55 protein-coding genes and 2 riboswitches (1 of these 57 running past the window's edge) are annotated in these 54416 nt (G+C 67.1%); of the genes, 25 read left to right on the forward strand and 30 right to left on the reverse strand.

From position 1 onward, the window contains the following. Positions 1–126: 126 nt before the first annotated feature. Positions 127–702, reverse strand: a complete 576-nt coding sequence (locus ACUXVE_RS11080) for a DUF3106 domain-containing protein (protein WP_222388296.1) — start codon at positions 700–702, stop codon at positions 127–129. After that, positions 695–1696 carry a hypothetical protein gene (locus ACUXVE_RS11085; protein ID WP_222388295.1) on the reverse strand — a complete coding sequence of 334 codons (1002 nt, stop codon included), beginning with the start codon at positions 1694–1696 and terminating at the stop codon, positions 695–697. The genes ACUXVE_RS11080 and ACUXVE_RS11085 overlap by 8 nt, the downstream gene beginning before the upstream one ends. A 414-nt stretch (positions 1697–2110) precedes the next feature. Here ACUXVE_RS11085 and ACUXVE_RS11090 point away from each other — a divergent pair, with 414 nt between their 5' ends. Further along, entirely contained in the window at positions 2111–4300 is a 2190-nt protein-coding gene (locus ACUXVE_RS11090; protein ID WP_445514434.1) for a primosomal protein N', read from the forward strand. 68 nt (positions 4301–4368) lie between these two features. Here ACUXVE_RS11090 and ACUXVE_RS11095 read toward each other — a convergent pair whose 3' ends face one another. Then, positions 4369–4989, reverse strand: coding sequence for a glutathione S-transferase family protein (locus ACUXVE_RS11095; RefSeq protein ID WP_093818121.1), 621 nt, complete (start codon positions 4987–4989; stop codon positions 4369–4371). Positions 4990–5067: 78 nt separating this feature from the next. On the opposite strand from ACUXVE_RS11095, the gene ACUXVE_RS11100 reads away from it, so the two are divergent. Then, positions 5068–5259 (forward strand): hypothetical protein, encoded by a 192-nt coding sequence (locus ACUXVE_RS11100; RefSeq protein ID WP_445514404.1) that lies wholly within the window; start codon positions 5068–5070, stop codon positions 5257–5259. A 57-nt stretch (positions 5260–5316) separates the two neighbouring features. Here ACUXVE_RS11100 and ACUXVE_RS11105 read toward each other — a convergent pair whose 3' ends face one another. Further along, positions 5317–6111 carry an NYN domain-containing protein gene (locus ACUXVE_RS11105; RefSeq protein ID WP_025879390.1) on the reverse strand — a complete coding sequence of 265 codons (795 nt, stop codon included), beginning with the start codon at positions 6109–6111 and terminating at the stop codon, positions 5317–5319. A 121-nt stretch (positions 6112–6232) separates the two neighbouring features. Between ACUXVE_RS11105 and ACUXVE_RS11110 the strand changes: the two genes are divergently transcribed. After that, positions 6233–7513: an NAD(P)/FAD-dependent oxidoreductase gene (locus ACUXVE_RS11110; RefSeq protein WP_093818123.1), complete on the forward strand. Its 1281-nt coding sequence runs from the start codon at positions 6233–6235 to the stop codon at positions 7511–7513. A 67-nt stretch (positions 7514–7580) separates the two neighbouring features. Here the strand turns inward: ACUXVE_RS11110 and ACUXVE_RS11115 are convergent, their stop codons facing one another. Next, positions 7581–8006, reverse strand: coding sequence for a nuclear transport factor 2 family protein (locus ACUXVE_RS11115; RefSeq protein WP_222388293.1), 426 nt, complete (start codon positions 8004–8006; stop codon positions 7581–7583). A 72-nt stretch (positions 8007–8078) separates the two neighbouring features. Beyond that, entirely contained in the window at positions 8079–8336 is a 258-nt protein-coding gene (locus ACUXVE_RS11120) for a GIY-YIG nuclease family protein (RefSeq protein WP_222388292.1), read from the reverse strand. Positions 8337–8376: 40 nt separating this feature from the next. Continuing rightward, positions 8377–8466, forward strand: a riboswitch (glycine riboswitch). 13 nt (positions 8467–8479) lie between these two features. After that, positions 8480–8583, forward strand: a riboswitch (glycine riboswitch). A gap of 84 nt (positions 8584–8667) precedes the next feature. Between ACUXVE_RS11120 and ACUXVE_RS11125 the strand changes: the two genes are divergently transcribed. After that, on the forward strand, positions 8668–9285 hold the full coding sequence (locus ACUXVE_RS11125; protein ID WP_032952083.1) for a trimeric intracellular cation channel family protein: 618 nt from the start codon (positions 8668–8670) through the stop codon (positions 9283–9285). Between the two features lie 171 nt (positions 9286–9456). On the opposite strand, the gene ACUXVE_RS11130 is transcribed toward ACUXVE_RS11125, so the two are convergent. From ACUXVE_RS11130 to ACUXVE_RS11150, 5 genes are all read right to left on the reverse strand, one after another. Beyond that, on the reverse strand, positions 9457–10530 hold the full coding sequence (locus ACUXVE_RS11130; protein WP_093818127.1) for a 3-deoxy-7-phosphoheptulonate synthase: 1074 nt from the start codon (positions 10528–10530) through the stop codon (positions 9457–9459). Between the two features lie 252 nt (positions 10531–10782). Then, the gene (locus ACUXVE_RS11135; protein ID WP_089237217.1) at positions 10783–11043 is read right to left on the reverse strand and encodes a hypothetical protein; all 261 of its coding nucleotides are present in this window, start codon (positions 11041–11043) and stop codon (positions 10783–10785) included. Between the two features lie 84 nt (positions 11044–11127). Further along, positions 11128–11466, reverse strand: a complete 339-nt coding sequence (locus tag ACUXVE_RS11140) for a DUF6616 family protein (protein ID WP_093818128.1) — start codon at positions 11464–11466, stop codon at positions 11128–11130. Between the two features lie 76 nt (positions 11467–11542). After that, entirely contained in the window at positions 11543–12280 is a 738-nt protein-coding gene (locus tag ACUXVE_RS11145; protein ID WP_445514405.1) for a DNA alkylation repair protein, read from the reverse strand. Beyond that, the gene (locus ACUXVE_RS11150) at positions 12277–12777 is read right to left on the reverse strand and encodes a MarR family winged helix-turn-helix transcriptional regulator (RefSeq protein ID WP_445514406.1); all 501 of its coding nucleotides are present in this window, start codon (positions 12775–12777) and stop codon (positions 12277–12279) included. The genes ACUXVE_RS11145 and ACUXVE_RS11150 overlap by 4 nt, the downstream gene beginning before the upstream one ends. Positions 12778–12955: 178 nt before the next feature. Between ACUXVE_RS11150 and ACUXVE_RS11155 the strand changes: the two genes are divergently transcribed. Beyond that, positions 12956–14119 carry a serine hydrolase domain-containing protein gene (locus ACUXVE_RS11155; RefSeq protein ID WP_445514407.1) on the forward strand — a complete coding sequence of 388 codons (1164 nt, stop codon included), beginning with the start codon at positions 12956–12958 and terminating at the stop codon, positions 14117–14119. A 253-nt stretch (positions 14120–14372) separates the two neighbouring features. Here the strand turns inward: ACUXVE_RS11155 and groL are convergent, their stop codons facing one another. Together groL and ACUXVE_RS11165 are read right to left on the reverse strand one after the other, a co-directional pair. Further along, positions 14373–16022, reverse strand: a complete 1650-nt coding sequence (gene groL, locus ACUXVE_RS11160) for a chaperonin GroEL (protein WP_093818132.1) — start codon at positions 16020–16022, stop codon at positions 14373–14375. An 82-nt stretch (positions 16023–16104) separates the two neighbouring features. After that, on the reverse strand, positions 16105–16392 hold the full coding sequence (locus ACUXVE_RS11165; RefSeq protein WP_025878649.1) for a co-chaperone GroES: 288 nt from the start codon (positions 16390–16392) through the stop codon (positions 16105–16107). A 352-nt stretch (positions 16393–16744) separates the two neighbouring features. Here ACUXVE_RS11165 and ACUXVE_RS11170 point away from each other — a divergent pair, with 352 nt between their 5' ends. The 5 genes from ACUXVE_RS11170 (at position 16745) to ACUXVE_RS11190 (ending at position 25194) form a co-directional block, all read left to right on the forward strand. Next, positions 16745–18535, forward strand: a complete 1791-nt coding sequence (locus tag ACUXVE_RS11170; protein WP_093818133.1) for an endonuclease — start codon at positions 16745–16747, stop codon at positions 18533–18535. A gap of 68 nt (positions 18536–18603) precedes the next feature. Beyond that, complete coding sequence (gene cutA, locus ACUXVE_RS11175; protein ID WP_032976461.1) at positions 18604–18942, forward strand: divalent-cation tolerance protein CutA; 339 nt, start codon at positions 18604–18606, stop codon at positions 18940–18942. Next, entirely contained in the window at positions 18939–21329 is a 2391-nt protein-coding gene (locus ACUXVE_RS11180) for a protein-disulfide reductase DsbD domain-containing protein (protein WP_445514408.1), read from the forward strand. The genes cutA and ACUXVE_RS11180 overlap by 4 nt, the downstream gene beginning before the upstream one ends. Continuing rightward, on the forward strand, positions 21326–21883 hold the full coding sequence (locus ACUXVE_RS11185; RefSeq protein ID WP_445514409.1) for a TlpA family protein disulfide reductase: 558 nt from the start codon (positions 21326–21328) through the stop codon (positions 21881–21883). Before ACUXVE_RS11180 ends, ACUXVE_RS11185 begins: the two co-directional genes overlap by 4 nt. 785 nt (positions 21884–22668) lie before the next feature. Next, positions 22669–25194, forward strand: coding sequence for a PepSY domain-containing protein (locus ACUXVE_RS11190; RefSeq protein ID WP_445514410.1), 2526 nt, complete (start codon positions 22669–22671; stop codon positions 25192–25194). 86 nt (positions 25195–25280) lie between these two features. On the opposite strand, the gene ACUXVE_RS11195 is transcribed toward ACUXVE_RS11190, so the two are convergent. After that, entirely contained in the window at positions 25281–27818 is a 2538-nt protein-coding gene (locus tag ACUXVE_RS11195) for a methyl-accepting chemotaxis protein (RefSeq protein WP_445514411.1), read from the reverse strand. A 202-nt stretch (positions 27819–28020) separates the two neighbouring features. Between ACUXVE_RS11195 and ACUXVE_RS11200 the strand changes: the two genes are divergently transcribed. After that, positions 28021–28854 carry an arylamine N-acetyltransferase family protein gene (locus ACUXVE_RS11200; protein ID WP_445514412.1) on the forward strand — a complete coding sequence of 278 codons (834 nt, stop codon included), beginning with the start codon at positions 28021–28023 and terminating at the stop codon, positions 28852–28854. A 32-nt stretch (positions 28855–28886) separates the two neighbouring features. Here ACUXVE_RS11200 and ACUXVE_RS11205 read toward each other — a convergent pair whose 3' ends face one another. Beyond that, a complete protein-coding gene (locus ACUXVE_RS11205; protein ID WP_099785578.1) occupies positions 28887–29258 on the reverse strand; it encodes a VOC family protein in 372 nt (123 codons plus the stop codon). Positions 29259–29371: 113 nt separating this feature from the next. Between ACUXVE_RS11205 and ACUXVE_RS11210 the strand changes: the two genes are divergently transcribed. Continuing rightward, on the forward strand, positions 29372–30088 hold the full coding sequence (locus ACUXVE_RS11210) for a transporter substrate-binding domain-containing protein (protein ID WP_222388285.1): 717 nt from the start codon (positions 29372–29374) through the stop codon (positions 30086–30088). 36 nt (positions 30089–30124) lie between these two features. On the opposite strand, the gene ACUXVE_RS11215 is transcribed toward ACUXVE_RS11210, so the two are convergent. Further along, on the reverse strand, positions 30125–31027 hold the full coding sequence (locus ACUXVE_RS11215) for a LysR substrate-binding domain-containing protein (protein WP_445514413.1): 903 nt from the start codon (positions 31025–31027) through the stop codon (positions 30125–30127). A gap of 243 nt (positions 31028–31270) precedes the next feature. Then, positions 31271–31825, reverse strand: a complete 555-nt coding sequence (locus ACUXVE_RS11220; RefSeq protein ID WP_445514414.1) for a GIY-YIG nuclease family protein — start codon at positions 31823–31825, stop codon at positions 31271–31273. An 84-nt stretch (positions 31826–31909) separates the two neighbouring features. On the opposite strand from ACUXVE_RS11220, the gene ACUXVE_RS11225 reads away from it, so the two are divergent. Further along, on the forward strand, positions 31910–32707 hold the full coding sequence (locus ACUXVE_RS11225; RefSeq protein WP_445514415.1) for a D-alanyl-D-alanine carboxypeptidase family protein: 798 nt from the start codon (positions 31910–31912) through the stop codon (positions 32705–32707). Between the two features lie 69 nt (positions 32708–32776). Beyond that, positions 32777–33310 (forward strand): hypothetical protein, encoded by a 534-nt coding sequence (locus ACUXVE_RS11230; protein ID WP_445514416.1) that lies wholly within the window; start codon positions 32777–32779, stop codon positions 33308–33310. 19 nt (positions 33311–33329) lie between these two features. On the opposite strand, the gene ACUXVE_RS11235 is transcribed toward ACUXVE_RS11230, so the two are convergent. Then, positions 33330–33893: a TetR/AcrR family transcriptional regulator gene (locus ACUXVE_RS11235; RefSeq protein WP_445514435.1), complete on the reverse strand. Its 564-nt coding sequence runs from the start codon at positions 33891–33893 to the stop codon at positions 33330–33332. 48 nt (positions 33894–33941) lie between these two features. Then, positions 33942–34538, reverse strand: coding sequence for an NAD(P)H-dependent oxidoreductase (locus ACUXVE_RS11240; protein ID WP_445514417.1), 597 nt, complete (start codon positions 34536–34538; stop codon positions 33942–33944). A 190-nt stretch (positions 34539–34728) separates the two neighbouring features. On the opposite strand from ACUXVE_RS11240, the gene ACUXVE_RS11245 reads away from it, so the two are divergent. Beyond that, positions 34729–35130 (forward strand): response regulator, encoded by a 402-nt coding sequence (locus tag ACUXVE_RS11245; protein WP_445514418.1) that lies wholly within the window; start codon positions 34729–34731, stop codon positions 35128–35130. Between the two features lie 11 nt (positions 35131–35141). On the opposite strand, the gene ACUXVE_RS11250 is transcribed toward ACUXVE_RS11245, so the two are convergent. Next, positions 35142–35969 carry an isocitrate lyase/PEP mutase family protein gene (locus ACUXVE_RS11250; RefSeq protein ID WP_222388279.1) on the reverse strand — a complete coding sequence of 276 codons (828 nt, stop codon included), beginning with the start codon at positions 35967–35969 and terminating at the stop codon, positions 35142–35144. 387 nt (positions 35970–36356) lie between these two features. Here ACUXVE_RS11250 and aroQ point away from each other — a divergent pair, with 387 nt between their 5' ends. Genes aroQ through accC form a run of 4 tightly spaced genes read left to right on the forward strand, consistent with a single transcriptional unit; the run spans position 36357 to position 39154 of the window. Then, positions 36357–36809 (forward strand): type II 3-dehydroquinate dehydratase, encoded by a 453-nt coding sequence (gene aroQ, locus ACUXVE_RS11255; RefSeq protein WP_445514419.1) that lies wholly within the window; start codon positions 36357–36359, stop codon positions 36807–36809. Further along, a complete protein-coding gene (locus ACUXVE_RS11260; protein WP_222388278.1) occupies positions 36806–37228 on the forward strand; it encodes a lysozyme inhibitor LprI family protein in 423 nt (140 codons plus the stop codon). Before aroQ ends, ACUXVE_RS11260 begins: the two co-directional genes overlap by 4 nt. Before the next feature lie 54 nt (positions 37229–37282). Further along, complete coding sequence (gene accB / locus ACUXVE_RS11265; protein WP_025878628.1) at positions 37283–37774, forward strand: acetyl-CoA carboxylase biotin carboxyl carrier protein; 492 nt, start codon at positions 37283–37285, stop codon at positions 37772–37774. A 12-nt stretch (positions 37775–37786) separates the two neighbouring features. Further along, positions 37787–39154 (forward strand): acetyl-CoA carboxylase biotin carboxylase subunit, encoded by a 1368-nt coding sequence (gene accC, locus ACUXVE_RS11270; RefSeq protein ID WP_025878627.1) that lies wholly within the window; start codon positions 37787–37789, stop codon positions 39152–39154. 147 nt (positions 39155–39301) lie between these two features. Here accC and ACUXVE_RS11275 read toward each other — a convergent pair whose 3' ends face one another. Continuing rightward, positions 39302–39676, reverse strand: a complete 375-nt coding sequence (locus ACUXVE_RS11275) for a hypothetical protein (RefSeq protein WP_445514420.1) — start codon at positions 39674–39676, stop codon at positions 39302–39304. Then, positions 39673–40638, reverse strand: coding sequence for a hypothetical protein (locus ACUXVE_RS11280; protein ID WP_445514421.1), 966 nt, complete (start codon positions 40636–40638; stop codon positions 39673–39675). The genes ACUXVE_RS11275 and ACUXVE_RS11280 overlap by 4 nt, the downstream gene beginning before the upstream one ends. Before the next feature lie 150 nt (positions 40639–40788). Between ACUXVE_RS11280 and prmA the strand changes: the two genes are divergently transcribed. The 3 genes from prmA (at position 40789) to fis (ending at position 42892) form a co-directional block, all read left to right on the forward strand. Next, complete coding sequence (gene prmA, locus ACUXVE_RS11285; protein ID WP_445514436.1) at positions 40789–41709, forward strand: 50S ribosomal protein L11 methyltransferase; 921 nt, start codon at positions 40789–40791, stop codon at positions 41707–41709. 42 nt (positions 41710–41751) lie between these two features. Next, positions 41752–42501: a DUF3426 domain-containing protein gene (locus tag ACUXVE_RS11290; RefSeq protein WP_445514422.1), complete on the forward strand. Its 750-nt coding sequence runs from the start codon at positions 41752–41754 to the stop codon at positions 42499–42501. 115 nt (positions 42502–42616) lie between these two features. Further along, a complete protein-coding gene (gene fis, locus ACUXVE_RS11295; RefSeq protein ID WP_006397198.1) occupies positions 42617–42892 on the forward strand; it encodes a DNA-binding transcriptional regulator Fis in 276 nt (91 codons plus the stop codon). Positions 42893–43016: 124 nt separating this feature from the next. Here the strand turns inward: fis and ACUXVE_RS11300 are convergent, their stop codons facing one another. The 6 genes from ACUXVE_RS11300 to ACUXVE_RS11325 are packed head-to-tail and all read right to left on the reverse strand — an operon-like array spanning position 43017 to position 48827. Beyond that, positions 43017–44009: a phosphatidate cytidylyltransferase gene (locus tag ACUXVE_RS11300; RefSeq protein ID WP_033832372.1), complete on the reverse strand. Its 993-nt coding sequence runs from the start codon at positions 44007–44009 to the stop codon at positions 43017–43019. Beyond that, complete coding sequence (locus tag ACUXVE_RS11305; RefSeq protein WP_025878621.1) at positions 44006–44635, reverse strand: lysophospholipid acyltransferase family protein; 630 nt, start codon at positions 44633–44635, stop codon at positions 44006–44008. Before ACUXVE_RS11305 ends, ACUXVE_RS11300 begins: the two co-directional genes overlap by 4 nt. 12 nt (positions 44636–44647) lie before the next feature. Continuing rightward, positions 44648–45085, reverse strand: coding sequence for a hypothetical protein (locus ACUXVE_RS11310; protein ID WP_093818152.1), 438 nt, complete (start codon positions 45083–45085; stop codon positions 44648–44650). Continuing rightward, positions 45082–46416, reverse strand: a complete 1335-nt coding sequence (locus ACUXVE_RS11315) for a phosphatase PAP2/dual specificity phosphatase family protein (protein ID WP_445514423.1) — start codon at positions 46414–46416, stop codon at positions 45082–45084. Before ACUXVE_RS11315 ends, ACUXVE_RS11310 begins: the two co-directional genes overlap by 4 nt. After that, complete coding sequence (locus ACUXVE_RS11320; RefSeq protein ID WP_445514424.1) at positions 46416–48167, reverse strand: bifunctional alpha/beta hydrolase/class I SAM-dependent methyltransferase; 1752 nt, start codon at positions 48165–48167, stop codon at positions 46416–46418. The genes ACUXVE_RS11315 and ACUXVE_RS11320 overlap by 1 nt, the downstream gene beginning before the upstream one ends. 39 nt (positions 48168–48206) lie before the next feature. Further along, entirely contained in the window at positions 48207–48827 is a 621-nt protein-coding gene (locus tag ACUXVE_RS11325; RefSeq protein ID WP_222388272.1) for a CDP-alcohol phosphatidyltransferase family protein, read from the reverse strand. A gap of 213 nt (positions 48828–49040) precedes the next feature. Between ACUXVE_RS11325 and purH the strand changes: the two genes are divergently transcribed. The 3 genes from purH to purD are packed head-to-tail and all read left to right on the forward strand — an operon-like array spanning position 49041 to position 52862. Beyond that, positions 49041–50624: a bifunctional phosphoribosylaminoimidazolecarboxamide formyltransferase/IMP cyclohydrolase gene (purH, locus tag ACUXVE_RS11330; protein WP_445514425.1), complete on the forward strand. Its 1584-nt coding sequence runs from the start codon at positions 49041–49043 to the stop codon at positions 50622–50624. A 17-nt stretch (positions 50625–50641) separates the two neighbouring features. Continuing rightward, positions 50642–51520, forward strand: coding sequence for a hypothetical protein (locus ACUXVE_RS11335; RefSeq protein ID WP_222388270.1), 879 nt, complete (start codon positions 50642–50644; stop codon positions 51518–51520). 58 nt (positions 51521–51578) lie between these two features. Then, positions 51579–52862, forward strand: coding sequence for a phosphoribosylamine--glycine ligase (gene purD, locus ACUXVE_RS11340; protein WP_445514426.1), 1284 nt, complete (start codon positions 51579–51581; stop codon positions 52860–52862). 126 nt (positions 52863–52988) lie between these two features. On the opposite strand, the gene rpoH is transcribed toward purD, so the two are convergent. Together rpoH and ung are read right to left on the reverse strand one after the other, a co-directional pair. Then, complete coding sequence (gene rpoH, locus ACUXVE_RS11345) at positions 52989–53864, reverse strand: RNA polymerase sigma factor RpoH (protein ID WP_093818159.1); 876 nt, start codon at positions 53862–53864, stop codon at positions 52989–52991. A 253-nt stretch (positions 53865–54117) separates the two neighbouring features. Then, positions 54118–54416: the 3' portion of a uracil-DNA glycosylase gene (gene ung / locus ACUXVE_RS11350; protein ID WP_222388268.1), read on the reverse strand. The gene runs 427 nt beyond the window's last position; 299 of the gene's 726 nt are visible here — the last part of the coding sequence; the start codon falls outside the window, past its right edge — the gene reads right to left on this strand; the stop codon is at positions 54118–54120.

Consider the following 54416-nt stretch of genomic DNA (forward strand, 5'->3'; position numbering starts at 1 on the left):
GCCGGCCATCTTACGCGCGCCGGGCGGTCATTCCCATGACTGCCCCATAAAGGGGACGGAGGGAGTTAAGTCGTATCCGGCACAGTCGAGCCAGAAACGACTTAACTCCCTCCGTCCCCTTTTCGCTTATTGGCCGGCCTGGCGCTTGAGCCAGGTGTCGCGTTCGGCCGCGGGGACCGTCAGGAATGCGCTGCGTACGCTGTCGCGTTCCTGCGGCGGCGTGCGCTGGGCGACCAGGGCCAGCTGCGCCAACTGCGACGGACTCAGCTGGCGCAGCACGGCAAGCACGGCATCACGCTGTTGCGGCGGTACGAAGCCGAACAGGCCGTGCAGCTTGGGGAACTCGGCGCCCAGTTGCGGGCCCAGCCGCCAGCCTTCGCGGAAGGCCTGGTCCTGTGCCTGGAACTGCGCGCGCAGGCGTTGCTGCTGGTCGGCCGGCAAGGCGGCAAAGCGGGCGGCGGCCTGGCGGATGCGTTCGCGCTCACCCTCGGGCAGTGCCCGCCATGCGGCGTATTCGCTGCGGCGCTGGCGTTGCTGGGCGGGATCGAGTTGCGCGAATGACGCCGCGGCAGTGGACGCCGCAGTGGGCGCGGCCGATGGTGTTGCCGACGGTGCGGGCAGCGGCACGTTCACTGATTGCGGAGCGGCCGCCAGCGACAGCGGCAGGGCCAGCAGCAGGCCGGCGAGCAGGAGCTTATTCATCGGCAGCAGAGGTTTCCAGCGCTGCGCCGACCGGTTCCGGGTGGGTCGGCTTGGGTTGTGACTCGTCCACCGGCAACGGACCACCGGCGGCACTCCAGGCATGCATGTCGGCCTCGGCCAGCAGCGGGTAATCGCGGTCGGCCAGCATCGCAGCATCTTCGCTGGCCTGCGCATCGCCGCCCGCAGCAGGGCGGACATCGCTGGCGGGCAGCGCCTCGACGGTGACCGGCCCGGCCTCACCCACCACGCCTTCGGGCAGGGGGCCATCGGCAGTCAGCGCACGGCCCTGCCAATGGCGCCAGCCCAACGCAGCCAGCAGCAGCACCGCCACGGTGATCAACAGGATCACCGGGCCACGCCAGCGCGGCTTGGCATTGGCGCGGCGACGCTTGCCGCTTGCAGATGCGCGTTCGTCGCGCAGCGGTGCACGCCAGCTGGACGCAGGCGCCTGATTGTTGGCCGCTGGCGCGGACGGCTGCTGCAGCTGCTGTAGGCGCTTGGCCGGCAGGTCGCGGACACGCAGCTGCACCTGTTCGGCCAGAGCGCGCCATGCAGCGGCGTCGGGCTGGCCATCGGCATCGCGTGGGCAGGCCGTGGCCAACAGGCGCTGATAGCCTTCTTCGTCGACATCCAGAACGCGGGTGGCGATGCTCTCGTCCAGGCTGCCCCCCACCCGCAGCAGCAGGGCCAGCCGCGGCAAGGGTGCCATCTCACCCAGCGCGGCCAATGACGGTGGCCACTGACCGCTGGCCGGCTCGCGCAGCGCCTGGCGCTGGCCCAGCAGGGTCCAGAAGCGGCTGGGCCACTGCGCCATCGGCAGGTCGCTGGCGACCGCGGCGAAGGCGCGCATCACCGCCACCAGCGTCTGTTCGGCACGGGCGGGGTCACCGCACTGCAGTTCGGCCACGACCAGGGCACGGCGTTCGACGCCACGCAGAAATGCCGACAGCGCGCCGGCCGCGGTCGAGGAAACAGGGGCGGGCACAGCCGTCATCGGTCACTCCAAAGGTCTGGCGGCATGATAGCGGCAGCCCATCGCTGCCCGGCAGGACTTGCGATTGCAGACGCTTTCTGCTGCAGGTTGTGCACAGCACCAAGCGGCAACCGGGCGATTCCTGCGGGAATGGCTGAATTCATCCTGTTTCAGCAATGTTTCACACTTAAGTTGTTGATTTATATTGAATTTAAAGTGTGGCTATTTTTTGACCAACCGAAGCGTGAGGCCGTCGCCATCGGCCTCATACGGCGGCATGAGCCGCTAACGCACAGACTTATCCACAGAAGATGTGGATAAGACTGAATCTCCAATAGACACCGATATTTAGGTGACATTTATGATTCGCCGGAGGGCATGGCAGTCGCATCTGCCACTGCCATGCGCCCTCGCATGGGCCGTTACACTGGCCCGATGCTCGCCCCTGAATCCGGCCCTGTCCCGACCCTGCAGGTCGCCCTGCCCGTGCCCCTGCCGCGCCTGTTCGACTACCTGCCACCGCAGGGCGAAGGCCCGACGGTAGCGGTCGGCTGCCGGCTGAAGGTTCCGTTCGGCAACCGCGAACTGATCGGCGTGGTGGCAGGGCATGGGCAGGTAGAGGACAGCCAGGGCCTGCGCCAGGCACTGGCCTGGTGTGACACCACACCGCTGCTGCAGGGCGAGTTGTGGCAGAGCCTGCAGTGGCTGGCCCGCTATACCCACGCCCCCTTGGGCGACGTACTGAGCACCGCCCTGCCCGGCCCGCTGCGGCATGGCGAACCGCTGCCCGACACCCATCACTGGGGCTGGCAGCTGACAGCCGAAGGCCACGCACAGCGCGAGAAGCTGCGCGCCGGCAGCCGACCGCGGCAATTGGCCGAGCTGCTGGCCGAAGCGGTGGTGGACGAAGATGTCCTGTCCGCACGCATGCAGGACTGGCGGGTGGCCGCACGCAGCCTGGGCAAGCGCGACCTGGCCGAGCGCATCGCCCTGAGCGTGGCGCCGCAGCACGCCCAGCCCCTGCCCGGCCCCACCCTCAATGCGGAGCAGGCCGAAGCGGTGGCCGCAATCACCGCCGCCGAGAGCTTCCAGGCATTCCTGCTGGACGGGGTGACCGGCAGCGGCAAGACCGAGGTCTACCTGCAGGCCATCATCCATTGCCTGGCGCAGGGCAGGCAGGCCCTGGTGCTGGTGCCCGAGATCGGCCTGACCCCGCAGACCCTGGCCCGCTTCCGCGGCCGTCTCGGCATCGCCGTGCATGCGTTGCACTCAGGGCTGACCGACAACGAACGCGCGCGGGTCTGGGCTGCGGCCTCGCGCGGCGAAGCACGGGTGATCGTGGGCACGCGTTCGGCGGTGTTCATTCCGCTGCCGCAGCCCGGCCTGCTGATCGTGGACGAAGAGCACGACGGCAGCTACAAGCAGCAGGACGGCATCCGCTACCACGCACGTGATTTCGCGCTGGTGCGGGCCAAGGCGCAGGGCATTCCTGTGCTGCTGGGCAGCGCCACGCCGTCATTGGAAACCCTGCACAACGCCTATGCCGGCCGCTATGCGCACCTGCGCCTGAAGCAGCGCGCCGGTGATGCCCGGCCGCCGCGCGTGCGCATCCTCGACGTCCGCAAGCGTCCGCTGCGCGATGGCCTTTCCGCCGACGTACTGGCCGGCATCGGCGAACACCTGCAGCGTGGCCAGCAGGTGCTGGTGTTCAAGAACCGACGCGGCTATGCGCCGGTGCTGCTGTGCCACGACTGCGGCTGGACCGCACCCTGCAACCGCTGCGATGCACCGATGACCGTGCATGGCGGTGGCCGTCGCCTGCAATGCCATCACTGCGGTGCGCGGCAGCCGGCACCACTGGCCTGCCCCGCCTGTGGCAGCCTGGCCCTGCAGCCACAGGGCATCGGCACCGAGCGGCTGGAAGAACACCTGGTCAGTGCCTTCGCCGATTTCACGGTGGTGCGCATCGACCGTGGCACCACCGCCCGCCGCGATGCGCTGGAGCAGCAGCTGGCCAAGCTCGGCAACGCGCCCGGCATCCTGGTCGGCACGCAGATCCTGGCCAAGGGCCACGACCTGCCCAAGCTGACGCTGGTGGTGGTGGTGGGCATCGACGAAGGGCTGTTCTCGGCCGATTTCCGCGCCAGCGAAAAACTGGCGCAGCAGCTGATCCAGGTAGCCGGCCGCGCCGGTCGCGCGCGCGATCCGGGTGAAGTGTGGCTGCAGACCCATCATCCGGGCCATCCGCTGCTGGAGACGCTGGTCAACGGTGGCTACCACCCGTTCGCGCAGGCCGAACTCAACCAGCGCCAGGCAGCCGGGTTCCCGCCCTTCGCGCACCTGGCATTGATGCGTGCCGAAGCACAACAGGTCGAGCATGCCAACGCGTTCCTGCTCGCTGCGCGGAAACTGCTGGGTGAACAGGACATGGTGGAGGCCTACGGGCCGATGCCGGCGCCAATGCCACGCCGTGCCGGTTATCAGCGCACGCAGCTGCTGCTGTCGGCAGCACAGCGGCCGCCGCTGCACGGGGTACTGGCACAGCTGGTGCCGCAGTTGTACGCGCTGCCGGAGGCACGCAAGGTGCGCTGGTCGCTGGATGTGGATCCGACGGATCTGTACTGAGGGCAATGCGCTGGGGTCGGATCCCTTTCCGCAGAAAAGGGTTCGGACCCCGAACGTCGCCCCTGCGCTTACGTCATCGGTGACATCACGCCGCGCTGGTACGCCGGGCGTTCGCGCAGACGTGCATACCACTCGGCCAGGTGCGGCAGGTCCGGGCGCTGGATCGGCAGTTCGAACCAGGCGTAGATCAACGAGCCCAGCGCGATGTCACCCATGGCGAACGTCTCGCCCGACAGCCACGGCTGCCTGGCCAGAGTTGCGTTGGGCAGCGCCAGGAAATCACCGGCGCGCACGATCGCTGCATTGATGCGCGCCTCATCGCGGTCGGCCGGTGCGGTGCGCATGATGCCCCAGATCAGTTCGGAGTACAGCGGCGCCATCCGCGAGGTGCTCCAGTCCATCCACTTTTCGGCCTGGGCGCGCTCCATCGGATCTTCGGCATACAGCGTGCCCAGCGAATAGCGCGCACTGAGGTAGCGCACGATGGTGTTCGACTCCCACAGCGGCAGGCCGTGGTCTTCGATCACCGGCACCAGGCCGTTCGGGTTCATCGCCACGTACTCCGGCGACTGCGTGCCACCGTGGCTGCCACCCACTTCGATGGACTCGTACGGCAGGCCGATTTCCTCGGCGCACCACAGCACCTTGCGGACGTTGCTGGAATTGCGGCGGCCCCAGATCTTCAACATGCGGGTTTCCTTGTGTGCAGCAGTGCGCCGCGATGGCGCGGAGCCGCTACGATACGCCCATCCACAGGGAGAGACGACATGACCGCATGGGATGCAGTGAACTACACGCTTCTGGCAGCAGGACTGGTGATGCTGGTGCTCGGGTACCGGCGCTCGAACCGCAACATGCTGCTGTGCGCCGGCGTGCTGCTGCTGGCCTTCAATGGCGTTGAAGAATTCGCCAACGGATTTGCGGAAGGCTATGCCGGCTCCAGCGCACGTACGCTGTAGCCACACCATGTCTTCTGCAGTGCTGCGCGACCGGCACACGCTGGGCAACGCCCGGCGCTACCGGTTCTTCTTCGGCAGCGCGCGTACGTAGGAGGACTTACCGTCCTTCTTCAGTTCGAACAAACCGATCGCCGCCAGCAGATCGCTGAGTTTGCCGTAACCGTAGTTGCGCGGATCGAACGAGGCCTGGTTGCCGATCTGGCTGCCGACCGGACCCAGGTGTGACCAGCCATCCTCGCCTTCTGCCGAGGACACCGCACGGCGCAGCATCTTCACCAGACGCGTGTCGCTGCGCATTTCCGCCCCGCTCTTGCGTGGGCGCGCATCATCGCTGGTGGCCTGCTCGCTGGGCGCCTGTCCGTTCGATGATTGTTCGTTCGCTGCCTGCTCCACATCCTGCACGCTGGCGTGGGTCTGGCCCAACGCTTCGAGGTAGGTGAACTTCGAGCACGCGTTGACGAAGGGTTCGGGCGTTTTCTTTTCGCCGAAGCCATACACCTTCACGCCATCGGTCAGCAGGCGCATCACCATCGGAGTGAAGTCGGCATCGCTGGACACGATTGCGAAGCCATCCAGGTTGCGCGCATACAGCAGATCCATCGCGTCGATCACCATCGCCATGTCCGACGCGTTCTTGCCCTTGCTGTAGGCGAACTGCTGGATCGGGCGGATCGCATACTCGTGCAGCACCGCCTCCCAGCCCTTCAGTCGTGGGCTCTTCCAGTTGCCGTAGGCACGGCGGACGTTGGCCACACCGTAGCGCGCGACCTCGGCCAGGACTTCGTCGATCTTCGAGGCCGGTGCATTGTCGGCGTCGATCAACAGGGCGATGCGCTTTTCCGGTTCGCTCATGAACTCCTCACGGGCAGTTGCCTGAACCCGAGTATCGCCGATCCCGATGCACGCTGACGTGACAAGGAGCGGCCGTGCGAAGATGCCAGGCACTTCCCCCATGCCCCCCTGGAGTGAGTCGATGAGTCGTGATCGCGTCCCCCACCTGGTCGTAGTCGGCGGCGGTTTCGCCGGCCTGTGGGCCACCCGTGCGCTGGCCCGCGAACGCATACGCATCACCCTGGTCGACCGTCGCAACCACCACCTGTTCCAGCCGCTGCTTTACCAGGTGGCCACCGCCGGGCTGTCCGCTCCGGATATCGCCGCACCGCTGCGCCACATCCTCGGCCACCAGCGCAACGTGGAGGTGCGGCTGGGTGAAGTGGTGGCCATCGACAAGCAGGCCCGCCAGATACGCATGGCCGATGGCAGCACGCTGGACTACGACAGCCTGCTGCTGGCCACCGGTGCCACCCACGCCTACTTCGGTCACGACGAATGGGCCGACGATGCACCCGGCCTGAAGACGCTCGACGATGCCATCGCCCTGCGGCGCAAACTGCTGCTGGCGTTCGAACGCGCCGAAGCCGAACCGGACCCGGAAAAGAAGGCGGCATGGCTGAGCTTTGCCGTGGTGGGCGGTGGGCCGACCGGCGTCGAGCTGGCCGGCACCCTCGCGGAAATCGCCCGGCATACGCTGCGCAATGAATTCCGCCACATCGATCCGGCCAGCGCCAAGGTACGGCTGGTCGAGGCCGGTCCGCGCGTGTTGTCCACCTTCCCCGAAGTGCTTTCGCTGAAGGCACGCCGGCAGCTGGAAAAACTGGGCGTGGAAGTGATGACCGGCACGCCGGTGAGCCACATTGATGGACAGGGCTTCAAGCTGGGCGACCAGTTCGTGCCCGCGCGTACCGTGGTCTGGGCCGCCGGCGTGGCCGCCTCACCGTTGGCGCGCACCCTGGACGTGCCGCTGGACCGCGCCGGTCGCGTGCAGGTGCAGCCCGACCTGACCCTGCCTGGTCATCCGGAACTGTTCGTGGCCGGCGACCTTGCTGCGCTGAACCAGGCCAACGGCAAACCGGTACCGGGCGTTGCGCCTGCCGCCAAGCAGATGGGCAAGTACGTGGCGGACGTGATCCGCGCGCGCCTGCATGGCAAGGCAGCACCCGGGCCGTTCAAGTACGCCGACTTCGGCAACCTGGCCACCATCGGCCGCATGGCCGCGATCGTGCACCTGGGCAAGTTGCAGCTGTCCGGCGTGCTGGCCTGGTGGTTCTGGCTGGCCGCGCACGTGTTCTTCCTGATCGGGTTCCGCAACCGCGTCGTGGTGCTGTTGAACTGGGCGGTGGCGTACTGGAGCTACCAGCGCAGCGCGCGGATCATCTTCGGCGATGACCGCGAAGACCGGCGGCCGAAGCGGTAGGGTCCACACCATGCGTGGATGAATTTCTGTGCAGGTTGCATGGAGCGCAGCCACGCAGGGCGTGGCTCTACTTCGGCTTCGGGTACCACAGCGCGTTGACGATGACCCAGCGCTGCTCGAAGCGGCCCATGTGGAAGTAGTCGACGAACCACGGGGTTTCCAGCCGCACCGATGCGACGTTGCCGGTCACGTCCAACACCGTGCAGCGGCGATCCCATTGATCCTTCGGGGTCTTCAACGCGCCCTGCTTGGTCAACGCAACCAGCTCTTCCTTCGACATCCGGCGCAGGCCCAGGCGCTCGTCCGGTGTATCACCGAGCACCGCACGTTTGGCCAGGTCCGGATGCAGGGAACGGGCGACGCGCTGCGGGTCGGCCTCCAGCTGGCCATCCACGTAGTCGTGGCAGGTGGCTTCGATGGCTGCGATCGTGGCGGCGTCGGCGACAGGGCTTGTCGCCGCAGCGACAGCGAACAACAGGGCAAGCGTGGACATCCGGGTCTCCAGCGCTGAGGGCTGGGCGATCATGGCATGGCCGGATGCGCCCGATCTACGCATGCCGTGGATCTACTGCAACAGCCAGGCCAGCTTGCGTTCGCGCGGCTGCCGCTTGAGCTCCCATTCGGCACGTGAGGCCGCTGCCCGGTCTGGGTACTCACGCACCGCCAGGACCCGCAGTGGCGGCCGCGACCGGGTGTAGCGGGCCCCCTTGCCGGCCTGGTGGGCAGCAAAGCGGGCCGGCACGTCGGTGCTGATGCCGGCGTAATAGCTGCCGTCGCGGCATTCGAGCAGGTACAGGAACCACGGGCGGGAAGGCGAAACCATGGCCGGATTATGCCGTGCTGCACTGCAGCGGATATACTGCCGCCCGAATGCAGGAGAGAGGCGCCGCGCTGGCGCCCGCCGAAGGCGCAGGCTCCCATGATCGCTCAGGCCGGTGGGCTGGAATCCCACCAACCATGCATTCGACTCGCCGAGCTGGAGAGAGGTCACCGGGCACGCCCGGGACGATCCGCCGAAGGGGCACGCGGCTCACGCCGCTGAACTCTCAGGCAAAAGGACAGCGGGAGCGGCACCGGTCATCGTCATCCCGTCATTGCGCAGGCAGTGGCGGTATGTGCGCATGGCCGGCCCCACCGCGCCCGGAGCCTGTCCCATGCTGCTGTCCATCATCTACCTGATCGCCATTTCCGCCGAAGCCATGACCGGTGCCCTGTCTGCCGGCCGCCGCCGCATGGACCTGTTCGGCGTGGTCATGATCGCCTGTGTCACCGCCCTCGGCGGCGGCTCGCTGCGCGACATCCTGCTTGGCCACTATCCGCTGGGCTGGGTGAAACACCCCGAGTACCTCGGCTTCACCGTGTGCGCGGCGCTGATCGCCACCTGGGTGGCGCGCTGGATGCACCACTTCCGCCGTACCTTCCTGGTGCTCGATGGCCTGGGCCTGATCGCCTTCACCCTGATCGGCTGCTCGATCGCGCGCGAGGCCGGCCATGCACTGCCGATCGTGCTGATCGCCGGCATGCTCACCGGCGCGTTCGGCGGCGTGCTGCGCGACATCCTCTGCAACGAGGTGCCGTTGATCTTCCAGAAGGAGCTGTACGCGATCATCTCGCTGCTGACCGGTGCGGTGTATCTGCTGTTGCTGCACTGGGGCGTGGCCGATGCCACGGCGATCCTGTGCTGCCTGGGCGGTGGTTTCGCCGTGCGTCTGCTGGCCATCCACTACCGCTGGGAAATGCCGAAGTTCGTGTACCACGACGAAGTGCATTGAGCGCTGACGTTCGCCGGGTTTCACACCACCCCGGCGATGTACCTGGCGCTGGCAAGAGTGCGCAGCGCCAGGCGCATCGCCGGTGCAGACGGGCCGGTCTCCAACTCCGACCGGCCCTGATCGCGGCCGCACCCCCGCAGGCGCTGGCCGCCATCCACACACGTGCCGCACTCAAGCGGCTTCGGACACCTTCACCTCACGGCGGGCGCGCACGGCAGCGGCAAGCCGCTCCAGCACCTGCACGGTGGTGTCCCAATCAATGCAGCCATCGGTGATGCTCTGGCCGTAGACCAGCGGCTGGCCCTCCACCAGTTCCTGGCGACCGCCGACCAGGTGGCTTTCGACCATCACACCGACGATGCGCTGCTCGCCGTCTTCCAGCTGGGTGGCGATGTCTTCGATCACCTTCGGCTGGTTTTCGTGGTTCTTCAGGCTGTTGGCGTGGCTGGCATCGATCATCAGGCGCGTCGGCAGCTTGGCCTTGGCCAGCGCCTGGCAGGCATCGGCCACGCTGGCCGCATCGTAGTTCGGCTGCTTGCCACCACGCAGGATCACATGGCAGTCGGGGTTGCCGGTGGTGGAGACGATGGCGGTGCCGCCCTGCTTGGTGACCGACAGGAAGTGATGCGGATTGGAGGCCGCGCCCACGGCATCGGCGGCGATCTTGACGTTGCCGTCGGTGCCGTTCTTGAAGCCGACCGGGCACGACAGCCCCGACGCAAGTTCACGATGCACCTGGCTTTCGGTGGTGCGTGCGCCGATCGCGCCCCATGCCACCAGGTCGGCGATGTACTGCGGCGAGATCACGTCGAGGAACTCGACGCCAGCCGGCAGGCCCAGCTTGTTGATGTCGCGCAGCAGGCCACGGGCGATGCGCAGGCCCTTGTCGATCTTGAAGCTGCCGTCCAGGTCCGGATCGTTGATCAGGCCCTTCCAGCCCACCGTGGTGCGCGGCTTCTCGAAGTACACGCGCATGACGATTTCCAGCTCGCCGGCCAGCGCATCGCGCATCGGCTTCAGGCGCTGTGCGTACTCGATGGCGGCTTTCGGGTCGTGGATCGAGCACGGCCCGACCACCACCGCCAGGCGGTCGTCGCGGCCGTGCAGGATCTGGTGCAGGGCGGCGCGCGAAGCGCTGACGGTGTCGGAGGCTTCGTCATCGCAGGGCAGCATCGCCAGCAGCTGGGCAGGCGGTGTCAGCGGTTCGATGGTGCGGATACGCAGGTCGTCGGTGTGCGGGGGCATGGTGAGGGGTCTCTACGGAAGGTGGGGGTCCGCAGCGTGGCGACATGAAAAAAGCCGCCAGGTTCGCTGGCGGCTTTCGGGAATGCGTCTGAAGCTTTCTTCAGGGTGAGCGCAATCCTTCCTCCGCCGGGGGCTTCGGAAAGTAATACCAATAAAAGCTGGCGTGGGTTGCGTTCATGGGATCTATTGATAACACAGGGTTTTGGCGGGTGCCAACTGTTTCATCCGCAACTGCGGGCGCGGTTCAGCGGACTATCGGCTACCATGCACTTCCACATCCAGCAGCAGCGTCTCGTGGATGTCGACCCAACGCTCGACCACCCGGTCCAGTTCCTGCCTGGCCTCATCAAGCTGTTCGGGGTTGAGCATGGACCTGGCCGTATACAGATCGGACACCAGCTGCCGCAGGGTGGCTTCCTGGATGGCCACCACCGGCCCTTCCAGGCCGGGTACCTGCAGCGCTGGACTGCTGCCCAGCGCTCCGTACAACGTCACCTGGATCTTGCTCTGCATGCTCGACTTCCCTGCGGGTGGACACGGCCGAGCGCCATCTTTACCCGGAATGGATGACACGCGCATGTGCCACCGCAGGCCGCATTACAGCGCTGCAAGATCCGCAAGGTGCTGGGCCATCGCATCCACCGCGCCCACGGCATTGGTGGTGGCGAAGTAGTCATGCCAGCCAGTAGCACTGATGGCGGCCACCAGGGCATCGGCATCTGCACGGCTGCCGCACCTCCAGACCGCGTAGTACTGCTCGGTGCTGGCATATGACACGTCGCTGGCCACGCGGCCCATCGCCAACGGTGCGATGCGTGCGGGATCCAATTGCTGCATGCCGGCGCCGATGCGGGTGAAGAAGGCGTTCCGCTGTTCCGCGCACAGCGCTTTCCAGGCCGGCGTCGCCGCGTACAGCTCGATGAGGAGGTGGGACATGTGGTCTTCCTTGAGGGTCGTGGGATTGCCGGCCAGCGGCCGGCACTACCGGGAAACGCGCGTGAACGGTACGGCGCTACAGCGAGCGCAGCGCGCGCTTGCGGATGTACCTATTGGCTGAGCTGTCGTGCGTTGACTGCCACCGCGTGCACACATCGCGCACCCATCCGGGCTGGCTCTTGCCGGCGTCGTTCAGCCAGTTGCCGACCGAGTCCTGCACGTAGCGCTCGGGATCGTCAGCGAGCGCCTCCAGCAGGGGCAACGCGTGCTCGGGTTGCTGCTTGAACAACACAACGTGCGTGGCCCATACACCGCGGGGGCGAAGCGCCTCACAGGCAAAGCGGCGCAGACGGGGCGAGCGCTGCTGCGTCCAGGGGTGCAGCAGGGCAAGCGCTTCCAGCGGCTCGGCGACGATATCGCTACGCAGGGCCAACCATGCCCATTCCCGCACACCGAAGTGCGGATCATCTGCCAGCGGACGCATCGCCTGCAGCTTGTCGGCCAATGCCGTCCGCACGTCGCCGCCGATCAGATAACAGGCCCATCCGCGCACGGTGTCGGAGGGATGCGCCTGCCAGCAGTGCACGTCACCCTGCCCCGCCTCGCGCAGCACCGCTGCGGCCAATGCCATGCGCTGGGTGATTCCCTTGCCTGCAGCGGCGCGCATGCGCTGCGTGGATGCCTGGGGCAAGGTCGGTGCCACCGCCTGCAGCAGTGCGGCGAAGTCCACTGCGAGGCACTCGGCCAGGTGCGTGCTGGATACGCTGCCCGCATTGAGTGCCTGCAGGCGTGCCGTGCCGATGGTGCCGCTCATGTGCCTGTTTCCTGGCCTGCGTCGGTGTGTCGCCAGACTTTTTCCAGCAGCAGCGACAACTGCACCTGTTCACCGGAATCAAGGCCGTTGAACAGTCCACCGATCCATTGGGTGTGCTGGTCGAACAGATCGTCAGCCAGGCGCTTGCCGCGCGCGGTCAGCACGATCTGCAGACGGCGGCCGTCCTCGGCGTCACTGCGCCGCTGCAGCAGGCCGTCACGCTGCAGACCATCAAGCAGTCCGCTGATGGTGGCGCGGGTGACGCCGGCACGCTCGGCCAACGTATGCGGTGGCAAGGTGCCACCAGCGCCGTGCAGGAGGAACAGCACCACGAAACGGCCTTCGCTGAGGCCGTGCGGCGCCAACCGTGCGGCGCAGTCGCGGTCGATGGCGGTGGACAGCGAAAGCAGCTGGAAGCACAGGCGAAGCTGGGCCAGCTGGGGATCGCCGCGACGGCCAGCCTCTTGAATGAGAGCCGTGTGTTTTGCTTCAAGCATCCATCATATCCATTATGATTAGGCGCCTTATTATATTTGCGATCCCGCAGGGCGCAAGCCCGGACCGGGTTGCCGCAGGGCATGACGCGGCGCCGCCCCAGGGCCTGGCTACGGTCGATCGGCGCCGGCAGCCAAAGCTGCGGTAGCATCGCGCCACGTCCCGCCAGGAGTTCCACGCATGTGCCGTGTCGTCCTGTTGTTGCTGACGCTGTTGCCGATCGCCGTAGTCGCCGCGCCCCCTCCGCTGCCCTCGCCAGCCCGCATTGATGCCCAGGCGCGACGGCTGATGCAGGCCGCACACGCACGTGGCATGGCGCTGGCGGTGATCGACGCTGGCAAGGTGGTGCACGTGGCCGCCTATGGCGAGCGCAACGCCGCCGGCGAACCGCTGCGTACCGACACCGTGATGTACGCCGCTTCGTTGACCAAGATGGCCTTTGGCCACCTGGTCGCGCAGCTGGCACAGGACCAGGTGATCGCGCTGGACGCCGGCATTGCCACGTATCTGGACAAGCCGTTGCCGGACTACCCCGTCGATACGAAGCACTACGCCGATTACAGCGTATTGGCCGGCGACGAACGCTGGCGCCGGCTCACCCCGCGCCTGCTGCTCAATCATGGCAGCGGCTTTGCCAACTTCGCGTTTCTGGAACCGGATGGCAGGCTGCAATTCCATTTCGATCCGGGCAGCCGCTACGGCTATTCCGGCGAAGGCTTGATCCTGCTGCAGTTCGTGCTCGAACGGGGGCGCCTTGGCCAGGACATCGGCGCGCTGATGCAGCGGCGCGTGTTTGATCGCTTCGGCATGCCCCGCACCAGCATGATGTGGCGCGAGGATTTCGCCGCCAACCTGGCCGACGGCTGGACCGCCGATGGCACGCCCGAGCCGCATGACGAGCGCAGCCGGGTGCGGGCCGCCGGCTCGATGGATACCACCATCGCCGACATGGCCAACTTCGCGGCGGGCTATGTCCGCGGCGAAGGCCTTTCAGCGGCGATGCGGCAGGAGCTGGTACGTCCGCAGCTGCCGATCACCACGGCCAGCCAGTTTCCGACCCTGCAGGCGGAACTGCCGGTAGCGGAGCGGCGCAGGGACCTGGCAGCCGGCCTGGGCGTGGTCACCTTCCGCGGGCCGCAGGGGCCCGGCTTCTACAAGGGCGGCCACGATGACGCGGTGGGCAACACCCTGGTGTGCATCGAGCAGGGCCAGCGCTGCGTGGTGATGCTGGGCAACGATGTCCGCTCCGAGGCGGTGTTTCCGGCGCTGGTGGCGTTCGTGCTGGGCGATACCGGAGTGCCGTGGGACTGGGAGTACGGCACGCAGAAGGTGTTCGTGCGCTGACGCCATCCACGCATGGCGTGGATCTACTGGCATGGACCGATGGGCATGGATTCATTGGCATGGACCCGTAGGCATGGATTCATTGGCATGGACCCGTAGGCATGGATTCATTGGCCTGGACCCGTAGGCATGGATTCATTGGCATGGACACATGGGTATGGATACACGGGTATGGACCCATTGGCGGCAACACGCCACCCACAAAAAACCCCGCCTTGCGGCGGGGTTTTTCATTGCAGCAGTGCAGCGGACCTTAGAAGTCCATGCCGCCCATGCCACCCATGCCGCCCATGCCACCGGCGCCACCCATGGCCGGCTCGTCCTTCTTCGGAGCTTCGGCAACCATGGCTTCGGTGGTGATCATCAGGCCTGCGATCGAGGCTGCGTTCTGCAGCGCCGAACGGGTCACCTTGGTCGGGTCCAGGATGCCGAACTGCAGCATGTCACCGAACTCGCCGGTAGCGGCGTTGTAGCCGAAGCTGCCGGTGCCTTCCTTGACCTTGTTGACGATGACCGACGGCTCTTCACCGGCATTGGCAACGATTTCGCGCAGCGGGGCTTCCATCGCGCGCAGGGCGATCTGGATGCCGTGGTTCTGGTCTTCGTTGCCACCCTTCAGGCCAGCCAGTGCGGAGACCGCACGGACCAGGGCAACGCCGCCGCCCGGGACCACGCCTTCTTCAACGGCCGCACGGGTCGCGTGCAGGGCGTCGTCGACGCGATCCTTCTTTTCCTTCATTTCGATTTCGGTCGACGCGCCGACCTTGATCACTGCAACGCCACCGGCCAGCTTGGCCACGCGCTCCTGCAGCTTCTCGCGGTCGTAGTCCGAGGAGGTGTCTTCGATCTGGGTCTTGATCTGCGCAACGCGCGAATCGACCGCAGCCTTGTCACCCACGCCATCGATGATGGTGGTGTTTTCCTTGGAGACCTGCACCTTCTTGGCGCGGCCCAGGTCCTTGATGGTGGCCTTCTCCAGCGACAGGCCGACTTCCTCGGAGATCACGGTGCCGCCGGTCAGCACGGCCATGTCTTCCAGCATCGCCTTGCGACGGTCGCCGAAGCCCGGCGCCTTGACGGCCACGACCTTGACGATGCCGCGGATGGTGTTGACCACCAGGGTCGCCAGCGCTTCGCCTTCGACTTCCTCGGCAACGATCAGCAGCGGCTTGCCAGCCTTGGCGACGCCTTCCAGCACCGGCAGCAGGTCACGGACGTTGGAGATCTTCTTGTCGTGCAGCAGGATGTACGGGTCATCCAGGTCAGCGGTCTGCGACTGCTGGTTGTTGATGAAGTACGGGGACAGGTAGCCGCGGTCGAACTGCATGCCCTTGACCACGTCCAGCTCGTTGTCCAGGCCCGAGCCTTCTTCAACGGTGATCACGCCTTCCTTGCCGACTTCCTTCATCGCGTTGGCGATGATCTGGCCGATCGACTCGTCCGAGTTGGCCGAGATCGTGCCGACCTGGGCAATGGCCTTGTCGTCAGCGGTCGGCTTGGAGATGTTCTTCAGCTCGGCGACGGCGGCCACCACGGCCTTGTCGATACCGCGCTTGAGGTCCATCGGGTTCATGCCGGCAGCAACAGCCTTGGCGCCTTCGCGGATCAGGGCCTGGGCCAGCACGGTGGCGGTGGTGGTGCCGTCGCCGGCGTCGTCGTTGGTACGCGAGGCGACTTCCTTCACCATCTGCGCGCCCATGTTCTCGAACTTGTCAGCCAGTTCGATTTCCTTGGCGACGGACACGCCGTCCTTGGTGATGGTCGGGGCGCCGAAGCTCTTCTCGAGCACGACGTTGCGGCCCTTCGGGCCCAGGGTGGCCTTGACGGCATTGGCGAGAACGTTGACGCCGCGCACCATGCGCGAACGGGCGTCTTCACCGAAACGAATATCCTTGGCAGCCATTGCGTTTACCTCATTGGTAGCGCCGGGCCATGCCCGGCGGCTGGGTGTTGGAATCAGGGGATGAAGCAGGTCGCGCCGACGCTCAGCCGATGACGGCGAGCACGTCGTCTTCGCGCAGGACCTTGTACTCGACGCCTTCGCTCTTGTACGAGCTGCCGGCGTACTGGCCGTAGATGACCTTGTCACCGACCTTCAGCGACGGAGCGCGCACGTTGCCGTTGTCCAGCGGCTTGCCCGGGCCCACGGCCACGACTTCACCCTTGGTGGACTTTTCCTTGGCGGAGTCCGGGATCAGGATGCCACCGGCGGAAACTTCGTCGGCTTCGATCGGCTTGACCACAACGCGGTCGTGCAGCGGCTTGATGCTCATGTGGGACCTCTTAAGTTATTGATTGGTCTGAAAAAGTCCGGCGATGTTAGCACTCGCACCAGGCGACTGCCAGCAACGCGCGTGAAAAAGCCCGACAGGTCGGGAGCACGACAAAGATGGAGACCTCAGGAGCCCTTTCAAGGCCTGCCCCCGAAATTTTTCCCGGCGGACCGGCGGCACACCATCCCTGCGCGGACGCCTTTATAGGGATGCGTCGCGGCAAGCCAAGGGGGAATTGGCCACCATTTGGTGACCGCCGTCGCACTGTCAGATATCTGGCGTTCATTTACGACAAAGTGTCACCGGATCGGCTTTAGGGTGGCCCGGCATTCCCAATCACAAGGAGTAGTCGATGCGATTGCTGTCCCCGCTCGCCGCCGCCTGCCTGCTGGCCCTGGCTGCAGCGCCGGCCCAGGCCGAGGTCTTCATCAACGAACTGCACTACGACGACAGCACCGCTGCCGGTGACGTCGGCGAAGCCATCGAAGTGGTCGCCACCGCCGGCGAGGACCTGTCCGGCTACCGCCTGTACCTCTACAACGGCAGCAACCCGTCGGCCGCCACGGTCTACGCCAACAACGCGGTGCCGGCCGGAACCGCGGCCAGCTGCGGCAGCGCCACCCTGGCGGTGGTCACCTACCCCAGCAACGGCCTGCAGAACGGTGCCAACGACGGCATCGCCCTGGTCGACGCCAGCGGCAAGGTGGTCCAGTTCCTCAGCTACGAGGGCGCGATCACCGCTTCCGGTGGCCCCGCCGCCGGCATGACCAGCCAGAACATTCCGGTTGCCGAAACCAACAGCACCGCAGCGGGCACCTCGCTGCAGCTGACCGGCAGCGGCAGCCAGTACGCGCACTTCACCTGGGCCGAATCGGCCAGGCAGACCTTCGGCAGCTGCAACAACAACCAGACCTTCAGCGGCGGCGGCACCCCGGGCCCGAACACGCCGCCGTCGGTGTCCACCACCACGCCGGCACAGGGCAGCAGCACCTTCCCTGCCGCCGCCGACCTGGAAGTGGTGTTCAGCGAGACGGTCAACCTCGCCAGCGGCGCCTTCGCACTGACCTGCGGCACTTCGGGCAGCGTGCCGCTGACCTGGCCGGCCAGCGGCAAGAGCGTGAAGCTGTCGACCAACACCGCGCTGGTCGCCGGTGAAGCCTGCCGCTTCGACATCCGTGCCGCACGCATCACCGATGCGCAGGGTGCCCGCCCAGCGACCGACAGCCGCATCGCCTTCACCGTGGCCACCACCACCGGCAATCCGGACCCGGGCAATCCCGGCGGACCGGCCGGTTACTACTCGAAGGTCAACACCAGCAGCCCCAGCCAGCTGCGCTGCTCGCTGCACGCCACCATCAAGGGCCACACCGCGTACCCGTACAGTGGCTCGGGCACCAGCACCTGGACCATCCTGGAGATCGCCGACGAAGATCCGAACAACAGCGGCCGGATCCTCGATGCCTACCGCAACCACAGCTTCGCCAAGGTGACCGACCGTGCAGGCAGTGGCAGCGGCCTGAAGTACAACCGCGAGCACACCTGGCCGAACTCGCTGGGCTTTGCCAGCACCACCGGCGACAAGGGCCTGCCGTACGCGCCCTACACCGATACCCACATGCTGTACCTGACCGACGCACAGTGGAATGCCGACCGCGGCAACAAGCCGTTCGGCAAGTGCGATGCCAACTGCGGCGAGCGTGCCACCGAAGCCAACAACGGCCACGGCGGTGGCAGCGGTGGTTACCCGGGCAATTCGAACTGGGTACGCACACCGGATGGCAATGCCGGAACCTTCGAGGTGTGGGGCCATCGCAAGGGCGACATGGCACGGGCGGTGATGTACATGGCCATCCGCTATGAAGGTGGCAAGGATGCGGCCACCGGCCAGTCCGAACCGGACCTGGAACTGACCGACGACCGCAGCAAGATCGTCAAGACCAGCAGCTCGCCGGCCTACATGGGCCTGCTGTCGACCCTGATCGACTGGCACCTGTCCGATCCGCCGGATGCCGCCGAGCAGGCACGTAATGACGTGATCTACTCGTTCCAAGGCAACCGCAACCCGTTCATCGACCACCCCGAGTGGGCCACCCCGGGCCTGTTCACCTCGGCCAGGCCGGCCACCTGCCAGCTGGCCAACTGACCGCGCAACGCTGCGGTCCACTGCCGTCGCCGGGCCCTGCCCCGGCGACGGCCCTATACTCGACGGTCATGTCGACCGTCGATCCCGTCCTGCTGCTGTTGACCACCTGCCCGGACCGGGCCAGTGCCGAGCGCATCGCGCATGCGCTGGTCGCCGAGCACCTGGCTGCCTGCGTGACCCGCCTGGACGGCGCACAGTCGACCTACCGCTGGCAGGGTGAGGTCACCACCGACACCGAGCTGCAGCTGCTGGTGAAGACCACCGCAAGCCGTGTCGATGAAGCCATCGCCCGGATCGTCGAACTGCATCCGTATGAACTCCCGGAGTGCATCGCGGTCGAAACCCGGGCCGGCCTGCCGGCCTATCTGGACTGGATCCGGGCACAGACCCGGGAGGACACTGATTGAAGACTCTGTTTGCGCGTGGCGCCGCCTTGTGCGCTCTGTTGTGGCTTTCATTGCCGGCCTTCGCGCTGGATGAGAAGGATCTGCTGCCGGTGGACCAGGCGTTCGCGCTGACCGCCAGCGCGCCCGAGCGTGGCCAGATCCAACTGCAGTTCAAGATCGCCCCCGGCTATTACCTGTATCGCCACCGCACCACGGTGAAGGCCGATCCGGCGTTCAACGCCGCCGCGCTGCAGATGCCCGCAGGCAAGAAGCACCACGACGATTTCTTCGGTGAGGTGGAGACCTACCGCGAGCGCCTGCAGGCCACCCTGCCCGGCGCGCCCACCGATGCCGCCGGCACCATCAGCCTGGAAGTGCGTTACCAGGGCTGCGCCGATGCCGGTGTGTGCTACCCGCCGCAGAAGCGCGTGGTGCAGGTGACCCTGCCTGGTGCAGGCGGTGCGGCGGCCACGCTGCCGATCGCACGCGCCACCGGCGCCAGTGCGTTCAACAACCCACTGGCGGGCGCCGGCGGTGGCGGTGGCCTGCGGTTGCCGGGCACCAGCAACAGCCAGGCATTGCCGCTGCCCTCGGAACAGGCGTTCGGCTTCGATGCCATCGCCAGCGATGGCAACACCCTGCTGCTGCGCTTCAGCCCGGCACCGGGCTATTACCTGTATCGCGACCGCACCTCGCTGAAGCTGGAAGGCAGCGCCGGGGTACTGGCCGACAAGCCGCGCTGGCCGGCGGCGCAGTCGCACCGCGACGAGCACTTCGGTGATGTGGCGGTCTATTTCAACCAGGTGGAAGTGCCGGTGCCGCTGCGCCGCAGCCGCGCCGAGGCGGTCGACAGCACGCTGGTGGTGACCTTCCAGGGTTGCCAGACCGATGGCATCTGCTACCCGCCGATGACCCGCCGGGTGAAGTTGTCGATCCCCGCCGGCAAGGCCAACGCCACCAGTGATGCACCTGCCGCACGCGACGAAGTGATTCGTTCGCTGCCGGCTTCGGCCACTGCCGGCACCCGCGAGGGCGCCAACGGCACACCGCTGCGCCTGCTTCCGACCGTGCCCAACGACGCGCCGGCCGCCACGGGTGGTGCCGACGCCAGCAGCGGCTCGCGCGATGCCTTCGCCGCCGACGCGCAGCAGGACAATGCGCTGCGTACCAAGGCTCCGAGCCGCGTACCGAAAACCGACAGCTCGCTGCTGTGGGTACTGCTGCTGGCACTGGGCGGTGGCCTGGTGCTGAATCTGATGCCCTGCGTGCTGCCGATCCTGTCGCTGAAAGTGCTGAGCCTGGCGCAGAGCGGTGAAAGCGCCGAGCGCGCCCGCAGCCATGCCATGTGGTACACGCTGGGCGTGCTGGTTGCCTTTGCGGTGATCGGCGCGTTGATGGTCGGCCTGCGCATGCTTGGCAATGCGGTCGGCATCGGTTTCCAGCTGCAGCATCCCGGCGTGGTCGCGGCGTTGGCCTACATCATGTTCGCGGTGGGCCTGAGCCTGTCCGGCGTGTTCACCATGGGCGGCGGCATCGGCAACTTCGGCCAGTCGCTGGCGCGACGCAGTGGCCCGGCCGGCGATTTCTTCACCGGCGTGCTGGCCTGCGTGGTCGGCAGTGCGTGCGTGGGGCCGTTCTTCGGCCCGGCGGTGGCCTATGCATTCGTTGCACCGCCGGTAGCGGCGATGCTGGTGTTCCTGTTCCTCGGCCTGGGCCTGGCCCTGCCGTTCCTGCTGATCGGCTTAGTGCCGGCGCTGGCCCGTCGCCTGCCCAAGCCGGGCCCGTGGATGGAAACCCTCAAGCACGTGCTGGCCTTCCCGATGTACGCCGCCGCGTTGTGGCTGCTGTGGGTGCTGGGCAAGCAGCGCGGCGTGGATGGCATGGCGCTGGCGCTGGGTGGCCTGCTGCTGCTCACCGGCGGCCTGTGGCTGTTCGAGCGCAGCCGCTGGCGCAGCCAGCGCGCGGCCGGGCTGCTGGGCGTGCTGCTGGTGATCGCCGCGCTGGTACCGGTATGGGGCGTGACCCAGCTGGCACCGCCGGCGCGTGCCGCGCAGGCGAGCAGCGAGAACGTGGTGGATTATTCGCCGCAGATGCTGGACCGCCTGCGCGCCGACAACCGCGTGGTGTTCGTCAACATGACCGCCGACTGGTGCGTGAGCTGCAAGGCCAACGAGCGCGCGGTGCTGTCGCGCCCGGAGTTCAAGGAACTGCTCAAGCGCACCAACGCGGTGTACATGCGTGGCGACTACACCAATGTCGACCCGCAGATCACCGCGTTCCTGGATGAGCACAAGGCCGTGGGCGTGCCGCTGTACGTGGTGTACGGCCCCGGCGCCCCGCCGACGGTGCTGCCGACCCTGCTGACGCAGGCGCTGGTGGAAGAAGCGCTGCTGCGCACCGCGCGATGAAGTGGCAACGGCCAGCGCTGCTGTGGACAGCAGTGCTGGCTGCCGGTCTTGGCCTGTGGGCCGGCAATCGGCTGGCGCCGGCGCCGGCGACGGGAGCCGCAGCGCCTGCCGCAGCGCCACCGGCGCTGCCGATGCTGCGGCCCGGTGATCCGCTGCCGCCGCTGGTGCTTGCCGACGCTGAAGGTCACGCGCTGGATATCCGTGAACGCTTCAAGGGCCACCCATTGCTGGTCAATGTGTGGGCCAGCTGGTGCGGCCCCTGCGTGGAAGAGATGCCCGAACTGGCCCGCTTTGCCGAGGGCCAGGGCGCACACGGCGTGCAGGTGTTGGGCCTGGCACTGGATACGCCGGACGGCGTGCGCGATTTCCTGAAGCGGGTGCCGGTGGACTATCCCATCGTGCTCGATACCCCCGGCCCACGCGATGCCAGCGTGCAGTTGGGCAACGCGCAGGGCCTGCTGCCCTACAGCGTGCTGTTCGACGCGCAGGGACGGATGGTGAAGGCCAAGCTCGGACCGTTCGCGCACGGCGAAATCGAAGGCTGGGCGAAGTAGGTCGGCAGGGCTGCGCCCTGCACCTGCAGATGCTTTCAAGCAACAGCTACAGCAACAGCGACAGCGGGCTTCCGTGGGATGGCGGGGCGGTGTCGGACTGCGGGGACGCCGCAAGTACGTCCTTGTAGGCTTGGCCGCGGCTTGCTCGTGTGCGCTGTCCTGCGCACACGGCAAGACCGGGGTTGGGCTCCTGCCCAGCCCGCCCGAGGCATGCCTCGGGCCCATGCAGCTGACACCCCGCACTCCGACACCGCCCCACCTCTGACAGATTTCCGGTGTCTGATGGATCCACCTCGTGCGTGGATGAATCTTCATCGGAATCGAATATCTCGACAATTGAACGAAGAGCATCCACGCGTGGCGTGGATCTACGTGTCGACCAAGGCCGACACCCACCAAGAGCATCACAGAACGCCGTCCCGACAGGTCGCGGACAACTGTCGAAGGCGGGGTGGGTCCGGTTGCGGGGGCGTGAGCCGCATGGATGCGGCGACCGAGCTTACATGGACGTACTTGCAGCGGCCCCCGCAACCGGACCCACCCCGCCCACTCTCAGGAACCCAGCTTCTGCTGTTGCTGTTGCTGTTGCTGTTGCTGTTGCTGTTGCTATTGCTGTTGAGGTTGCCGGCCAGCGGCCGGCACTACCGCTTCGGCGGGTGCAGGGCGCAGCCCTGCCGGCAAACCCACCTTGACCGCAGCGGCCCGCGACCCGGAGAATTACGAGATTAATTCTCATTTGCTGTTGCGCAGGATGCGGGCGGCAGCCTCGACGGCCCTCGATCCCGATGTTCAAGAACGTCCTGTTCCAACTGCACTGGCTGCTGGGCATCAGCGCAGGTGCCATCCTGGCCGTGATGGGCCTGAGTGGTGCAGTCCTGTCGTTCGAGGATGAACTGCTGCGCGCGGCCAATCCCGGCTTCGCCGAGATCTCCGAGCACCATGCCGACAACCAGCAGCCGCTCGCCCTGAGCGAGCTGGTGCCGTTGCTGCAGGCAGGCAGCGAGCGGCCGCTGCAGCGCCTGCGGGTGGATGCCAGCGGCCAGCGGCCATCGGTGGCACGCTTTGCCGGCGGCAAGGACCACTGGGTCTATTTCGACCCCTACAGCGGCGAGCGCTTCAGCGCGCTGCGCGGACAGGCCTTCTTCGATTTCGTCGAGGACCTGCACCGCCACATGGTCGCCGGCGAACGCGGCTCGTGGATCACCGGCAGCTGTGCCATCGCGCTGTTGTTCTTCACCCTTTCCGGGCTGTACCTGCGCTGGCCACGCCGCTGGTGGCACTGGCGCAGCTGGCTGGCGGTGGAATGGGCGCGCAAGGGCCGGGGCTTCCTGTGGAGCCTGCATTCGGTGATCGGCACCTGGGTGCTGCTGATCTACCTGATGAGCGCACTGACCGGGTTGTGGTGGTCGTTCGACTGGTATCGCAACGGGCTGACCCAGCTGCTGGGTGTCGCGCCCCCAGCCAAGCACAAGGTCGCCACGGATCTGCCCCTGGATCTGCACGAGGTCGAAGCCACGCTGTACGCACTGCCCGGCGTGCGCCAGGGCTTCATCGACCTGCGCCTGCCGGAGAAGCCCGGTCAAGCCCTCAACGTACGGGTGATGTCGGCGGATCCCGCACAACGGGGCGGCCATCACGACCGCGCACACGACCTGCTGCAGCTCGACCCGGCCACCGGCGCGGTCCTCGACGCGCGCCCCTACGCGCGCCAGGGTACCGGCGGCCAGCTCACCACCAGCATGTTCGCCCTGCACTCGGGCAGCTTCTTCGGCATGCCCGGGCGCATCGTGGTGATGCTCAGCAGCCTGGGCATGTGCCTGTTCTTCGTTACCGGCTGGCTGTTGTACCTGGACCGCCGCCGCGGCCAGCGTGCCGCCCGCGTGCTGCGGCAGAGCGTGCCGGCAGCAGCACCCCATGCCGCGGGCACGCCGTGGCTGGTGGTGCATGCCAGCCAGAGCGGCCTGGCCGAACAGTTGGCCTGGCGTGCGGCGGCACAGCTGCAGGCCGCCGGCCATGGAGTGCAGGTACTGCCGCTTGCGCGCGTAGCTGCCACGCAGCTGCAGGCCTCCACACAAGCGCTGTTCGTGCTCAGCACCTTCGGTGATGGCGAACCACCGGACAATGCACGGCGCAGCGCGCGCCAGTTGCTGGCACAGCTTCCGGATCTTTCCGGGCTGCGCTACGGCATGCTCGCGCTGGGTGATCACCAGTACGCGCAGTTCTGCGGGTTCGGCATCCAGATCGACGACTGGTTGACGCGCTCGGGCGCGAAAGCCTTGTTCGCCCGCATCGACGTTGATGCCGCTTCGGTAAAGGCGCTGCGCCAATGGCAGCTGCAGCTGACCGGACTCACTGGCATCGACACCGACGACAGCGTGTTGCCGGCCGCCACGGTGATGCACGACTGGCGCCTGCTCGGCCGCACCCTGCTCAACCCCGGCAGCGTCGGCGGCCAGATCTGGAAGATCCGCCTGGCACCACCGGCCGATGTCGACTGGCGGGCCGGCGACATCCTGCACATCGCGCCCCGCCACGACCCGATGCACGCGAGCGCGGTACTGCGCGCGCATGGCCTGGATCCCCAACAGCCACAGCTGATCGATGGCTTTGCCAAGACCCTGCTGGAACTGGCCAGCGAACGCGTGCTGCCCGAACCCGGCCGTGCGTTGCCGGTGCAGGATGCAGGCCTGTGGTTGTCGGGCCTGCCGTCACTGCCTGGGCGTGAGTACTCCATCGCCTCATGCGCCGCCGATGGCGAAGTGGAGCTGGTGGTGCGGCTGGTCCACGACGCAGCGGGCCGCGCCGGCCTGGGCTCGGGCTGGCTGGGCCTGCATGCGCCGATGGACGGTGCGATAGCCGCCCGCGTGCATCGCAACCCCGGCTTCCATCGGCAGCCGGGTGCGCCGATGGTGCTGATCGGCAACGGCACGGGCATCGCCGGCCTGCGCAGCCTGCTGCGCGAAGCCGCGCACCAGGGCGAGCACGGCCACTGGCTGCTGTTCGGCGAGCGTCAGCGCGCGCACGATTTCCTGTTCGCCGACGAGATCATCCGGTGGCAGGCTGACGGGCATCTGCTGCGCTTGGATCAGGCCTATTCGCGTGATGTGGACGATGGCAGCTACGTACAGCACCGACTGCGCGCTGCGACCGATGAACTGCAGGCCTGGTTGGCACGAGGTGCAGTGATCCATGTGTGTGGATCGCTGCACGGCATGGCCGACGGCGTGGACCAGGTGCTGCGCGAGGCACTGGGCGATGAAAGGGTGGAGCTGCTGCTGGAGAATGGGCGCTACCGGCGCGACGTGTATTGAATCCGTTCGCCGGGCATGGCCCGGCGCTACCCTTCATGGGTTTCAACGGTAGCGCCGGGCCACGCCCGGCGAAGGCGATCAGGCCATCACGCTGCAGCCCGTGCCCGGCGCTCGGGCTGCAGCCGGAACGCGGCCACCGCTTCGGCCAGCGCGCGCACCTGGGTCTGCATCTGCGCAGTCGACGCGCCGGCTTCTTCCACCAGGCTCGCATTGCGCTGCGTGCTGGCCTCCATCTGTACGACGGTCTGGTTTACCTGGGCAATGCCCGCATGCTGTTCGTGCGAGGCACTGCGGATACCGGCCAGCAGGCCGGCCAACTGCTGCACGCTGCTGACGATCTCGTCCATCGTCGTACCCGCCTGCTTGGCCTGCGCACTGCCCTGGTCGACCCGCGTCATCGAATCCTCGATCAAACCCTTGATCTGCTTGGCCGCATCGGCACTGCGCTGGGCCAGCAAGCGCACTTCGGCCGCCACCACCGCGAAACTTCGGCCCTGCTCGCCTGCACGCGCGGCCTCCACTGCCGCGTTGAGGGCCAGGATATTGGTCTGGAAGGCGATGCCATCGATCAGCTGGATGATGTCACCGATGCGCCGCGACGCCGCACTGATGCCCTGCATGGTGGCCACCACCTGGCCGACCGCGGTGCCGCCGCGCTCGGCAACCCGGGCGGCCTCACGTACCAGTCCATCGGCGCGCTCCGTCGCATCGGCGTTGCGGCCGACGGTATCGGTCAGTTCATGCATCGATGCAGCGGTTTCTTCCAGGTTGGCGGCCTGCTGTTCCGTGCGCTGGGAAAGATCGTGATGGCCGGCAACGATTTCACCCACCCCCACATCCAGGCGGACGGTGGCCTGCTGGATGCGGGTGACGATGTGGCCCAGCTGCGCGACGGTGGCGTTGGCATCGTCACGCATGCGAGCAAACACGCCCTGCAGGTCGCCCTCCAGGCGCACGCTCAGGTCGCCGCGTGCCAGTGCGGCCAGCAGCGCCTGCAGATCACCGAGGTTGGCCTCGAAGGTGGACAGCAGGCGATTGATGCTGGTCGACAGCGTGCGCACGAAGCCCTGCTTGCCCTCCAGCACGATGCGTCCCTGCAGCTCGCCATGCGCCGCCGCGTCGACCAGTGCCGCCACTTCGGTTTCCAGCAGTGTCTCCAGCGCGCGGCTGCGCCATTCCACTGCCACGCCGAGGAAGTGGTCGTCCTCGACGATGGCGTTGGCGATCAGCTGGTAGCGGGTGCCGGCGTGGCCGATCTCGCGCTCTTCGCGCTGACGGACACCAATCAGCCCCGCCAGTACCGGGTGCAGGCGGACCGCGTCGCTGCCAAGCAACGACTCTGCAGGACGATCCAGCAGCTTCAGCAGCGCTGGATTGGCGTAGGCCACCTGCCCTTCCGCGTCGACCACCATCAAGCCGGTCTGCGCGCTGTCCAGCGCTTGCCGCACGCGCGTGTTGCCGCGCGCAACCGCGCGCTCGGTTTCGATCCGCGCACGCAGGCGTTGCTGCATGTCGACCAGGCACTGCGCAAGCTGGCCGATCTCATCGTTGACGTTGTGCACGCGCAGCGTGGTGTCGAGCCGATCATCGGCGATATCGCCAGCGAAACGCAGGGTGTCCTGGATCGGTCGACGCACCGCGCGGACGACCAGCACCAGGCTGGTGATCAGCACACCGGCCACCAGCAGCAGGGTGGCCACGAACAGCACGCTGGCCATCCGTGCGCCCGACTGCTGACGAAGCTGCGCCTGGGCCAGTGCCGCAGTCTGTGCCTGCTGGAATGCGGCCAGTGCCGGGCCCACGGCTGCCGCCGTCTCGAGCAGCGACTGTGCTTCCACATCCAGGCCGACACGCGCGGCGGTATAGCCCAGCAGCGCGGCCTGGTAGGCCTCCATGCCCGTGCGCACGTGCTCCTGCACCTCGGCTGGCAGGCCCGCCAATGCCAGATCGAAGGGCAGCTTTTCTTCGCTGGCACGATCGGCGTGGGTGGAATCGCCGTCGAGCAGCAGCAGCGCTTCCTGGCGCCGCATCCGCTGCACATGCAGGGAAAGCGCAGGGCGCTCCAGCGCGTCCACCTGTGCCTGCAGCGCGTCGGCGGACTGCTGCAGCTGCGCGGCCAGGCCTGCGTCGCCGCGCCCCATCTCATCCACCCGCTCGAACAACGCGGCGATGCCCTGCGAGAATGCATCAACAGCTTCAGTCATCGCCTGCAGCACCTTGCGCCGACCCGCATCCATCGGCATTGCACGCAACGCCTGCAGATCCTGCTTCAACATCCGCTGCGTGGCCAGCAACAGGCTGCGGTCGGTATCGTCGAAACTTCGCGCATACTGGGTCTGCAGGCGCCGGGCCTCGGCCATCCGCGCTGCCAGCGAAGCGACGCGGTCACTGCCGTGCTGGTAGCTGGCCTGATCGCGCGCCGCCTGCATGCTCGCATGGCTGCTCCATGCATGCACGGCGGCGATGGCCACCAGGCCCAGGCTGCAGACCAGCAGGGTCGCCTTGAGCTTGTCGGCGACGCTCAGCCGATGGGGCTGCAACCAGCGCAGCAGGCCAGGGAAACGGGAACGCAACCCGGCAACGCGGCTACGCAGGGACCGAAGGTGGGGAACGACGGCCGGCATGACAGACTCCAGGCGGAAGGACGCACCTGTATCGACCGGTTGCAGAAGAACTTTAGCCCCGGATTGATTCCTGCCACGAGCGGCGGGCAGTTGTCGCTGTTGTACCGGCCGCAGGCGACCGGGGGATGACACCGGCGGGATGCGCTTGACCTCAACCCCGGTTGCGGTATCACAGTGGAGGCCCCTGCCCGTGATGCCTGCCATGCCCATCGACGTCCCCCGCTACCTGCAGCGCCTGCAGCTGGATGCCCCGCCCCCGCTCACCCTGGCCGGGCTGACCCTGCTGCAGCAGCGCCACAACGCCCTGCTGCCGTTCGAGACCCTGACCAGCCTGCTGCGCGACGCGGTGGCGATCGACCTGGACAGCGTCCAGCACAAGCTGCTGCACGCGCAGCGCGGCGGTTACTGCTTTGAACTCAATGGCGCGTTCCTGGCCCTGCTGCAGGCCTTGGGCTTCGATGCGCAGCCACTGAGCGCACGGGTGCTGCTGTCGGCCACCGAGGGCGAGCTGACTGCGCGTACGCATCTGCTCCTGCGGGTGCGTCTGCAGGAAGAGGATTGGCTGGTCGATACCGGCTTCGGCAGCCTGACCCCGACCGTACCGCTGCGCCTGCACGAGACCGCAGTGCAGGACACACCGCACGAGCGTTACCGCGTGCGGACGCTGGATGATGGCGACTTCATGCTCGCCGCCGAGGCGGAGGACGGCTGGCGGGCGCTGTACCGCTTCGACCTGCAGCCACCGGCGCCGATCGACAACGAGGTAGGCAACTGGTACGTGTGCACGCATCCGCAGTCGAGCTTTCCCGGCCAGCTGCGTGCATCACTGACCGGGCCGGATTGGCGACGCACCATCGGCAGCGGCAACTACACCGAATACCGCCCGGGCCAGGCGCCGGCCAAGCGCCCGCTGCGTGATGTGCAGGATGTGCGCGAGGTGCTGCAGCGGGGCTTCGGCATGCGCCTCCCCGACGATCTGCGGTTGGATCCGGCCATCGCCGATTGGCTGCAGCGATCACGGGCCACGTCCGTGTAGCGCCGCGCCATGTTCGGCTGCCGTCCTTGCCGCTATGGGTTGACGGGTGCCTGCAAGGCAATCCGGTTGCCCTCGCTGTCGCGGATCTCGGCCACCCGCCAGCCACCGGCCACGGCCGGGCCAAAGCACAGCACCGCGCCGGCCTGCAGGGCACGCTGCAGGCTCCGATCCAGATCGTCCACGCCCAGGTAGATGCGCGGGCCCTGCTCCGACGGCACGTAGTCGGCGCCGTGTACCAGCGCCATGCTGGCACCTGCGGCGTCGTCGTTGAACGACAGGTAGGCCATCCGACAGTCATGCAGGTCGATCGGCGCTTCGATGCGCACCTGCAGCCAGTGCTCGTAGAACATCACGGCGCGTTCGAGATCGGCGACCGGAACTTCAACATGCAGGATGGGATTCATGGTGATGGTGCTCGGCGTGCAGGTGGATGAAAGGCAGCATCGCCGCCCTGTGCACGGCACGATACGGCCCCGACTGGCATGCTGGACAGCCTGCCACCGTACTGGAAGCGCCCATGTCCCTGGCCGATCACCGTCATGCCCTGGCCCCGTTGGGCTTCCTGCGCGTTGCCATCAACCTGGGCAACCCGGTGCTGGCCCAGGGCGACGCCAATTCACCACGTGGGCCGTCGGTGGAGCTGGCCACCGCGCTGGCACAGCGGCTGGGTGTGCAGGCACGCTTCAGTTGCCACGACGCGGCCGCATCGGTGGTTGCAGCGGCCAGCGACGATGCATGGGATCTGGCCTTCCTGGCGGTGGACCCGGCACGTGCCGACCGCATTGCCTTCAGCGCGCCGTACGTGGAGATCGAAGGCACCTATCTGGTGCGCGATGACAGTCCAGCACAACGGGTTGCAGACCTTGATCGCAACGGGCTGCGCATCGCGGTGGGACGCGGCGCCGCCTACGATCTGTTCCTCAGCCGTGAGCTGCGGCACGCGACGATTGAACGTGCCGACACCTCGGCCGCGGCCATCACCCTGTTCGGCCAGCAGCGGCTGGATGCAGCGGCCGGCGTACGCCAGCCCCTGCTGGCCTGGGCGCAGGCACATCGCGGCCATCGCGTGCTGGCCGATCGCTTCACCGTCATCCAGCAAGCGGTTGCCGCGCCCATCGTACGGCCCGCAGCGGCGTTGCAGGCGCTGTTCGCGGAAGTGCAGGCGATCAAGGCCGGGCCGCTGCTGGGCGAGGCCTTCGCGCGTGCCGGGCAGGCAGTCACGCTGTTGCGGTGACGCTCACTTCATGGCGTCGCGCCTGCCCGGGTGACACTACCCCGCGTCTGCGGCCTGCATGTGCCGCACATGCTCGGCCGCCTGGGCGTGCAACCATTCGCGGAAGGCCAGGAAACCACGGTGCCGCACCGAGCGCTGCGGATACACCAGCCAATGCGGCCATGCGGTTTTCAGGCGCCGGTCCGACAACGCAACCAACTGGCCGGAATCCAGCAGCAGCCGCGCCCGCGTCACCCGTCCCAGGGCAACACCGACGCCGCCCAGTGCGGCGCGATGGTGGGCTTCGGAATCATCCAGCACCGCCACGTACCGCGCCGGCGGGCGCTGCCCGGTCAGCGCGAACCATGCGCCCCACGCGCCGTCGGGGTCTCCCAGCAGCGGCCACTGTGCCAACGGTAGGTGGCCGATGCCGCCCATGCGCTCGATCAGTGCCGGGCTGGCCATGGGCAGCAGCCATTCGTCGAACAACGGTTCCACCACCAGCCCCGGCCATTGTCCGCTGCCCAGCCGCAGCGCTGCATCGAACTGCAGCTGCCGGTCGAAGTCGATCAGCCGCTCGCTCGACTGCAGATTGATTTCGATCTGCGGATGCGCCGCCACGAAGTTGCCCAGGCGTGGCACCAGCCAGGCGCTGGCCATCGACGGCACGGCGCTGAGGGTGAGCACATGCTCCGGTCGAGCGGCGTAGGGCTGGAAGGCTTCGTTGATCGCATCCAGGTGTGGGCCGATCTGATCCAGCAGGCGCTGCCCTTCCAGGGTCAAGGCCACACCGCGTGCCTGCCGTATCAGCAGCGGCTGGCCCAGGCGTTCCTCGAGCTGGCGCATCTGATGGCTGAGCGCACTGACCGTCAGGTTCATCGACGCGGCGGCGCGGGACAGGTTGCCCAAGCGTGCGGCAGCGACGAAGCCCTGCAGGGCATGTAGCGGCGGGCGGGACATAAGCCTTGAATTCCTCTCAAGTCGACCTTGCGGAAATGTCGCTTTTTGCACCGCCATGCTGCCCGTATCGTGCATTCCACTCAAGTGGAGACACGATCATGAACATCTTCAGCGGTCTGTTGTTCCTGCAGGGTCATGTGACCAACGTTGCCCTGGCCCAGCGCCTGACCAGTCCCGTTCCCGCAGCGCCCGATGCACGCCGGGCACCCCGTCCGGGCAACCCCCCGGCCGCCCCGGGCAGTGTCACCACCCGCGCTGCAGGTGCTCGGGCAACCACGGCTGCGGATCGATAGCGAGCGCGCGATACGCATCGATGGCGGCGCGCAGTGCGGCCACGCCGACGGGCGAACGCAGGCTTTCCTCTTCCGGCACCTGCACTGCGGCCCAGTCATGCAGCCGGTCCAGGCGCTGGACCATCGCAGCCCGCAGCCACAGCCGCAGCGGATAGGTGTGATAGCCCTGCTGCGCCAGCGCTTGCACAGCTTGGGCCAATGCAGCGTTGGCCCCGCGCACCCATTCGGTGTGCCCACCGGCCTTGTCCTGCACCGTCATCGGTGCCGGTGCACGATGCAGCTTGAAGGGCCGGCGCAACTGCAGTTCCAGGTCACGCGCATCCCGCTCTGATTCCGCCTCGACCAGCGCGCCTGCTTCCAGATCGAAGAACTCGAACCAGCGCCGATGCAGCGCACTGATCCGGCCCAGCGGATCGCGCGAGAAGCCGATCTTCGCGTAGTCCTCCCAGGCACAGGGAAAGACGTAGGCGAACACGCGGCCATCGATGCGGATGTCGGAACCCATTTCCACAGGATCGCGTGGCGGGTATTCGCAGGATGTGCAGGCAATGCCCACGGCATGCGTACTTCCAGCTACGCTTGCGCGACCATGTCTTCATCGCACGCCCCTCGCCCGCCCGTGTCATCGATCACGATCGATGCTGTCTCGCTCGACATCCTGCAGCAGCAGCACGCGGATCTGCGACGACCACCGGCCTCGCTGACCAAGCTGATGACCGCCTGCACCGCGTACGACCTGCTCGCGCAGTCGGGCGGTTCGTGGTCGGACATGATCACCATCGATCCGCGCGACGTGCACGAGGTGGCCGACGATGAAACACGGATGGGCCTGGTGCCCGGTGAAAGCATCGTCCTCGGCCGGCTGCTGGAGGGCCTGATGGTGGTCTCCGGCAACGATGCCGCGCTCGCCCTGGCCCGTCACCTGGCCGGATCGCAGGCGGCGTTCGTGCAGCACATGAACGATCACGCGCGAGCGCTGGGCCTGCACGATACGCACTTCATCTCCGCGTCCGGCATCACCACTGCGGGCCATCTGTCGACCGCACGCGACATGGCGATGCTGGCCGCGCACCTGCTCGCCCGCCACCCCGATCTGCTGGCGATCACCGCACAGCGCAGTTTCGTGCACCAAACCCTGCACAAGGCCAACCAGAACGCGCTGCTGGGCGAAGACGGCGTGGATGGTTTGAAGACCGGTTACACCCAGGCGGCCGGCTTCTGCCTGGCGGCCACCGCCCGTCGCAGGTGCGCTGGGCACGCCCTGCCACTGCGCCTGATCACCGTGGTGCTGGGCGCTGATTCCCGCGCGTCGCGCGATGATCAGGTCCGCGCGCAGCTTGATGCAGGCTTCGCCAGCGCCGGAATGGCCGACGCCCAACGCGCGTGACCGGCAGGCTGGGCAGACACCACGGGTAATGCGCTCTATAGTCCAGCGCCCGAAGGAGTACCCCCACCGATGGATCGACGCCTGTTGTGCTGGATGCTTGCGCTGTCCTGCATGTTCGCCGCTGCAATCACCCATGCCGGCGAACTCAGCCCTGCCGAGACCGAGGCGCTGCAGCAGGATGTGCGTTCTCTGCTCTCCACCTTCGCGCGTGGCGATACCGATGCCATGATCGAGCGCACGCATCCGAGCGTGAAGCGTTTTGCCGGCGGCGACGCGGCGTATTCGAAGGCCACGCGCGATGCGATGAAGGCACTCGGCGACATGGGCCTGAAGCTCATCAGCGATGATGTCGGCGAACCGACCGGCACCTACGCTGCCGGCGACGAAGAAGTCTGCTTCGTGCCGCGGACCACGGTATTCACCACCGACGCACAGACAGTGAAAAGCCTCACCTTCATGGTCGCCATCCGGCAGGTCGGTGGTACGCAGTGGCGCTACATCGATGGTGCCGCCATGCAGGCAATGCCGGAGCTGCTGCGACAGCTGTTGCCGGACCTGCCGCGTGACGTGCCACTGCCATCAGTCAGCGTCGAGCAACTCTAGGCCGCTTCGCCCACACGATTCAGCTGCCACGCTTGACGATGGCGACGATCACGCGCTCCAGCTCGGCCTCGGCAGCCATGTGTTCCACCGCGCCGGCCGCAACCGCTTCAGACAGGGTTTCGGCGGCACCGAGAATGGCCCACAGCCCGGTAGCCGGCACGGCCTCGCCTACTGCGAACGGGCCCAGCCACTGCGCGCACTTGTCGATGAAATCCTGCTGATAGCAACGGCGTACCGCACGCAGTTCCGGTGATCCGGCCAGCGCGGCGAGAATGTCCTGGATCTCGCTGCCCTGCGACAGCACACAATCGATGTAGCCCGAGGCGATGGCATGCGCGCGATCCTTCAACCGGGCCTTCGCACTGCCGATGCGCTCATCAAAGATCACCGTCTGCTTCTGGTCATAGTCGGCATACAGCGCGGCCAGCAGGCCGTTGCGGGTTTCGAAGTGGTCGTAGGCCAGCGGCTTGGTCACACCGGCCGCCTCCGCCAGGCGGGCCAGGGTCAGCGCATCGGTGCCCTCTTCGCCAACCAGCGCCCACGCCACGTCCAGCAGCTGCCGGGCGCGCTGTTCACGGGTCAGGCGGCGACGGGGCTCGGGCGCGGCAGGTCTGGAAGGCAAGGGAGATCGTCAGGGCGCGGGGGTTCCGATCTTACGTCCGATGTCCACTGCCGTCTGCAGATGCGCTTCGGCCATGCCGCTGTCGGCGTCCAGCAGCAGCGTGGAGGACAGCACCGGCGCCCCGCAGTAGTCGAAGATACCCTCGTCGATCTGGGTCTTCATCGCCGCGCCATAGCCACGCCGGTCGATCATCTGCTGGCCCGCGCCGCCCAGCCCGACCAGATGCACCTGCAGCCGCTGCAGCTTCTTTTCCACCTTGCCATCGGCACCTTCGTCATAGGCCCAGCCCTGGGTGAAGACGCGGTCGATCCATCCCTTCAGCAGCGCCGGGAACGACCACCAGTAGAGCGGGTAGACCAGCACCAGCGCGTCGGCCGCATCCAGCCGGGCGTGCTCGGCGGCGACATCGGCCGGCAGCGTCGTGGTCCTGCGGAAGAACGCGTGGTCCTGGGCGTTGAAACGTGGATCGAAGCCTTCGGCCATCAGATCCACCGAGGTGACCGTATTGCCGGCTTCGGCGTTGGCGATGGCCTCACCGATCCGCGCGGCGACCGCGTGGGTGAGCGAGGCCGGTTTAGGATGTGCCACGACAATATGGGTATGCATGATGGGGCTCTGCTGTTCACTAGTTACCAATGGTAACTACGATTGCAGCCAGCACCAGCACCATCGGTGGAATGCTGTTGCGCGCCGCAGTCGCTGTTGTGCACATCACAGCCACACCGGGCTGCCACGGCCTTGATGCCGGTAAGCGGATGCTTGCCGGACCAACGCAGCATTCGCACGACAACACACCATGCAGAGCAACAACGAACGACCCGCACCGCTACCCCGCCTGCTCCTTGTGGAAGACCAGCTCGATCTGGCTGATCTGATGGAACAGGCCCTGACCGACGAAGGCAACGAAATCGCCCACGCCAACAGCGTCTTCGAGGCATTGGGCATGCTCGACAGTGGCCACTTCGACGGCGCCGTGCTGGACGTGGAACTTCGTGATGGCGTGGTATTCCCTGTGGCCGATCGGCTGCTCGAACTGGGCATCCCCTACCTTTTCGCTTCAGCGGTATACGACCAGCTGGTGCCGGTCCGGCATCGGCGCGCGCCCTTCCTGGCCAAACCGTTCCATGTGCAGGGCCTGCAGCGCGCGGTGCGCGAAGCGCTCGGCGGGACGGCCACCCCGCCGACGACGCCGCACTAGCCTGCACGCACCTACGGCTTGAACAACCCGTTGAGCTCGGCACCGGACGGGGTGGCCGGCAGCGCATCGAATGATCCACTGGCAAGCATCTGCCGGGAGGCGTCGAGAAAGCCCGACCACGCGCTGCGGGCCAACGCACCGCCGACACTGACCCGGCGCACGCCCAGACTGGCGGCCTGCTGCAGCGTCATCACGCCGGGCGCACCGATCAGCAGGTTGACCGGCTTGCCACGGGCGGCCTCCACCACGGCGCGGATCTGCTCTGCGGTCCGGATGCCTGGCGCGTACAGACAGTCGGCACCCGCCTGCGCATAGGCGCGGATGCGGGCCAATGTATCGTCCAGATCGGGTCGCCCGACGAAGAAGTTCTCCGCGCGCCCCACCAGCATCACGTCGTGCGCGCTTTCATCAATGGCACGGCGCGCGGCCTGCAGCCGGGCCACGCTGTCTTCGATGCTGCGCAGCGGATGGTCCGCATCGCCGCTGGAATCCTCGATCGACAGGCCAGCCACACCGGTAGCGATCGCCATCGACACGCTCTCGTGCACCGCCTCCGGGCTGCGGCCAAAACCATCTTCGAAGTCGGCGTTCACCGGTAGATCGGTCGCCGCCACCATCGCCTGCAGATGAGCGAGGATCTCGCTGCGACCCATCGCCCCGTCAGGCTGCCCGTGGGCCCAGGCATGGCCGGAACTGGTGGTAGCCAGTGCCTGGGCACCCAGCCGCGCCAGCGCCACCGCACTGCCCACGTCCCATGGATTGGGCAGCAGGAAGCAACCGGAGGCATGAAGCGCCCTGAAGGCGGCACGGCGGTTTCGGATGGCGTCGGCACTCATCACGGACTCCTGGTGGATACGTTTTGCCCGGTTGCTGCCCGCGCAGTGGTCATCTGGCAGCGGGCTTCACGGCGGCGCGGCCCGGTTCCACTGTCGTCTGCGGCGCAGGCTCTGCAACATTGTCCTGTCCAGCGTCCCCGCCACGCCAGCGCTGCGCCCGGCCAGATGGGGCCACCGGGCGCGGAAAGCCGCGAACGCCGAGGGGATGCTGGGCATGCGCGCTTCCCACTATCTACTATCTATAGGAAGCGTCCCAGCTTACGTACACCATGCAACCACGCGGAAGACCGCATCTTTCAAACGATCGCTTTAAACACCACTAATTTCGCCGAACTGGACAGCATCCTCAGCTTCCGCCAGACTGCCGCCCTTTCCCGTCAATCGGATCCCATGGCGAAGCTGCTGGTCCTGCATGGCCCCAACCTCAACCTGCTCGGCAGCCGCGAGCCGGAGGTCTACGGCCACACCACGCTGGCCGACATCGACCAGGCGCTGGACGCCCAGGCCGCTGCCGCAGGTCATGCGCTGGAGAGCCTGCAGTCCAACGCCGAGCACGTCCTGGTGGATCGTGTACAGGCCGCACGCACCGACGGAACGGCCTTCATCCTGATCAACCCGGCCGCCTTCACCCATACCTCGGTTGCCCTGCGCGATGCGCTGGCGGCGGTGGCGGTGCCGTTCATCGAGATCCACCTGTCCAACCCGCATACGCGCGAGCCCTTCCGCCAGCACAGCTATTTCAGCGACAAGGCGGTGGGCGTGGTGTGTGGCTTCGGTGCCGACAGCTACCGCTATGCGATGGACGCGGCATTGGCGCGCGTGCAGGCTGCCGCCGCGTCATGAGCCTGTCGCGCGTCCTCGCCAGCGTTGTGCTGTGGGCCGGCCTGTGCGGCGCTGCCAGCGCGTTCGACCGCAAGGACGAAGGCATCGACTGCGCGCATCCGACCACCACGATGGAGAGCGACCTGTGCGCCTCGGACGTGGCAGCGGCCGCCGACGTCGAACTCAACACCGTCTATGCCCAGGCACGCAGGCAGCTGCGCACGCCGGCCAACGGCGGCACCTGCAGCTACTGCGGCAACGCCGAACAGGAACTGGTGCTGGCCCAGCGCGCGTGGATGCAGCTGCGCGACCACGACTGCCAAGCGGTGTATGCCCTCAACTCCGACGGCTCCGCCCGCAACGGCGCGCAGATGCGCTGCCTGATCACCCTCGCGCGCGACCGCACCCGGCAGCTGCGCGACTTCTACGAACTGCTTTGACCCGAGCGCAACGCGCTTCCCACCACACTGACATCAAAGAGCAAAGAGGCCACCATGGATCTCCGCAAAATCAAGAAGCTGATCGACCTGCTGGAAGAGTCGAACCTGGCTGAAATCGAAATCAAGGAAGGCGAAGAGTCGGTGCGCCTGTCGCGCGCTCCGGTGTCCGGCTACGGCATGATGCAGGCCCCGCCGCAGATGATGATGGCCGCTCCGGCCGCCGCCCAGCCGGCCACCCCGGCCATGCCGATGCAGTCGCCGACCGAAGCCTCCACCGGCGGCACCGCCAAGCCGGGCAACGCGCTGCCGGAAGGCCACGTGCTGCGCTCGCCGATGGTCGGCACCTTCTACGCCTCGTCCGCACCGGACAAGCCGGCGTTCGTCAGCATCGGCCAGCAGGTCAAGGCCGGCGAGACCCTGGCCATCATCGAAGCGATGAAGATGTTCAACCCGATCGAAGCCGATGCGTCGGGCACCATCGTCGCCATCCTCGGCGAGAACGGCCAGCCGGTGGAATTCGACCAGCCGCTGTTCGTGATCGGCTAAGGGGCGGCTGCCATGCTCGACAAAGTCGTCATCGCCAACCGAGGGGAAATCGCGCTGCGCATCCTGCGCGCGTGCAACACCCTGGGCATCCGCACGGTGGCCGTGCACTCCACGGTCGACCGCAATCTCAAGCACGTGGCCATGGCCGATGAATCGGTCTGCATCGGCCCGGCGGCGTCGGCGGAAAGCTACCTCAACATCCCGGCGTTGATCGCCGCGGCCGAGGTCACCGACGCCCAGGCCATCCACCCCGGTTACGGCTTCCTGTCCGAGAACGCCAACTTCGCCGAGCGCGTGGAAGAGTCCGGCTTCATCTTCATCGGCCCGAAGGCAGACACCATCCGCCTGATGGGCGACAAGGTCGAAGCGATCCGTGCCATGAAGTCGGCCGGTGTGCCCTGCGTGCCCGGTTCGGGCGGCCCGCTCGGCGACGACATCGTCGCCAACACCAAGATCGCCCGTGAGATCGGCTACCCGGTCATCATCAAGGCGGCCGGCGGCGGCGGTGGCCGCGGCATGCGCGTGGTGCACGCCGAAGCCTCGCTGAAGACCTCCATCGAGACCACCAAGAGCGAAGCCAAGGCCGCGTTCGGCAATGGCGAGGTCTACATGGAGAAGTTCCTGGAGAACCCGCGCCACGTGGAGATCCAGGTGCTGGCCGACGGCCAGGGCAACGCCATCCACCTCGGCGAGCGCGACTGCTCGATGCAGCGTCGTCACCAGAAGGTGGTCGAGGAAGCGCCGGCACCGGGCATCACCGCCGAGCAGCGCGAGCAGATCGGCAAGGTGTGCGTGGAAGCCTGCATCCGCATCGGCTACCGCGGCGCCGGCACCTTCGAGTTCCTGTACGAAGACGGCCGCTTCTACTTCATCGAAATGAACACCCGCATCCAGGTGGAACATCCGGTCACCGAGATGGTCACCGGTATCGACCTGGTCGCCGAACAGCTGAAGATCGCTGCCGGCCAGAAGCTGTCGATCAAGCAGAGCGATGTGGTGCTGACCGGTCACGCGATCGAGTGCCGCATCAACGCCGAAGATGCCGAAACCTTCGTGCCGAGCCCGGGCACCATCACCGGCTTCCACGCACCGGGCGGCCCCGGCGTACGCGTCGATACCCACATCTACAGTGGCTACCGCGTGCCGTCGAACTACGACTCGATGATCGGCAAGCTGATCGTGCACGGTCCGGACCGCGAGACCGCCATCGCCCGCATGCGGGTGGCGCTGAGCGAGATGGTGGTCGATGGCATCAAGACCAACATCGCCCTGCAGCAGCGGATCATGCGCGACAAGGGCTTCCAGGCCGGTGGCCAGAACATCCATTACCTGGAAAAGCGCCTTGCCGAGCGCAAGAGCAAGCCGATCGCGTTGACCTGATCGGCAGAGTGCCATCGCCGGACACGAAAAGGGCGGGGATTTCCCCGCCCTTTTCTTTTTTGTTTTCGGTAGCGCCGGGCCATGCCCGGCGGCCTTCCATCGCCACCGCCCACCCGCCGGGCATCGCCCGGCGCTACCGGCGTGGCGTCAGCGCGCGTCGGCCGCGGTCGCCGGAATCTGCGAGTTCGGCAAAGGACGCACGCCGTTGGGTGAGGTCGGATCGACGATCACCATGGTCTCGCTGGAACCATCGGGCCAGACCACCTGGAAGGTGCTGCCGGCCGGCAACGACGAGAATGGCACGCCACTCTGCGCGCGGTACACGGCGGCAACCTGGCTGGCGCCGGCACGGCGTACATCCTCCTGTGCCTTCACCGAGGTCAGCTCCACCTTCGATAGACGCCGATAGCGGTCCTCATAGGTGTCGATCATCAGCAGGCCTACCGCACCGGCCGAATAGGCCACGAACAACACCACCCAGAACCAGAACTTGGCCCCATGCAGGAATCGACGGTAGTTCATCGCCCGTCCCTCGTGCCAATCAATCGCTTGATCCATTCCTTCATTTTCCCCGCACCTTGCCGCGAAACCGCGGCGTCATACACAAAATCACGGAAGTCCTGCGTTCCATCCGGCGAACAGATCCCTCCATTCGCACAAAAACTGTTGACCAGCACGCTGTCGGCTCCACAGGGAAGACCGAGTTCGCAGGCCGCAACCCGCCATGCCAGTTCACTCAGCTGTTCACCGGCCACCATGCCGGTCAGTGCCTTGTCGCCCGCCGCACGCAGTCCCATGCCCGGCGCGATCGCCATGTATGCCTCCGGGTCGCGCGAGGTACGTACGCGTTCAACCAGGTCGCGGCGGTACTGCTCGCTGTCCTGCAGTGGCTCACCTTCGGCAAACAGCGCTGCTTCGGCCGCCAGGTTGCCCTGCTGGGCCGCGCGACGACGCTCGCCGATCACCAGTGCCGGCCCCAGCTTGTCGCCGGGCACGAAGCCACCGCAACGCTGCGCCACCCGTTCGCGCGCCTCCACCATCTCCGGCGCCGCACTCAAGCCGAGGCCGGAAAGCACGTTGTTGTCCAGCCGGTAGCCGCCCGGGTCAACGGCGTACTGCGCGCAGTAATCGTAGACCCGGCTGAGCATCCAGCGCGCCTCGTGGTTGCCCTGGTCGGCCTGCACGCGCAGGCGCTGCGCGTAGGCGTACAGATCGGTGGCACTTTCGATGTCGGCGCGGATATCCAGCGGCAGGCCCGACGGCAGCGCAGTGCCGCGTTCGAAAGCCGCGAGGCGGCGTGCCAGCGCTTCGGGCATCACCGGTGCCAGCGCGCCCTGTGCATCGCCGGCCTGGGCGGCCAGCGGCACGTCGACGTGCGCGTCCATGGCCCGGCTGTGGCCGTTGGCCCGATAACCGGCCACGCCCAGCACGGCCACGGCCGGCAGGACGAGCAACCAGGTTTTCAGGGTCGGGGCGAAGGCCATCGGCAACGGTCGGCGGTACGGCGCACAGGAAAGCGCCGAGTTTAGCAAGGCCCGTGAGGCCTGTCTGAACCGGCTTCGTTCATCTCAAGGCATACGGAGACGCCCCGATGGTCTAGCATGGCCCCCTTTCCCGCGATTGCCCTCACCGCCATGCCGTTCCTGGAACTGACCCTGCGTTGCACCGAAGCCACCCAGCCCCGCTATGAGAATGCGCTGGAGGATGTGGGCGCGCTGGCGGTGACCCTGCTTGATGCCGAAGCCGACACCAGCAACGAACAGGCCATCCTCGAACCCGGCGTGGGCGAGACGCCGCTGTGGGACACCCTGGTGCTCAGCGCGCTGTTCCCGGCCGACAGCAACGCCTTGCTGCTGCTGGCCGCGCTGGAAGCCTTCGACCCGGAGCTGGACTGGAGCAACGGCAGCTTCCGCGCCGTGGAAGACGAAGACTGGGAGCGCGCGTGGCTGGACCAGTTCCAGCCGATGGACTTCGGCAGCCGTACCTGGATCGTGCCGTGGAACCACGAACTGCCGGACGCCGCGAAGGCCGCCGACGCCGCCATCGTGCGCCTCGACCCGGGCCTGGCCTTCGGCTCGGGCACCCACCCGACCACCGCGCTGTGCCTGCGCTGGCTGGACCAGCTGGCCATTGATGGCCAGCTGCAGGGCCAGCGCGTGCTCGACTTCGGCTGTGGTTCGGGCATTCTCGCCCTGGCCGCGCTGAAGCTCGGTGCCGCCCAGGCCATCGGCGTGGACAATGACCCGCAGGCGTTGATCGCCACCGCCGACAATGCCGAACGCAACGGCGAACAGGCACGCATGCAGGTGTACCTGCCGCAGGACGAACCGGTCGCCACCTACCCGATCGTGGTCGCCAACATCCTGGCCTCCGCGCTGGACGCACTGGCCGAACTGCTGGCCACCCGCGTCGCCAGCGGTGGTCGCATCGCCCTGTCGGGCATCCTGCATGGCCAGGAAGACGAACTGCTGCAGCGCTATGCGGCGTGGTTCGACGACCTGCAGGCCACCCAGGATGGCGACTGGATGCGCATCACCGGCGTGCGCCGCGCCTGATCGTGGTTGAATGACTGCTGGATCCGAGCCCGCGCCCTGAGCATGTCCGAGCCGAACCCACCGCGTCGCCCCCTGGCCACGTTCCTGCGCACCGCGCCGGGACGCGATGCCGCGCCTGAAGCCACCGAACCGCGCGAACCGGTGCCGACCGATGCAGTGCCGGTGATCGAGGACATCGACCCGGCAACGGACATCGTGGCGGCAACCGAAACAGAACTGGTGGCCGCCGCTGATCCAATCATCGAGCCGGACTTCACCGCCAAGCCCGGCATCGTTGCCACCGCCGCCGATGCGCCCAGCTTCCTCGGCGTGCGCCCGCGGGCGCTGCCCACCCCTCGCTGGCATTGGCTGCTGGTGGCCGGGTTGGCGCTGCTGCTGTTGCTGCAGAGCGTGCTTGCCGACCGTGCACGGTTGGCCGCCGATGCCGGTACCCGGCCGTGGATCAGTGCGCTGTGCAACGTGCTGCGCTGCGAGCTGCCCGCTTGGCGCGAGCCCACCGCATTGACGATGACCAGCCGTGAAATCCGCCCGTTGCCGACCCAGGCGGGCGTCCTGCAGATCCAGGCCAGCATCCGCAACGATGCGCGCTGGCCGCAGGCGTGGCCGGATCTGCGCTTGTCGCTGTCCGATGCCGATGGTCGGGTGATCGGCACCGGCGTGTTCACCCCGGCGCAGTACCTCGGCGAAAACCCGGGGGCCACCGCGCTGGAACCGGGTCAAAGCGCCCGCATCGCCTTCCGCGTGCAGGAGCCTGCCGCATCCACGGTCGCATTCACCTTCGAGTTCCTTTGACCTGGACCTGACCGTCCGGCCGTGGCAGGCCGGGCACGCTCGCGCTAGACTGACGGCAATCACCTCATCCGGTCCGGCGCCCCGCGTGCATGGACCAACCAGATCGGGAACCCCCTTGAACGCTGTCCTTTCTCGTCCTGACAACAGTCGTGGCGCTGCCCGGCCACCGCTGCGCGAACACGTGGCCCAGTCCGTGCGCCGTTACCTGCGCGACCTCGATGGCTGCGATGCGGACGATGTCTACGAGATCGTGCTGCGCGAGATGGAGATTCCACTGTTCGTGGAAGTGCTCAACCACTGCGAAGGCAACCAGAGCCGCGCAGCGGCGATGCTGGGCATCCACCGCGCCACCCTGCGCAAGAAGCTGAAGGAATACGGCATCAGCGCGTAGGCGCGGATGCGTCTACCGCGGAACACCCCATCCGGTAGCGCCGGGCCATGCCCGGCGGCATGGTGATCTGCCGCACTTCGTGCTCGCCGGGCATGGCCCGGCGCTACCACGGCATCGACCAGGGTCAACCACCACCCGCCTTCCAGTAGTAACGCACCACGTGGAAAAACACCGGCGCGGCGAAGCACACTGAGTCCAGCCGATCGAGCATGCCACCATGGCCCTCGATCATGTTGCCCCAGTCCTTGATGCCGCGGTCGCGCTTGATCGCCGACATCACCAGGCCGCCCCAGAACCCCATCAGGTTGATCAGCAGCGACAGGCCGAACGCCTGCAGCGGCGTGAACGGGGTGATCCACCAGAGCGCGGCGCCCAACGCGCTGGCACAGAGCACGCCGCCCACGAAGCCTTCCACCGTCTTCGACGGCGACAGCTTAGGCGCGATCAGGTGCTTGCCCAGCAGCTTGCCCCAGATGTACTGCAGCACGTCCGACGACTGCACCACGATCACCAGGAAGGCGAACAGCAGCACGTTGCGCGCCGGATCGTAGCCCGGCACGCGCAGGTTCAGCAGCAGCGGCACGTGCGAGATGCAGAACACGCAGATCATCAGGCCCCACTGCACCTTCGACGTGCGCTCCAGGTAGTGGGTGGTGTCACCACCGATGGTGGCCAGGATCGGCAGGAACAGGAACGCGTACACCGGGATCAACAGCGTGTACATGCCATACCAGTCGATCCACACCAGGTAGTACTGCCACGGCAGCACGATGTAGAACGCCGCCAGCAACGCGTAGTAGTCCCCCGATCGTGTCGGCGCCAGGGTGATGAATTCGCGCAGTGCGAACAGCGAGATGATGGCGAACAGCACGATCACTCCGGCGCGCCCGAAGAACAGCGCCAGCCCCACCACGATGGCCATCACCCACCACGCGCGGATGCGCGAGACCAGGTTGGCGATCACCGCGCTGGGCTGCCCACGCTGGCGCCAGCGCAGGGTTTCGGACACCAGTGTGGCCAGCACCAGCACGGCGCCTACGCCCGCGAACAGCAGCCCTGTCTGCTGGCCCACGCTTCGCGCGGCAAGATCGCCGGACACATCGATCATGAAGCTCATGCACGGCCTCCGTTCGGGGCCAGGGCCAGCAGCGCCTGCCGGCTGCGCGCCAGGAACGCCGCCTTGTCCTCATCGGCCTGCAGCCGCAGCGGCGTACCGAAGGTCGCCGTGCACAGCAGCGGCAGCGGCAGGAAGCGCCCCTTCGGCATCACCCGCTTGAGGTTGTCGATCCACACCGGCACGAACTCCAGCTCCGGGCGCTGCCGGGCCAGGTGGTAGATGCCGCTCTTGAACGGCAGCAGCGGCTCATCACCGATGTTGCGCGTGCCTTCCGGGAACAGGATCAACGAACAGCCCTCGTCCACCGCGTCACGCAGCACCTGCAGCGGATCCTGGTGGCGGTTGCCGGCCTCGCGCTCCACCAGTACGCCATTGAATACCGCGTCGATCAGGTAACGACGCAGACCGTCGCGCTGCCAGTACTCGGCGGCGGCGACCGGCCGCACCTGGCGCCGCAGCGCCGGCGGCATCGACGACCAGATCAGCACGAAATCACCATGACTGGCATGGTTGCCGTAGTACACGCGGTGCTCGCTGGACGGCGCGCAGCCAACCCACAGCGCGCGTGCGCCGGTCACTACATGGATGGCCGCGCTGCAGGCGCGGGCGATCAGTTCAGCGAACATCGGCACCTCCGGTCAGGTCTGCGGCCACAGCACGGCCAGCAGCAACGCAGCGAACTGCAGCAGCGTGGCGGCGTACTGGCGCATCAGCAGACGCCGCATGCCGGTCCAGCGCGCATCCCAGCCACGCGTCGGCACCTGTGCGTCCAGCCTGCGCAGGCCAGCGGTGTGCAGCGCCTGGTCCACCCGCTGCGCTGCGTCTTCACCCTGCAGGCCCTCCTGCTGCAGCAGGCGCAGCAGGCTGGCGTCCAACTGCACCCGCACCGCGTAGTACGCCTGCACAACACCTGCAACCAGGCTCAGCAGCAGCAGGCCAGCGGCGAACATCGCCAGCCCAGGCTCGATGCCCAGCAACAACAGGGCCACCAGCAGCAGGCCCAGCGACAACGCGGCAGGCACTCGCCCCTGCCGCAGCAGCAGATGCATCATCGGCAGATCGGGCACGGCGCTCATGCAATGGTCTCCTGCGCGGCAGCGGCCGCGATCACCTGTAGATGAACGTCGTGCAGCACGATCGACGGCCGCGCGCCACGCACGATCGACACCGCGTCGGCCACATCGCGCGCACGGCCGGTGCGCAGCAACCAGGTCGCCACGCTGGCCGCGCTACGTGAATACCCCAGCGCACAGCAGACCAGGACGGGGCCATGGCCGCGCAGGCGTTCAATGGCATCTGCCGCGGCGCGCAGCTGCGCCGCCGAGGGCACCACCAGGTCCAGCATCGGCACGCTGGCGTACGCTGCTCCCGGCGCGCGGCAGGACAGCTCCGCACAGGTGTCGACCACGCCCACCAGCGGTGCCGGCAGTGCGGTACCTGGCAGGCGCCCCAGCCAGACAGCGTCGACGACCGGCACCGGCTGCGGCGCGCGGCGCGTCCACAACCGCGAGTTGATCCACGCCGCACCCAGGTACGGTGCCAGCAGCCAGCGCGCGGCCATCGTCAACCGGCCATCGGCGCGCTTCTGGAACACCGCCGTGCCCAGCCCGGCATAGGCCAGCGACACCAGCAGCAACGACACCACGGGCCACAGCAGCCACAATGCGGTGCCGCGCAGCATCACCACCGGCACCAGCAGCAGGCCGGCACCCGACACATACAACGCGGCCAGCCGCCAACGCTTCGGGTCACCGGCAGCCTGCCAGGCGCGCAACGGCGGCGTGCCCTGCTCCGGCCACAGCCACACGCACAACCAGCCCGCCAGCAGCCCGGTGGGAATGTCGATGAAGTGATGCTGGAACGTGGTCAGCACCGAAATGCCGATCAGCAGCGCCCACACATGCAGCACCAGCCGCCAGACCCCGTGCAGGTACTGCGCGAACTTCACCCACAGCACGATCAGCAGCACGATATGCAGCGACGGCGCCTGGTTGAATGGCTTGTCGAAGCCCAGCAGCACGTCGAACAACCAGCCGAACACACCGCCGATTTCCGGCCGTTCGAAGCTGAAGCGCAACGGCCACAACAGGAAGCACGCCACCGCGATCACCTGCGCGCTGAGCAGGCGCAGCGCGTGCCGGTCCAGCTCCAGCCGGCGCCGGCACAGGAAGAACGAGATCGCATAGAACAGGTCGATCGACCAGTACGGCACGATCGTCCACGGCACGAACGGAATCCGCGCCTCCCAGGCAAATGCCATCACCGGCAGCTGGGCATGGCGGCCGGCCATCCAGTTGGCGAAGCCATAGCTGGCGAAGAAGAACGGACCGAGCAGGGCCAGCCACAGCAGGGCGCGCCGCCAGGGGCGCGCCTCGCTGGATGATGCGGTTGCCGCCAGCGTCGCCATCACGCGATCCGTCGTGCCAGCGATACGGTGAAGATGCCGAAGTCATCGATGCGCTGGGCCACCTTCTGGAAGCCGGCCAGGCGCACCAGTTCGTCCATCTCGTGCTGGGTACGGCGGCGCATCACCCACGCCGCGCCACCACGATGGCTGGTCAACGCACGTGCGATGAACTCCAGCTGCGGATGCCACGGCTGCCCGGTATAGGCCAGGTAACCGCCCACCGGCACCGTCGCAGCGATGCCCTGCAGCGAACGCAGCACCGCATCGTTGTCCGGGAACAGTTCGTACAGGCCGGACACCACCGCCAGCGTCGGCGCCGGTTCCACTGCTGCCAGCTGCACCGGATCGAACGCATCGCCCTGTTCGAAGCGGGCGATGTCGGCCGCGCCGAGGCGCTCGATCAAGGCCTTGCCCTGCGTTACGTTCAGCTCGCTGAAATCACGCAGCACGATGCGGTCGGCACGCTGTTCGCCCTGGCCGAGTGCTTCCAGCACGTAACGGCCATGGCCGGCCGCCACGTCCAGCACGCGCACCGGCGCGCCCTGCCCGCGCAGTCGCTGGGCGGCATCGCGCAGCAGTTCCTGCAGGTGCTTGCCGCGCACGCGGATGCCGCGCCAACCGATCGCATCCAGATAGTTGCGGTCGACCATCCGGCCCAGCGGTCCCTTGCCCCGCGCCTCATCACGGTAGATGTAGTCCAGCGTGCTGCCCGAATCGAAGCCGGTCTGCAGGCCCAGCGCGATGCCCTCCGACAGCGTGCCGCCGAAACGCAGGCCACCGCGCACCACGCGCCAACGCAGGTCGGCCAGGCTGTTGCGCTCCGGTGGCCACGACAGGATCTCCGATTCCTCGAAGGTCGGGCCATGCCGATGCGCATCGCGCCGCGACAGCTCCTGCAGCGGTTCGGCAAAGCGTGCCTGGATGAAGCTGCGGACACGCGCCAGCGCCGGTGCACGGTCACGCTCGCCGAGGGTGTCGTGGAAGAAGCCCGGCAGGTGCACGCGCTCCTTGATCGGGCTGGACAGGCGTTCGTAGAAGCGGTCCTGCGGGCCGCGATGCACCACGAAGTCCGAGCCCGATACCAGCAACTGCACCGGCACGCTGATCGCCTGCGCGTCGGCCACGATGCGGTCGGCCGCTTCGTACAGGCCCAGCAGCACGCGCACCGAGATCGGCCGGGTGATCAGCGGATCGGTGCGGTAGCTTTCCACCCGTGCCGGGTCGTGGGTCAGCCACTGCGGCTTGACGTAGCTGTTGACGAAGAAGTTGCCGCGCAGTTTCTGCATCAGCGCCAGTCCAGCGCGTGCGAACGGCACGTACAGCTTCACCTTGAATGCCGGCGAAGCCATCACCAGCGCGCGCAGCCGCGGCGCATAGTCATGCACCCAGGTGGCGGCAACCACCGCGCCCACGCTCTGCGCGATCACCACGATGTCCTCCACCGCGATGCCATGCTCGGCACTGATGTGGGCGATGAAGCTGTCCAGGTCGCGCACCAGCGCCGGGAAGCCCGGTGCGTCGCCGCGTGTGCCGGGCGAGCGGCCATTGCCGCGCGCATCCCACGCGAAGAACGCGGTGTCGGGCAGGTCCAGCTCGTCGACCAGATGGGTGACCCGGCCGGAGTGTTCATGACCGCGATGCAGCAGCACGATGGCCTTGGCCGGCGTGGTTGCCGTCGTGTTCGGCCAATACCGGTAGAACAGCGGTACCTGGTCGAAGCTGTGGAATTCCCGTTCCTGCGCCTGACGCATGCAATCTCCGTATGGATAGGGCGTGTAATCGTGTTGTGCCTACCGCTGCGATATCGCCGCGGCTTCCTTCAATCCCTGGCGTACGCGACGGACCACCGTCACCCCGCACAGCAGTGCGGCCAGTGCGGCGACCGCGCTGACCACGGTCGCGCCTGCCCAGGCAAACGCCAGCAGCAGGCCCAGCACGCCGATCACGAACGCACGGTCGCTCTTGCCCATCGGGCCGTCATAGCGGCGGCTGGCGCCGACCATCAGGCCCAGCACGCCGGCGTACTCGCTCAGCGCGGCGGCCCAGGCCAGCAGCCACAGTGCCTCAGGGCGCACGCCCGGTACGCTGAGCAGGCTCAGGTACAGCGCCGCGTCGGCGATCACATCGCACAACTCGTTCAGATAGGCGCCCAGCCGCGATTGCTGGCCGAATTCGCGGGCCAGCATGCCGTCGACGGCGTTGAGGGCCATGCGCAGCAGCATCCACAGCGGCAGGGCCAGATACAGCAGCGGCTGGGTGGGAGCGCAGCACCACACCGCAGCGGCCACCAGCAGCGAGACCACGGCCGCAGCCACGGTCACCGTATTGGCGGTGATCCCCATGCGGTACAGGCCGTGTACGGCCGGACGCAGCAGGTCCTGGAAACGTCCTTTCAATGCATAGATCGACACGATCTGAACCCGCTAATCCTTGGCAGTGCGGGCACAGCCTACCTGATTGCGACAGCGCCACGTATCGAATTGCGCCCAATGCCGGCCCATGCAGGTACTGCCGGGCGGACCAGGACAGGAGTCGGCACCGGCCAATTTCCCCCACCAGCGCCCGCCACCGGCCCCCACCGCCTACAATATCGGCCCCGCTCCGCTGCCGATTGCCCTGTCCCCATGACTGCTGATCTGTTGCCCGTCCGCCGGGCCCTCCTCTCCGTTTCCGACAAGACCGGCCTGGTCGAGCTGGCCACCGCGCTGGCTGCACGCGGCGTGGAGCTGCTGTCCACCGGCGGTACCGCCAAGGCGATCCGCGATGCGGGCCTGGCCGTGAAGGACGTCGCCGAGGTCACCGGCTTCCCGGAAATGATGGATGGCCGGGTCAAGACGCTGCATCCGATGGTGCATGGCGGCCTGCTGGGCCGCTCCGGCCTGGACGACGCGGTGATGGCCGAGCACGGCATCGGTGCCATCGACCTGCTGGTGCTGAACCTGTACCCGTTCGAATCGGTCACTGCCAAGGCCGACTGCACCCTGGCCGACGCGGTGGAGAACATCGACATCGGCGGCCCGGCGATGCTGCGCTCGGCGGCCAAGAACTTCGCCCGCGTGGCGGTGGCCACCGACCCGTCGCAGTACGCCGAACTGCTGGCCTCGCTGGATGCCAACGACGGCCAGCTGTCGGCCGGCACCCGTTTTTCCTTCTCGGTGGCCGCATTCAACCGCGTTGCCCAGTACGACGCGGCGATCAGCAACTACCTGTCGGCGGTCACCGCCACCGACGCCGCCGTGCCGGTGCGTGCCGAGTACCCGGCGCAGATGAATTCCACCTTCGTGAAGGTGATGGACCTGCGCTACGGCGAAAACCCGCACCAGAGCGGCGCGTTCTATCGCGACCTGCATCCGGTGCCGGGCACGCTGGCCACCTTCCAGCAGCTGCAGGGCAAGGAGCTGAGCTACAACAACCTGGCCGATGCCGATGCAGCCTGGGAATGCGTGCGCCAGTTCGACGCGCCGGCCTGTGTCATCGTCAAGCATGCCAACCCGTGCGGCGTGGCCGTTGGCGCCGGCAACGGCGATGCCTACGAGCTGGCCTACGCCACCGACCCGACCAGCGCCTTCGGCGGCATCATCGCCTTCAACAAGCCGCTCGATGCAGCCACCGCCCAGGTGATCCTGGACCGCCAGTTCGTCGAAGTCCTGATTGCGCCGGACTACGAACCGGCCGCGCTGGAATACGCGCAGAAGAAGGCCAACGTGCGCGTGCTGCGCATCCCGCACGGCGACGGCCTGAACAACTTCGACAACAAGCGCGTGGGCTCCGGCCTGCTGCTGCAGTCGTCGGACAACCGCGGCATGACCCGCGATGAACTGAAGGTGGTCAGCAAGCTGGCACCGACCGAAAAGCAGTTCACCGACCTGCTGTTCGCCTGGAAGGTCGCCAAGTTCGTCAAGTCCAACGCAATCGTCTACGCCAAGGACAACCGCACCATTGGCGTGGGCGCCGGCCAGATGAGCCGCGTCTACTCGGCGCGCATCGCCGGCATCAAGGCGGCCGATGCGAACCTGGTGGTCGAAGGTTCGGTGATGGCCTCCGATGCGTTCTTCCCGTTCCGCGATGGCATCGATGCCGCTGCCGCCGCCGGCATCAAGGCGGTGATCCAGCCGGGCGGTTCGATGCGCGATGCTGAAGTCATCGCCGCCGCCGACGAACATGGCCTGGCCATGGTGTTCACCGGCGTTCGCCACTTCCGCCACTGATTGCTGGAGCGACACGGATGTCTGCCGTCTCTTTGAAACCACTTGCCGTGCTCGCCTTCGCTGGCACGGCCCTGCTGGCAGCCTGCAGGCCGGCCGCCGAACCCGCATCTGCCCCGCAGGCAGATGCGGCAAAGCCCGCCGCCAGCGAACCGGCGGCGCATGTCAGTCGCACCGCGCGGCTGCAGGCGTTCCTGACCGGGCGTTACGGCAAGGACGCCACGCTTTCCGGCCAATGGCGCGGCAGCTGGACCCAGGATGATGAAACGCGCGCGATCGACTGGCAGGTCTGCGCCGAGCAGCCGGTGGTGACCGGCGACAGCTGGCAGCAGCTGCTGGCGGTGTGTGGTGCGCTGGTCGATGGCGCGCATATCGACCCGGGAACGATCGAGTTCTTCGTGCTGCAGCCCAAGGGCGATGGCTTCGGGGTCACCAGTGAGCTGACCGGCGAGCGCTTCGGCAGTGGCGGCCAGCCCGGCACCGCCAGCATCATCCGCGCCGGCAGCGATTTCTATGGCTTCCGCGTCGAGGATGGCTGGTTCGGCCAGGGCTTCTCGCTGCTCTCGCAGACCCTGGTGCTGCCGGGCCCGAAAGGCCTGACCAGCACCGGCAACGTGCGCAGCCACATCGACAACGACGCCCAGTACGAATGCGAGAACGTCGACGCGGCCGCCGACCCCGATACCGCCGAAGATTGCCGCACCCGCCGCTTCAGCATCGATTTCGCACTGCGTTTCGACGACAGCGACCGCGGTGCGCGCATCTGGCCACTGCTGATCGAGGAAACCGGCAACACCTGCGGCGGCAAGCGGGTGCGTCAGCAGCACCGCTTCACCCTGGACCCGAAGTCCTGGACCTACTCCTTCCCCGAATCGCTGCGACGCGAAGGCTGCCAATGACGCACACGCGCCGCCGGGGACCTGGAACTTCCCTTCCCACGCAATCTGGAATCTCGTGATGAACGTACTTGTCATCGGCTCTGGCGGCCGCGAACACGCCCTGGCATGGAAGCTGGCCCAGTCCTCCCGTGTCACTGAAGTGCTCGTGGCGCCCGGCAATGCCGGCACCGCCAACGAAGACAAGTGCCGCAACGTGGCGGTGAAGGTCACCGACATCGATGGCCTGCTCGCCCTGGCCCAGGCCGAAGGCGTGGCGCTGACCGTGGTCGGCCCGGAAGTGCCGCTGGTGGCCGGCGTGGTCGACCGCTTCCGCGCCGCCGGCCTGCGCATCTTCGGGCCGACGGCGGCGGCCGCGCAGCTGGAAGGCAGCAAGGCCTACGCCAAGGATTTCCTGGCACGCCACAACATCCCCACCGCGTTCTATTCGGTGCACACCGAGGTGGACGCGGCACTGGCCTACCTGCGCGAGAAGGGCGCGCCGATCGTGGTCAAAGCCGACGGCCTGGCCGCCGGCAAGGGTGTGATCGTGGCGATGACCCTGGCCGAGGCTGAAGACGCAGTGCGCGACATGCTCTCGGGCAACGCCTTCGGCGATGCCGGCGCACGCGTGGTGATCGAGGAATTCCTCGACGGCGAGGAAGCCAGCTTCATTTCGATGGTCGACGGCATGCATGCACTGCCGATGGCCACCTCGCAGGATCACAAGCGCGTCGGCGACGGCGACACCGGCCCGAATACCGGCGGCATGGGCGCGTACTCGCCAGCCCCGGTGGTCACCCCGGACGTGCACGCCCGCGTGATGCGCGAGGTGGTCAACCCGACCGTGCAGGGCATGATCGCCGACGGCATCCCGTTCACGGGTTTCCTCTACGCCGGCCTGATGATCGATGCCAGCGGCGCGCCGAAGGTGATCGAGTTCAACGTGCGTTTCGGCGACCCGGAAACCCAGCCGGTGATGCTGCGCCTGCAATCGGACCTGGTCGACCTGCTGGACGCGGCGATCGATGGCCGTCTGGACCAGGTGGACGCGCAGTGGGATCCGCGCCCGTCGCTCGGCGTGGTGCTGGCCGCCAGGCCGTATCCGGAATCGCCGATCACCGGCGAGGTGATCTCCGGCCTGGATGATGTGCCGGCAACGGCCAAGGTGTTCCATGCAGGAACGACGCTGGATGCGCAGGGCCAGGTGCTCAGCGCCGGTGGCCGCGTGCTGTGCGTGGCGGCGCTGGGCGACAGCGTGCGCGACGCGCAGGCGAACGCGTACGCGGGCGTGGCGAAGGTGACCTGGGCCAACGAATTCCACCGCACCGACATCGGCTGGCGGGCGATCGCGCGGGAAATCTGAGACCGCGCTGATCCACGCGTGGCGTGGATCAGGATCGCGAAGTAGATCCACGCCATGCGTGGATCCAGCAGGAAAAAAAAGGCCCGGCAATGCCGGGCCTTTCCATTACTCAAACGCTTCGCCGCCTTATGCGGTGAACAGCGCCTTCATCTTCTTCAGCGCGTTCGCTTCAACCTGGCGGATACGTTCGGCCGATACGCCGTACTCGTCCGCCAGCTCCTGCAGCGTCACCTTGCTGTCCGCATCCAGCCAACGGCGGCGGATGATGTCGCGCGAACGCGCATCCAGTTCCGCCAGGCCTTCGCGCAGCAGCTGCATCTGGTTGTCTTCGCTGTCCTCGCGCTCGTAGGCCATCGACGGATCTTCGTCATTGGCCACCAGATACGCAGCCGGCGACGGCGGCGCGTGGTCGCTGTCCTCATCGGTCGGGGCATCGAAACCGATATCACGGCCGGACAGGCGCGACTCCATTTCCAGCACCTCGCGCTCGGACACGTTCAGGTCCTTGGCCACTGCGCTGACTTCGGCCGCGTTCATCCAGCCCAGGCGCTTCTTCGACTTGCGCAGGTTGAAGAACAGCTTGCGCTGCGCCTTGGTCGTGGCGACCTTCACGATGCGCCAGTTCTTCAGGATGAACTCGTGCATCTCGGCGCGGATCCAATGCACGGCGAAGGACACCAGGCGCACGCCCATGTCGGGGTCGAAGCGCTTGACCGCCTTCATCAGGCCGATGTTGCCTTCCTGGATCAGGTCGCCCAGCGCGAGGCCGTAGCCGTTGTAACCGCGGGCCACGTGCACCACGAAGCGCAGGTGCGAGTGCACCAGCTCACGGGCAGCGTCCAGATCGTTGCCGTCGCGGAAGCGACGGGCCAGGTCCTGTTCGTTATCGACCGACAGCACCGGGATCTGGTGCACGGCACCGATATAGGCGTCCAGCGAACCGAGCGCACTGGGAATCGGCAGATTGTTTGCCACAAGGGCAGTAGAGGTGTTCTGGCTCATAGGCACCCATCTTAGCAGTCTGGGATTTGGACTGCTAAAGGAGGAAAAAGTTCCAGCATTCCATTGATGAAACACTGGTCCCAAACAGAACCCTACCGTAGCGCGATTTGATGACAGTGGCGAGCGCGCTTTTCGGGATACACAATCCCTTGCAATTCAACCCACTAGCCCGCAAAACAAGGCCTTACCAGGTCAAAGGCAGCTGAACGGGCGGCGTTTTCGCCCATCAGCTCGGGGCAGCGTTGCCCGCCGTTCAGCCCGATGGCGCCAGCGCCGCCCGCGGCGGCAGCGACCAGTCGATCGGCGCCTGCCCGCGGCGCTGCAGGTACTCGTTGGCCATCGAGAAATGACGGCAGCCGAGGAAGCCGCGGTGGGCCGACAGCGGCGAGGGATGCGGGGCTTTCAGCACGCGGTGGCGGCCGGTATCGATCACCTTGCCCTTCTGCTGCGCGTAGGCACCCCAGAGCATGAACACCAGGCCCTCGCGCTCACGGTTCAACACGTCCACCACATGGTCGGTGAAGCCTTCCCACCCACGCCCCTGGTGCGCAC

Source organism: Stenotrophomonas sp. 3(2025) (genome assembly GCF_052665395.1).

What these genes read in the sequence shown, in the direction of transcription:
- ACUXVE_RS11080 (WP_222388296.1), bottom strand. Translation starts at nt 702, where the DNA reads ATGAATAAGCTCCTGCTCGCCGGCCTGCTGCTGGCCCTGCCGCTGTCG.
- ACUXVE_RS11085 (WP_222388295.1), bottom strand. Translation starts at nt 1,696, where the DNA reads ATGACGGCTGTGCCCGCCCCTGTTTCCTCGACCGCGGCCGGCGCGCTG.
- ACUXVE_RS11090 (WP_445514434.1), top strand. Translation starts at nt 2,111, where the DNA reads ATGCTCGCCCCTGAATCCGGCCCTGTCCCGACCCTGCAGGTCGCCCTG.
- ACUXVE_RS11095 (WP_093818121.1), bottom strand. Translation starts at nt 4,989, where the DNA reads ATGTTGAAGATCTGGGGCCGCCGCAATTCCAGCAACGTCCGCAAGGTG.
- ACUXVE_RS11100 (WP_445514404.1), top strand. Translation starts at nt 5,068, where the DNA reads ATGACCGCATGGGATGCAGTGAACTACACGCTTCTGGCAGCAGGACTG.
- ACUXVE_RS11105 (WP_025879390.1), bottom strand. Translation starts at nt 6,111, where the DNA reads ATGAGCGAACCGGAAAAGCGCATCGCCCTGTTGATCGACGCCGACAAT.
- ACUXVE_RS11110 (WP_093818123.1), top strand. Translation starts at nt 6,233, where the DNA reads ATGAGTCGTGATCGCGTCCCCCACCTGGTCGTAGTCGGCGGCGGTTTC.
- ACUXVE_RS11115 (WP_222388293.1), bottom strand. Translation starts at nt 8,006, where the DNA reads ATGTCCACGCTTGCCCTGTTGTTCGCTGTCGCTGCGGCGACAAGCCCT.
- ACUXVE_RS11120 (WP_222388292.1), bottom strand. Translation starts at nt 8,336, where the DNA reads ATGGTTTCGCCTTCCCGCCCGTGGTTCCTGTACCTGCTCGAATGCCGC.
- ACUXVE_RS11125 (WP_032952083.1), top strand. Translation starts at nt 8,668, where the DNA reads ATGCTGCTGTCCATCATCTACCTGATCGCCATTTCCGCCGAAGCCATG.
- ACUXVE_RS11130 (WP_093818127.1), bottom strand. Translation starts at nt 10,530, where the DNA reads ATGCCCCCGCACACCGACGACCTGCGTATCCGCACCATCGAACCGCTG.
- ACUXVE_RS11135 (WP_089237217.1), bottom strand. Translation starts at nt 11,043, where the DNA reads ATGCAGAGCAAGATCCAGGTGACGTTGTACGGAGCGCTGGGCAGCAGT.
- ACUXVE_RS11140 (WP_093818128.1), bottom strand. Translation starts at nt 11,466, where the DNA reads ATGTCCCACCTCCTCATCGAGCTGTACGCGGCGACGCCGGCCTGGAAA.
- ACUXVE_RS11145 (WP_445514405.1), bottom strand. Translation starts at nt 12,280, where the DNA reads ATGAGCGGCACCATCGGCACGGCACGCCTGCAGGCACTCAATGCGGGC.
- ACUXVE_RS11150 (WP_445514406.1), bottom strand. Translation starts at nt 12,777, where the DNA reads ATGCTTGAAGCAAAACACACGGCTCTCATTCAAGAGGCTGGCCGTCGC.
- ACUXVE_RS11155 (WP_445514407.1), top strand. Translation starts at nt 12,956, where the DNA reads ATGTGCCGTGTCGTCCTGTTGTTGCTGACGCTGTTGCCGATCGCCGTA.
- groL (WP_093818132.1), bottom strand. Translation starts at nt 16,022, where the DNA reads ATGGCTGCCAAGGATATTCGTTTCGGTGAAGACGCCCGTTCGCGCATG.
- ACUXVE_RS11165 (WP_025878649.1), bottom strand. Translation starts at nt 16,392, where the DNA reads ATGAGCATCAAGCCGCTGCACGACCGCGTTGTGGTCAAGCCGATCGAA.
- ACUXVE_RS11170 (WP_093818133.1), top strand. Translation starts at nt 16,745, where the DNA reads ATGCGATTGCTGTCCCCGCTCGCCGCCGCCTGCCTGCTGGCCCTGGCT.
- cutA (WP_032976461.1), top strand. Translation starts at nt 18,604, where the DNA reads ATGTCGACCGTCGATCCCGTCCTGCTGCTGTTGACCACCTGCCCGGAC.
- ACUXVE_RS11185 (WP_445514409.1), top strand. Translation starts at nt 21,326, where the DNA reads ATGAAGTGGCAACGGCCAGCGCTGCTGTGGACAGCAGTGCTGGCTGCC.
- ACUXVE_RS11190 (WP_445514410.1), top strand. Translation starts at nt 22,669, where the DNA reads ATGTTCAAGAACGTCCTGTTCCAACTGCACTGGCTGCTGGGCATCAGC.
- ACUXVE_RS11195 (WP_445514411.1), bottom strand. Translation starts at nt 27,818, where the DNA reads ATGCCGGCCGTCGTTCCCCACCTTCGGTCCCTGCGTAGCCGCGTTGCC.
- ACUXVE_RS11200 (WP_445514412.1), top strand. Translation starts at nt 28,021, where the DNA reads ATGCCCATCGACGTCCCCCGCTACCTGCAGCGCCTGCAGCTGGATGCC.
- ACUXVE_RS11205 (WP_099785578.1), bottom strand. Translation starts at nt 29,258, where the DNA reads ATGAATCCCATCCTGCATGTTGAAGTTCCGGTCGCCGATCTCGAACGC.
- ACUXVE_RS11210 (WP_222388285.1), top strand. Translation starts at nt 29,372, where the DNA reads ATGTCCCTGGCCGATCACCGTCATGCCCTGGCCCCGTTGGGCTTCCTG.
- ACUXVE_RS11215 (WP_445514413.1), bottom strand. Translation starts at nt 31,027, where the DNA reads ATGTCCCGCCCGCCGCTACATGCCCTGCAGGGCTTCGTCGCTGCCGCA.
- ACUXVE_RS11220 (WP_445514414.1), bottom strand. Translation starts at nt 31,825, where the DNA reads ATGGGTTCCGACATCCGCATCGATGGCCGCGTGTTCGCCTACGTCTTT.
- ACUXVE_RS11225 (WP_445514415.1), top strand. Translation starts at nt 31,910, where the DNA reads ATGTCTTCATCGCACGCCCCTCGCCCGCCCGTGTCATCGATCACGATC.
- ACUXVE_RS11230 (WP_445514416.1), top strand. Translation starts at nt 32,777, where the DNA reads ATGGATCGACGCCTGTTGTGCTGGATGCTTGCGCTGTCCTGCATGTTC.
- ACUXVE_RS11240 (WP_445514417.1), bottom strand. Translation starts at nt 34,538, where the DNA reads ATGCATACCCATATTGTCGTGGCACATCCTAAACCGGCCTCGCTCACC.
- ACUXVE_RS11245 (WP_445514418.1), top strand. Translation starts at nt 34,729, where the DNA reads ATGCAGAGCAACAACGAACGACCCGCACCGCTACCCCGCCTGCTCCTT.
- aroQ (WP_445514419.1), top strand. Translation starts at nt 36,357, where the DNA reads ATGGCGAAGCTGCTGGTCCTGCATGGCCCCAACCTCAACCTGCTCGGC.
- ACUXVE_RS11260 (WP_222388278.1), top strand. Translation starts at nt 36,806, where the DNA reads ATGAGCCTGTCGCGCGTCCTCGCCAGCGTTGTGCTGTGGGCCGGCCTG.
- accB (WP_025878628.1), top strand. Translation starts at nt 37,283, where the DNA reads ATGGATCTCCGCAAAATCAAGAAGCTGATCGACCTGCTGGAAGAGTCG.
- accC (WP_025878627.1), top strand. Translation starts at nt 37,787, where the DNA reads ATGCTCGACAAAGTCGTCATCGCCAACCGAGGGGAAATCGCGCTGCGC.
- ACUXVE_RS11275 (WP_445514420.1), bottom strand. Translation starts at nt 39,676, where the DNA reads ATGAACTACCGTCGATTCCTGCATGGGGCCAAGTTCTGGTTCTGGGTG.
- ACUXVE_RS11280 (WP_445514421.1), bottom strand. Translation starts at nt 40,638, where the DNA reads ATGGCCTTCGCCCCGACCCTGAAAACCTGGTTGCTCGTCCTGCCGGCC.
- prmA (WP_445514436.1), top strand. Translation starts at nt 40,789, where the DNA reads ATGCCGTTCCTGGAACTGACCCTGCGTTGCACCGAAGCCACCCAGCCC.
- ACUXVE_RS11290 (WP_445514422.1), top strand. Translation starts at nt 41,752, where the DNA reads ATGTCCGAGCCGAACCCACCGCGTCGCCCCCTGGCCACGTTCCTGCGC.
- ACUXVE_RS11300 (WP_033832372.1), bottom strand. Translation starts at nt 44,009, where the DNA reads ATGAGCTTCATGATCGATGTGTCCGGCGATCTTGCCGCGCGAAGCGTG.
- ACUXVE_RS11305 (WP_025878621.1), bottom strand. Translation starts at nt 44,635, where the DNA reads ATGTTCGCTGAACTGATCGCCCGCGCCTGCAGCGCGGCCATCCATGTA.
- ACUXVE_RS11310 (WP_093818152.1), bottom strand. Translation starts at nt 45,085, where the DNA reads ATGAGCGCCGTGCCCGATCTGCCGATGATGCATCTGCTGCTGCGGCAG.
- ACUXVE_RS11315 (WP_445514423.1), bottom strand. Translation starts at nt 46,416, where the DNA reads ATGGCGACGCTGGCGGCAACCGCATCATCCAGCGAGGCGCGCCCCTGG.
- ACUXVE_RS11320 (WP_445514424.1), bottom strand. Translation starts at nt 48,167, where the DNA reads ATGCGTCAGGCGCAGGAACGGGAATTCCACAGCTTCGACCAGGTACCG.
- purH (WP_445514425.1), top strand. Translation starts at nt 49,041, where the DNA reads ATGACTGCTGATCTGTTGCCCGTCCGCCGGGCCCTCCTCTCCGTTTCC.
- ACUXVE_RS11335 (WP_222388270.1), top strand. Translation starts at nt 50,642, where the DNA reads ATGTCTGCCGTCTCTTTGAAACCACTTGCCGTGCTCGCCTTCGCTGGC.
- purD (WP_445514426.1), top strand. Translation starts at nt 51,579, where the DNA reads ATGAACGTACTTGTCATCGGCTCTGGCGGCCGCGAACACGCCCTGGCA.
- rpoH (WP_093818159.1), bottom strand. Translation starts at nt 53,864, where the DNA reads ATGAGCCAGAACACCTCTACTGCCCTTGTGGCAAACAATCTGCCGATT.